Origin of the sequence: Bacillus sp. FSL W8-0102, assembly GCF_038007225.1 — a bacterium.
GTDB classification, from domain to species: Bacteria; Bacillota; Bacilli; order Bacillales; family DSM-4216; genus Bacillus_O; species Bacillus_O smithii.
In genome coordinates, this window is the sequence record NZ_JBBOWT010000001.1 from 3,510,343 (window position 1) to 3,568,013 (window position 57,671).

Consider the following 57,671-nt stretch of genomic DNA (forward strand, 5'->3'; position numbering starts at 1 on the left):
CACCGCTTATCCCGTTCCTAATATTTTGGAAGCCGCGGAAAAAAAAGGGCTTTCGACCGGAATCGTGTCGACTTCCCCTGTACAACATGCCACACCGGCTGCTTTTTCTGCGCATGTGAACCATCGCAATCAATTCGACGACATTGCGGAACAGCAAGTTTATCAAGGGATGGAGGTTGTATTGGGAGGAGGAAAAGCGTGGCTAAAACGGGATGACAAAATCAAATCCCGTCCTGACGGCGAAAACTTGATTTCCGTCATTCAAAAGAAAGGCTATGAATACGTGACTACAAGAAAAGAACTTCTTCAAAGCAGCGGAGAAAAAATTTGGGGAAGTTTTGCCCGGGAAGATATCGCTTATGAGCTCGACCGAAAAAAGCTGAATCCGAACCAGCCTTCTCTTGCCGAAATGACCGAAAAAGCCATTCAAACTCTGTCCAAAAACGACAAAGGCTTTTTTTTGCTGGTGGAGGGAAGCAAAGTCGATTGGGCCGCCCATAAAAACGATCCGGCAGGAATGATCAGCGAAGTGCTAAGTTTTGACGAAGCTGTTCAAAAGGCGCTCCAATTTGCCAAAAAAGATCGGCAAACATTGGTCATTGCGGTTGCGGACCACGGCAACAGCGGGTTAACAATGGGAAACCGCTCCACCAATCTTTCCTATGCGAGTGAACCGAAAGAACATTTTATTGAACCGCTTAAAAAAGCCCATTTAACGGTAACCGGAGCCGTTTCTCGATTGCGAAAAGACCGCTCCAACTTGAAAGAAGTGCTGAAATCGTATGGATTAGATTCTTTAAGCCATAAAGAATACAATCTCGTCAAAAAATCGAAACATCCGGAAAAAGAAATGGCCGCTTTGCTTTCTAAACGCGCAAAAATCGGTTTTACAACCACCGGTCATACCGGCGAAGATGTCTTTTTATTCTCTTACGGCCCCGGCAAACCAACCGGACTGGTCGAAAATACAGATTTGCCGAAATCTGTTTGCCACACACTCGGTCTGAAACTCCAATCGTCCTATCAAGATGGGATTCAGTTTTATAAAAAGCGGGGATTTAAGACAACCATTTATCGAAAAAAAGAGGGAAATCCGGAATTAGTGGTGCAAAAGGGCGGGCAAACGATCCGCTACCCTGTCAATAAAAATATCCGTTTTGTCGACGGCAAAGAAGAAACGCTTTCCGCCGTCAACCTCTTTAACGGAACACATTTTTATATTGGACTTCCGAATCGTTAACGCTCCTTGGATGGAGCGTTTTTTTTCTCATTAATCCCTGTTATAATTGAAGAATAAGATATTTCCCAGACAACTGATAGGGGAGATGAAAAGATGCCACAAAACGCTTTGGAATGGCGAGACGACATATTGTATTATTCGGAAGAATTATTGCAGCACCCCGCTGATCTAAACTCTTCCGCTATCGAGGAAGGATTGCGGCTATTCCGCCAAGGAAAAGCGGATAGCTTTCATATAGAAAACGAGATCATTCATGCTTTTGTCCATGATAACGGCCGATGGGAGGTTAACCTCGATTTAACCTTTCCCGCACTCAGCACTTGTTCTTGCAACCAAAAAACGTGTCCTCATCAATTAGCCGTTTTTTTTACCTTATACAATCAAACAGGAAATCTGCAAGATTGGATGGAACAATGGCGCAGGCTCACAGGCATTCAGTCAAAGAAACAACCGCCTCTTGACATTCCGGGAGTGTATTATGCCAGCGATCTGCTAAAAAAACGGGCGGCCAATGACGGCCCTGAAGAGTGGGGAAATATGGTCGATCGTTTCTTTTCCCAAATGGATTGGTCTCCGGTAAAAAAGAATCCATACTTATTGGATATGAAAGCCGAAAGTCTTTATCGACAATTGATGACACAAGGTCCGATTGAAAGGGAATGGAAACCGCTCTACCAATTATTTTGCAGTTACTTTCTCTTTCAAAAAGTGGTGGAATTGTGCAGAACATTGGGGGAAGATTTGAATTTGATTGACCGGGCCTGTTCCTCCACTGTCTACTTTTTTGCCAAAGAATGCGAACATGCATCAAGAGAGCTTTCTGTCCATGCTACCCCTTTTGCTTTTGACCGCTATCTTCTATATTTAAAAGACGATCTCTCAAAACTCATCAGCCGCGATGGCCAATTGTTTTCTAATATTTGTATTTTACTTTACATGAGCCTTTGGACGGTTCTATTGAAAAAAGAAGATTGGAGAAAACAAGAATTGGATCGTCTGCAAAGCGAGGGGCTCAATTCTTACGGGCAGGCTGCCGCTTTATTGCATCAACTTCTGTTTTTAGACAAAAAGGAAGAGTTCGCCGCTCTTTTCCAAAAGCTTGACGAATCGATTGTCGATGCTTCATTAGTATGGCTTAACTACTTTTTTTCCGAGCCTCCTTATCGAAAAGCTTGCTTTTTGCTTGAACTTGTGAAGGAAAAGCTGCCCGCCTATTTAGACAGCCTTTTAAGCTCTTATAATAAACGCATATTTGTCCAAGATTTTTTGCGATTGATTGATGCCTCATGGCTGGCGGAGAATAAACCGCACCTGTTTGAGGATGTGCTTTTTCAGCTTTTTCCTTACAGCTATTCCGTACTCAATGAATTTTACTTCATCACTCGGCATTATCAAAAATGGACGGAATTGCAGCTATTGATGGGAGCGGAATTGGAAGAACTCGAACAGATGGGATTGAAGAAACTCGAAAAAGCCGCCCCCGAATGCGCCCTTCCTCTTTATCATTGGGGCATTTCGGAGCTGATTGGCCGAAAAAATCGCGCCAGCTACAAACGAGCCGTTAAATATTTAAAGAAGCTTCGACAACTCTATAAGAAATTGAAGCGAGAACAAGATTGGGAACGATATTGGAACGGTTTGCTAGAAAAAACGAAACGTCTTCGCGCTTTTCGCGAAGAATGCAGAAAGGGTAAACTGATCGATGCTTAAATTAAAATCATTGACGATTCATACGAAGCCATTTGAAGATGACAGTCTCTTTGTTTTTCTTACTTCTGACAGCGGAAAAGCAGTTGACTATTCCTTAGGAAAACAGCTGTTCCTTTGGCATCAAGAAAGCTTTTTCGGCACGGAACTGGAAGTAAAGGAAGCAGATGGTATGAAAGGGTTTATGCTTTCCGCTTGGCAATGGATTAGTCTGTTAAAAAACGGCCGTTTTCATTCGTTTATCCAATGGCATTTTGACCCGCTCACTCAATATGGATTGTCCGTGGCGCCCGTTCTTTATGAAGCGGTGGTGAATGGCGAATTTTCGCCTGTTTTTCATGAAACAGACATTTACTGGGAACCTCCGGCCGCCGTCTGGGAGGAGTTCAATCCTGATTTTTGGGAACAGGACGTATGGAAAGGAATATCAGCCAAAAAAATGACCATCGACCTGTTTCAAAGATGCGTACACGATTTTTTGTCCCATTCTCCTGTTTTTCAAAAGCTTCATGAGATCGCCGATTATCTTCAAAACGGGAAATTGTCAGCCAACGATCTCCAATCTTATTGGGCAGACGGCCACTTTCGCCAATGGGCCGGTTTCGTGGAAGATCCTGTTCCGTTCTCTATAGGCTTGCGTCTGTCAGAACCTGAAAACGATCAAGATTCATGGCTATTAGAAACGGTTCTGCAAAACAAAAAAAATCCAGAAAAAATTTACAGCTTAAATGGCAGAATTCCTCCTACTTGGAAAGAGCATCTTCCTGCTGTGCTTGCAGAACAAACGCGCTGGCTGCGTTTATTGCCTGAACTGCAGGAAAACGGAAAAATGAAAACAGCGTTGACCGAAGAAGAAGCTTGGACTTTTCTGACCGAAACGAGCGAAAAACTGATCGCCCTGGGTATTGCCATTCTTCTTCCTTCATGGTGGGAATCGATACGTCAAGCGTCCTTTTCCCTTTCTGCCCGAGTCCGCTCTCAATCACATTATCAGCGGACATTTGTCGGATTGAATACGATCCTTGATTTCGACTGGCGGATTTCTCTGAATGGAGAAGAACTGTCAGAAGAAGAATTTCAAAAACTGGTGTCGGAAAAACGCCGGCTTGTCAAGGTGAACGGCCAGTGGGTGCCGCTTGATCCGAAAATGATTCAAAAAATCCAACAGTTAATGGAAGAAGCGAAGAAAAAAGGGATCAGAATGCAGGACGTTTTGACGCAAGAGTTCACCGGTGATTCAGAAGAAAATCAAGAAGAACCGTCAAACTTGTACGAACTCGCTTCGGTCCAAATTCAATTAAACCGTTCATTGCAGCAAATGATCGACAAGCTTCAGCATATCGAACAAATTCCTTTGCAGCAGGCTCCGGCTTCCTTGCAAGGAACTCTGCGTCCCTACCAGCAAATAGGAATGAGCTGGCTCTTGTTTTTGCGGTCGTTTCGTTTTGGCGCCATTCTTGCCGACGATATGGGGCTTGGAAAAACGATTCAGCTGATCGCTTATTTATTGTATGTGAAAGAAAAAGAAAAGCCGGACATGCCGGCTTTGATCATTTGTCCGACATCTGTACTTGGAAACTGGCAAAAAGAGCTTGAGCACTTCTCTCCCGACTTGCGGGTTCTTCTTCATTACGGCCAGAACCGGCTACAAGGCGAAGACTTTGCCGAATGTATTCAAAATAAAGATGTCGTACTTACTTCTTACGGTCTGTCCCATTTGGACTTTGAGACCCTTTCAGCCGTTCATTGGAGCACCATCGCGCTCGATGAAGCCCAAAACATTAAAAACGCCCATACAAAGCAGTCTCGGGCCATCCGAAAATTAACGGGAAATCATCATATCGCCTTAACCGGTACACCGATGGAAAACCGCTTATCGGAACTATGGTCGATTTTTGATTTTACGAACCATGGCTACTTAGGAAGCTACCAAAAATTTCAAAAGAATTATATCATCCCGATTGAAAAAGAGCGTTCAGAGAAAAAAATCCGCCTCCTGCAGGCAAGAATTCGCCCGTTTTTGCTGCGTCGGACCAAGAAAGACCCGGAAGTGGAATTGAATTTGCCGGATAAGCTGGAACAGAAGCAATATTGTCCTTTGACAGCGGAACAAGCCGCTTTATATGAAGAATACGTGCAAGAAACGTTAAACCGGATTGAACAATTGTCCGCTTTTGAACGCCGAGGGGTTGTCTTGCAAATGTTAAATAAGCTGAAACAACTTTGCGACCATCCGGCCTTATATTTAAAAGAAAACCGTCCGAGTCGCGCTGCTGAACGTTCGCACAAGTTGGCCAAACTGCTGGAGTTGGTTCAAGAAATTTTGGAACAAAAGGAAGCTTGTTTGATTTTCACCCAATATATCACGATGGGAGAGATGATTCAGCAGGAAATCGAGAGCCGATTTCAAATCAAAGCACCGTTTCTAAACGGGAGCATGCCGAAGCTGCAGCGTGATCGACTTGTCAGCCAGTTTCAGGACGGAGAATTTCCGGTATTTATCTTATCCTTGAAAGCCGGCGGAACCGGATTGAATTTAACGGCCGCCAACCACGTCATCCACTATGACCGCTGGTGGAACCCGGCTGTTGAAAACCAGGCAACCGATCGTGCGTATCGCATTGGCCAACACCGCTTTGTCCATGTTCATAAATTGATTGCCACTGGTACGTTGGAAGAAAAAATTGATAAAATGATTGAAGAAAAACAAGAACTGAACGAGAAAATCATCCAAAGCGACCAATGGATCACGGAACTCTCCTATCAAGAGCTGGAACAACTGCTCAAATTGGAACCGCAAGGATAAACCCTTTTTTCACTATTTCTTGTTTTTTATTTGAACCAAACAAAATCAGAGCCGGTACTCCCGCCGGCTCTTTTTATTTGAGGGAAAGATGGAAGGTTTCAATAACTTTTATCTCTAGAGGAAAGTCAGAAAGGCCATTTTGAGGATAATAAGAGGGCAATGCGGGCATGAAACCCGTTTTTAAAAAAGGAAGAACGGAAAGTAGTTTATTTTTTTAAACTTCTTTCCATTTTGCTTTCATTCTTACGAGACAGAAAAACGATTGGATCGGAAAGCGATTGACTGGTTTCCAGCCGGCGGATGCGCTGTTCGAGAAGGTGTATGGAGGAATGACAATTTCCAAGCAAGTAAACCACTTTTTCCATCAACCGTTCCATTTTTTCCATTTTGGCATAAACGTTTGGATCCAGAAAACATTCACCTCTTTTCATTCAAGCTCCATTAATGGAAACGTTTCTTCTTGGGGCTTTGAACTTAAAAACTGCACCGATTTGGCCATGACTTCCGTGATATACACCTTCTTTCCTTCTTTATTTTCATAATTTCTTGTCTGAATACTGCCCTGCACCCCGATCAAAGATCCTTTGCTGCAATATTTGGCCGTATTTTCCGCCATCTTGTTCCAAAATGTACACAGAACAAAATCTGCTTTTCCCCCTCCTTCTTGGCCGCGATAAGGACGCTGAACCGCCAATATGACAGGAAGAAACATTTTCCCTTCCGTCGTGTAACGCAGCTCCGGATCTTTTGTCAGTCTCCCGACTAACGTCACTTGATTGATCAATGATTTATCAACTCCTTCTTCTTTTTTCGGGAGGCATTTTCATCTTATCGGGAAAAGACGCTTTCGTAAAATCGCTACTTTCCGCTTTTTCGACACGATCTTTTGTTTTCGCTGTTATTGTCAAGGAAAAAAGCGAATATTTTCGACAACTTCGGAGGCAATCAACCTTTTTTGCTTTTCTTTCCATTTTTATCTCCCCACGCTTTCTAGGTGCTGTCAATTCGGCTATGTTATAATGGAAGAAAAGCGAATCAATGGAGGCCGTCTTCTAAATGAAAACCTTTAAATTAGTCAGTCTTCAATTTATCGAGGATCAAGACGCTAAAGACATTGATTTCATTGATGGATTAATTATTAATAAAGAAGATGAAAAGCGGACGTGGCTGATTGAGCTTTTTACGGATCTATCCTATTACGATTATTTCCGTGACGTTCAACAAAGAGATAAAGACTTGGAAATTCAAGTCATCATATCCCGCCCTGAAAACAGCCCGGCTTATTTTTTCGGACATATCCATTGCATCAAAAAAATGGAATCCAACGTAAGCGTCTTGTTGCAAGGACGTTTAACCAACAGACAAAACGAATTTGCCGAACGTCTTCTTACGGATTTGGTCCAAATGGGATTGAGCGGTGAACAGCTTGTTCGAGAATTTTCCGGCAACTTAAAAAAAAGACCCGGCCATCCCGTTGCCAAGATTCGTTAATATCCCCCCATCGCTGTCCGTCTGCAACATTTCAATCCGTAAATAAAAAAACCCGGTCACGACTTCAAATGATCGGGTTTTCGTTTTTATGGCTTTTCGGCTCGCTTTTTCCGTTTTTTGACTTTTGATTTTTCTTGACTGTCAAAAGCGGGAGTGAACCAGCTGAAAACCGGTTCTTTCTCCTGCTTTATTTATAGGCGGCGTTTTCTTTCAACTGTTTCGAAAGAAAATCTATGTAAAACTTTGCCTCCATTTTACAGGAATAATCGTAGTCGGTTCCCAATTGTTTTTGCAGGGCATCCACCGTTTCAATTTGCTCAGGAGTCGGTTCTTCCGAGATGATTTTTTCGATGATTTCATTCATTTTGGACGCTATTTCTTCGTGAAATTCAGGGCTGCTTTTAATTTCATTGCTCACTTTATGATACCAAGACGAATTGGATTGAATATATTCTTTCCATTCTTGCATAAACTCTTCAAAAGAAAAACGATGATCCTCCCATTGAATCTTAGCCATATATTGTTCAAACGCAGTCGCAATTGAGCGAGTGATACTTATTTTTACGCCGTGCGGTAAACTTTGCAACATGGAATAAGTACCTCCTACATAATACATATATCGTATCTACTTTATCATAATTAGGAAGTTGTTGACAAAGTTTTTCTTTTTTTCATTAAAATGCAACAAACCCACCGTTTAGAACGGTGAGTTTGTGAATCCTTGCGGTTGGCAACCTCCATTGGAATGGAGGCTTCCGATTCATTCCTAGCGCCTCTTTTCAGCAGCCGGCACTCCTCCATCTTTTCGTCGGATGCACCAAGCGCCTCCTGTAAAAGAGGGGCTCAACGAAAGAATTCAACCGTTGATGTTCCCTTTTTCGCCATCATTCATCTTTATTGTCTTTATCTCTTACATCACGTTTATCTTCGATTGGCTCTTCTCCCGGAGTATTTCTGTCTTTCGTCATATCCCAATCATTATTGGTGTTCTTATCATTGGTTCTTCGGTTATTGTTGTTTAAAATACCGTTGTTGTTATTGTCATTAGGGTTGAGATCAGGCCCATCATTGTTGTTATTTCTGTTTAAATCATTACGGTCATTATTGTTATTGCGGCGATTGTTGTCATTAAGATCGCGGCGGTTATCGTCTATTACACCGTTGTCGTTGTCGTTGGCAGGCGGCGGAGGATTTTGATTGGTGTTACAGCCGGCTAAAAGCAAAATAGCTAACAGCGAGCCTCCCATTAATTGCAAAAACTTACTCATTTCTATCCTTCTCCTTTCATTATTCCATCCATTGGTAGACCGGATATTACTGGTCGGTTGTTATCATGCGCTAGTTTCATGAATCTATTCCGATTTGAAAAAAAGATTGCAAAAGCCGACTAGCCGACCTGTCGGCAACTGAAAATGTATAAACCAAGCGCGAAAACCATCTTTTTTACAATGCTTCCGCTTATTTTTTCCTTTCGCCCGAAAAAATTTCATAAAAAAGACTCCGTTATTTGAAAATCTTTCATATGGCGACCCATTCAGTCGACTATATGAAAGACTCCCAAAAACGAAGCCTGTTAAACCGTTTCAGCCAAAACTTGATCCAAGCGGCTAAGCATGATCGGGATGGCTTTATTTCGATTGCGAACGATCCCCTAGTGCAAACGTAATTTCCGCTTCACAAACGATTTCCCCGTTCACTGTAGCCGTCGCTTGGCCTTTGCCGATGCTTCCTCTAACCCGCACAAGTTCCACTTCAAGGCGAAGCTGATCTCCAGGTTTTACTTGCTTTTTAAAACGGCATTTGTCGATTCCGGCAAAAAAAGCGAGCTTTCCCCGGTTTTCTTCCTTATTCAAAACCGCCACTGCTCCTACTTGAGCCAGCGCCTCTACAATAAGTACTCCCGGCATGACAGGGTAATCGGGAAAATGGCCGTTAAAAAATTCTTCATTGCCCGTTACGTTTTTAATTCCCACCGCTCTTTTGCCGTCTTCCAATTCTTCGATCCGATCGATCAGCAAAAACGGATAGCGGTGCGGAATAATGTCTTTGATCTGTTGCAAATCCAACATGCACCTTATGCCTCCTTAGACAATAACAAGTCCTTTATCGTCGAAAATAAATTCATCCACATCGATGGCTTTAAAACATCCATCGGCTTCCCATGTCCAATGACGCTATAGCCGATGACCGCCCCGACAAACGCTGTGAATGCAACTAAGAAAAGATTCACTATAAATCGTCCCAGGGGCGTTAATTTCTTTTTCTTTCTAACTTTTCTCTGCTGTTCTGTCATAAGATCACCTTTAGCGAAGACTATTCACAAGCCCCATCATTTGATCGCCAAGAGTAACCGACCGGGATTGAAATTGATAAGAACGCTGGACGTTGATCATATCTGTCATTTCTTTGGAAATATCGACATTGGACTTCTCAAGCGCTCCTTGTTGAACGCTGATTTCACTGCGAAGAGCCCCCGTTAAATCGCGTGCGACTTCCCCAATGGCTACTGTGCTGTCAGCAGGCAGACCAAGCAAGTTATTTCCTTTTTGTTCTAAATATTGAGGCCTCTCAACGGACACGATTCCCAAATTCACTGCTTGTCCTCCTCCGACCGAAAGCCTTCCCGTTTTATCCACTGTTATGTTTTGACCCGCTTGCCGGTTCAATTGAACAGGTCGATTTTGTTCATCTAACACAGGATATCCTTCGGCTGTGACAAGCATGACTTGATTGCCGTTCACAGGGGAAAGATAAAAAGCACCATTTCGCGTAAAACGAATCTCTTCCCGTCCATTTTCCTGAACCAAAACTTTAAAGTATTGATTTTCATTTGTCAATGCCAAGTCCAAGGAACGTCCCGTTGTTTGAATAGGTCCCAATTTCGTATTCATTTTGGTTTGGGCCAATTTGGCTCCCGTTCCCAATCGAATCCCTTCCGGTGTCATTCTTCCCATCTCTCTGTTTGGGTGAAGCTGATTCTGAAACTGTTGGACTAGCAGGTCGGAAAAAGTGGCTTCACGGCTTTTAAAGCCATTCGTGTCAGCGTTCGCTAAATTGTTGCTGATGACGTCCAGCTGTTTTTGCAATTGGCCCAATGTATTAGTAGCATTGATCATTATGCGGTTCACTGCTGCTCCTCCTCTTCAGGCGACTAATTGATTCTCCCCACTTCATTGACGGCTTTGTCCATGCTGCGGTCATAAGCCTGCAGCACCTTCTGATTCGACTCATACGCACGATAAGCGGCTAACATATCGGTCATGGTTTGAGCGGCATCCACGTTGGATCGTTCCGTAAATCCTTGCTGAATTCGAAAGCGGATATTATTCACTTGAAAAGCGTTTGGAAGCGTCCCGTTATCCAAACGATAAAGCCCATCCCCTTCTTTGACTAAAGAGTCGGGATTGGCCGCATAAGACACGCCTAATTGCGCCACATACTCCCCATTATCAAAAATTCGCCCTTGTTCGTCAATTTTCAAATTATCTGTTTGAACCCTGATTGGATTTCCGTTCGTATCGAGAACATTCAAACCGTCAGCCGTTGTCAAATAGCCAAGTCCATTGACAGTAAAATTTCCATTGCGTGTATACCGTATGCCATTTGGCCCCTGGACAGCAAAAAAGACCGTTCCCTTTGAATTAGCCCCTTGATTTCCCGGCACGAATATATCCAACAGCGCCAAATCGGTTTTGTTTCCTGTTTCCTGCAAGTCTCCTTGAACAAAGTTGGGAATGGTTTCTTGCATATAGACACCCGTATTTAAGCTCCCAACCGTTGTATAAGAAGGGATTTTCGCCAGCTTGCCATATTCGTCCAAGCGGCTTAACAGCATTTCCGGAAAAGCCCGAAGCGAGGATTTATCCGTTTTATATCCTGGCGTATTAGCATTAGCCATATTATTCGTCAGCAGCTCTGTTCTTCTTTGTTGAGCGATCATGCCCGAAGCCGCTGTATAAAACCCTCTGAACATATTGATTCACCTCTGCAATGGATTGCTGGTTTTATTATACAGGAAACCATTTGGCAATGCTTTCTCTTTTTTAGAAAAAAATTCATCCCTGCCAACTGTAGTAGAAGTCCATGCCCGCCATATGGCTTGCATCCTTAAATGAATTTCCGATTGGATATTTTATCAATATGATCCAAAATGACTCCCGTACCTACCGCTACACAACTCATCGGATTTTCAGCAATGAGCACCGGCACTTTTAATTCATCCGAAAGCAGCTGGTCAATGCCGTGAAGCAGCGCTCCTCCTCCTGTCAGCATCACTCCGCGGTCAATGATATCAGCAGAAAGCTCCGGCGGCGTTTTTTCTAACACGTTTTTGGCTGCTTGGACAATGGATACAACGGACTCTCTTAAAACCCCTTCAATTTCTTTCGAGTTAATCGTTAAAGTTCGTGGAAGGCCAGTGACCATATCGCGGCCGCGGATATCCATTTCTTCATTATGACCATCCGGATATACCGTTCCGATGGTCATTTTAATTTGTTCTGCCGTACGCTCTCCAATCAGCAGCTTATATTCTTTTTTTATGTAATTTAAAATTTCCATATCAAAGTTGTCGCCCGCTATTTTAATGGACTCGGAAGTAACAATGTCCCCCATCGAAAGCACCGCAATGTCGGTCGTTCCTCCGCCGATATCCACTACCATGTTGCCGCTCGGCTGAAAGATATCCATTCCCGCCCCGATTGCGGCTACTTTCGGTTCTTCTTCTAAATAGACTTTTTTCCCGCCGCTCTTTTCAGCTGCTTCCCGGATCGCTTTCTGTTCCACGCTCGTGATATTCGTCGGGCAGCAGATTAAAATTCGCGGTTTGGATATAAGTCCGCTTACGTTTAACTTATTTAAGAAATGTTTCAACATGGATTCTGTAATGTCAAAATCAGCAATCACTCCGTCTTTTAACGGCCGAATAGCGACAATATTGCCCGGAGTTCTTCCGACCATACGCCTCGCTTCTTCTCCGACTGCCAGCACTTTTCCTGAATTTCGGTCAATCGCAACGACTGATGGTTCATTTAACACAATTCCTTGTCCTTTTACATGAATAAGCACATTGGCCGTCCCCAGGTCAATCCCGATATCCTTTGAAAACATGTTGTATAAGGGCTCCTTTCCTCTTTTCTTCCATTTATGTACAATTTTTTGAAATGAAGTTCTATATCCCCAATTATCTATTTTATCATAAATGTTTTTCAAAAAGGAGAGCGAAAAAGACATGAAACTGAAAAAGAGGTGACCTTTGCAGCAACAGGTCACCTCTTTCCCCTTACCGCTTCAAAGCGGCAGGATTATGCCCGCGGTATTTTTTCTTTGTCGCTTCTCCACCCCGCAGGTGGCGGATCGATTTATGGTAATCTAATATGGCTTTCACTTCATTAGCTAGTTCAGGATTTATTTCAGGCAATCGTTCCGTTAAATCTTTGTGGACAGTACTTTTGGATACGCCAAACTCCTTCGCGATCATGCGAACCGTTTTTCTCGTCTCCACGATATACTTTCCAATCTTGATCGTTCTCTCTTTGATGTAATCGTGCACACCACTCGCCCTCCCTAAATTGGATGTGAGAAGTGTGAAATGAGACTCGCTTTCACTTCATTTAAGTACTGTATTCCCGCATGAAAATAAATTGGTGGTCCTCCCCCGCGCATGCGGCAGAAAGCGAGATCGCTTTCTATCTTTACCACGACTGATCAAGTCTTTTTGCCTTTGGATATTTGCTTTTTTAACGATTCCTCACCTCAAACACTCTCTCTAATTTTTGTGCAGGTTTGTAATCATTTTATTAGCTTGGTTAAAAATATATGCACGAAATCAGTATTAAGGACAAGGCATGAAGGGACTTTTTTACGGGCGGATACAGAATCAGTCGTGAAAATCAGCGTGGCAGCAGCTCAAAAAACGGATGGATTCCTTTGTTCCAAGTTCAAATGAAAATAAAAAAACAGAGAGTTTATTCCTTTCACTCTCTGTGCATCTATAAATTACTGGACGGTTTTGTTGAGATATTGTTCAGGATTTAAAGGAGTGTTGTTTTTGCGAATTTCAAAATGGACATGAACACCCGCTTTTTCGTTAAACACACTGTTTCCTGCTTTTCCGATCACTTGCCCCTGTTTTACATTTTCGCCTTCTTTGACTTGTATGTCTTTCACAGATTGATATTGTGTGACAATTCCTTTTTCATGTTCAATTTCAATGACATTGCCAAGCAAAGCATCTTCTTGAATGTTCGTTACTTTTCCGCTTAACGCCGCCGTTACATCGAAGCTTTTTCCATCTTTCACACCAATATCAATTCCTGTATTGGGATAATACGTATTGTTATAAACTACTAGTGCGGCTTCTTGTTCCTTTTGGGAAGCGTTTTTGTCATAAAATTTTTGCTTAATAACGGCTTTATCCGGATTTTCCAATGGAAGCTTCACGGTTTCCAGCGCCGTATTGACTTCCACCGAAGGCTCACGGCTGCTGTTGTCAGCGGATTGTTGTTGGCCCTGATCTTTCGTCGCATTGTTATCTTCAGTTGTTTGATACCATACAATACCGGCTATTAAAAGGGCAGCAATGACAAGATATAAGCTCGGAAATACCCAACGTTTTTTAAAGAAAGTTTTCATCCTTAGAGAAATTCGTTTCTTTTCTTCCTCTCTCACTTTTCATCACCTCAGCTACCATTTTGAACAGGCCGGGTGAATTCTATACCTTTTTTCAAAAAATTTTTTTACTTTTTATTTTTCGATAATCCATTTAAAATTATTCACGTAATCGCGACACCATATTCTGGGGTATTATATTATAAGGTTAAAAAAGGCAGCATTTCCCGAATAATGGTCCCATCCAGAAAATGCTGCCTGTCTTGTCTTCCAAAGAAGTGAGTCTCATTATGAAAAAGGCGAAGATCCCCCACCTTTTAAGGAATCGCCGTTCCCTTTCCGTTTTCACTTGATTTTTGCGCGGTGATCCGGTTTTTCAAATAATCGTCTGAAGAGGCAATTTGCACATGTTGATAATAATATTGTAAAATCTGTAAGTAATTTTTCCCTTCTTTTGCCATTCCATTAGCACCGTATTGGCTCATACCAACCCCGTGCCCGTATCCTTTTGTCGTAATCGTCATATGATCGCCTTTTATCACCCAGGAAAAATCTGCAGACTTCAGCCCAAGCTTTTCCCTTATCTCCCTTCCCGTAAATTCTTTCCCAGCAATCAAGACTTTCCCGACTCGATTGCCAGCTGTCCGTTGGATGACAGTACCGGCATCTTTTTTATTTTTTAAATGAACTCCTAATTTTTTTTCAAACTCTTTTACGGGGATGATCGTCTTGGAGTAATATTGCGGAGATTTTTTATCCCATGGGCTTTTGACGCTTTTTAAATACGGTATCGGCTGTTTCCAATAATCCTCCGAGTTTTCTGTATAACCGTTGCTTGTCGAAAAAAACGAAGCTAAGATAGGTTCTCCATTATAAGTTAAAATTTTTCCGGCCGTTTGGCCCACCGCTTCTTCTATTTTTTTCATCTTCCACTGATAATCTTTTCCCCATATTTGTTTTAATTCCTCAGGGCTTTTATACACTTGGTCTTTCACCGTATCGGTAACATCCGCTCCGTCCGGCGCATCAGAACCTTTCATTAATTTTTTGACAATAAACGTTCTAGCCGTTAAGGCTTGTGCTTTTAATGCTTCCATTTCAAAATCCGCCGGCATTTCCGAGGCCACCACACCAGCCACATATTTTTCCAACGGCTCTTTTTCCGTTTTATGAAGTTGGGATCTATATACCGCCACTTCTACGCTTGATTGTTTTTCCAACTGAGACTGGCTCTTATTCGCTGAAATCTTTTCAGTCATTTTTCCGCTCGTCCCTTGATCGGAAAACGGAATGACAAGCAAGGCCGGTATAATCATCGCTGATGTAGTCAGAATAGCTAATAAAATAAACAGTGGGTTCCAGTTCTTCATCATGTATTACGTCCTCCAGTAACGTTTTTTGAGACAGAAAGGGCAATAGCTTTTCTCATCTCAAACATATGGCGGAGGACAAGCTTTTATGTCAGAAATTTGTTGAATAGAGTCCGGATGATCGGGGCATAATGGTGGATGGATTCTTTTTCGAACGGGGAAATAAAAGAGGCCGCCCGTTGGTGGAAAACATGAAAAAAGCCCGCTTTCTATCACAAGCGGGCCGACCATCACGCTTTCACATCTGTGATGGCAACTTTTTCCGTCAAGGTTTCTTGGTCTTCTTCGTCAACGCGGATGATATCGGCTCCCAGCGAGGCCAGCTTACCATGGAAATTCACATATCCCCGGTCCAAATGCTTTAATTCCGTTACACGGGTATAGCCGTCAGCGACTAAGCCTGCAAGTATCAACGCAGCTGCTGCACGCAAATCGGTAGCCGTTACTTCAGCTCCCTGAAGCTTACACGGTCCGTTAATAATAACGGAACGTCCTTCAATTTTAATGTTCGCATTCATGCGTCGGAATTCTTCCACATGCATAAACCGGTTTTCAAATACAGTTTCCGTAATCACACTGGTACCTTCTGCTTTCAGCAAAAGAGCCATCATTTGTGATTGCATGTCTGTCGGGAAACCGGGATGCGGCATCGTTTTAATGTCCACAGCTTTTAACTTTTCCGGACCGATGACTCGGATGCCGTTCGCTTCTTCAATGACAGTCACGCCCATTTCTTCCAATTTGGCAATAAGAGAGGTAAGATGCTCAGGAACGGCTCCCTGAACCAGTACATTTCCTCCCGTAATAGCCGCAGCTGTCATAAAAGTGCCGGCTTCGATTCGGTCTGGAATAATGGCATGTTCCGCCCCGGTCAAATAATCAACGCCTTCTACACGAATCGTACCTGTACCTGCTCCTCTAACATTTGCTCCCATTTTATTGAGAAAATTCGCTAGATCGACAATTTCCGGTTCTTTGGCGCAGTTTTCAATGATCGTTGTTCCTTCTGCCAATACAGCAGCCATCAATATATTTTCGGTCGCTCCTACACTAGGAAAATCAAGGTAAATTTTCGCACCTTTTAATCGGCCGGGAACTTCCGCTTCTATAAAACCGTTGCCAACTTTGACAACAGCCCCCATTGCTTCAAAACCTTTTAAATGCTGATCGATCGGTCTGGATCCAATTGCACAGCCACCTGGAAGGGCTACCCGCGCTTTACCGGTACGGGCAAGCAACGAGCCCATGACTAATACAGACGCCCTCATTTTTCGTACATATTCAAACGGGGCCTCTACAAAAACCTCTCTAGATGCGTCTACTATGATTGTATTGTCTTCAAAGTTCACGTCACAGTTTAAATGACGCAGCACTTCGTTAATGGTATACACATCGGAGAGAGCAGGTACATCACGAATGATACTTTTTCCTTTACTTGCTAATATTGTTGCAGCGATAACAGGGAGAACGGCGTTTTTTGCGCCTTCCACTTTCACTGTGCCGTTCAGCCTTTTTCCGCCGCGGACGATGATTTTTTCCAAGAGTATTCCCCTCCGCGTCCTAATTCTCTATATTAATATTCAACTGTAATGATTGGTGTGCCAATGACAAAGGATGTATTGGCGTCCAATTGTTCTTCTCTCAATCCAATTTGCAAATTCATCCGTTTTTCTTTCAGAGGTAAGCTCTGACTGAATTGTTTTGAATAAGCTGAAATGGAATAGAGATCGTCTTCTTTCAGTGCTTCCGTTTCTTTTGCATTTAATGCCGTCATCATAGAGGAAACTTGATTTGACAAAACTTCCTTAAGTTTACCATTGAACTTCCCCTTTATACAAGAGAAAACCAGAGGGTGGTGAATAAAAATTTTCGAGTAATTTTCTTCAAACCCTCCATGAATAAAAGAAAGATTTTCTTTTTTCAGGTCACTTCCTTCAACTGTATAAAGGACATACGATTGTTCGTTTTCATTGGAAACAATTTGAATGGTTTGGCGGATATTTCCTTTGGTTGATACAGCAGAGTATGAACTCTCATTACTATTTGTATTTTTGGACCAAGCCCAGTGTGAAAACTCCGCCTGAAGCTTCCGTACAGTTTGTCCAATTTTTTCACTTTGAATCGGTTCCCTCGTGTGTAAAGACCATGAAGAAATCGTTCCATTCATACTTTCCGCCAGATTAGCAAGTGTTTCGATTTCCGGTTTCGGGTTCACTGCTATCGTGTTTTTCCCCAAAAGTACGATTGAAAAACCCATTATGCCAATAATAATGACGAAAATGATATAATTTCCTTTCATACATCTTCTCCCCTTTGGTAACAGTGTTTCCGGTTACCTGGGAGAAATACGTGGGAATAATCGTCATCTTTCAACAATGAGTCTTGTGTACATTTTCACTTGCTAATCAAGTAAACAAAAAGCAGTTTAAAAAAACTGCATCCAAAGAAAATAATAAATAAAATTTTTAAAAATTCAAGTGTGAAGAACGAACTAAATTCTCAGGACCATCCAAAATTGAAAATCGATTCATTTTCCCTATGATCAAGAGGAAGCGTCATCTTTCCGGCCGCTTTTCCGATCCAAAAAAACAGAAATTATTGAAACATCATTGGCAGCTGCTGCGACCATAGCAAATAATCCAAGAAAAATTGGCTGACCACTGAACCAATAGCAATTGTCAACAAGACGTATAACAGCCTGGCTTGAAAGACTCTATTGGGTTTAATCAGCTTCTCAAACCTTAGCGCTTGCAAAGCCCAAAATGTAATCGCTATAAACACCAAATGGGAAAGAATGCTGAGGAGCGCTTGTTGTCCAAATTGTGCAACCATCCTGACCTCTCCTTCCAGGTTTTCCACCTGCCAGCTATTGTAGCATAAATCTTGCATAGAGAACGACTGTCATTCCACTTTCTAATCGATGATCCATCCTTGCCGATGATTGGCCGAACAACATAGTCTCTTCTTGAGAATGATGGTTTCATTCTTTTGAAAAAAGAGATTTGATTTCCTCATGAATCATTCCTATTCTTTCGATTCAATCAAAAATCAACAGGTCAACCTTCCTCTCACTCTAAAGACCATGTCTTCTCTTTCCTGCTTCCATATTTTTCGTTCCAAACTCCCGCCGATATGACCATTTTTTCCATAAAATCAGCCTTTATTCCGTTTAACGTCTTACCTAAAAATAAACGGAAAAAGTCAGCAACCATTCTTTTTTACGGTGAGCAATAGATAAACGAAAAGCAGAATGATCATTTCATTAGTCCGATAAAAAAGCTGATCCAAACAAGAAAGCGGAAATTTCCTGTTCAGATCAGCCTAGGTTGGTCATTCCAATTATTTATGTTTGTATATATTGATGCGGTTCACAGCCCGCTTTAATGCCAATTCTGCCCTCTTATTATCCATGTTTTCTTGCCGCAGACGGCGCTCTGCTCGTTCTTTTGCTGCTTGAGCACGTTCAATATCAATATCTTCCGCCCTTTCAGCAGCTTGCGCCAAAATCGTCACTCGATCAGGACGAACTTCCAAAAAGCCTCCGCTGACAGCAATCCATTGTGTATTATTGCCATTTTTCAAACGAACAGCACCGATTTCTAAAGGAGCAACCAACGGAATATGTCCGGGTAAGATACCGAGCTCCCCACTGGTCGCTCTGGTACTTACCATTTCCGCTTCTGATTCATGAACCGGGCCATCAGGAGTGACGACAGTGACTTTCATTGTTTTCATATGAATACCTCCTGAACCCTTTTATTATACTTCTACTCCCATTTCTTTCGCTTTTTCGATTACATCTTCGATCGGACCTACAAGACGGAATGCATCTTCCGGAAGATGGTCATATTTTCCTTCCAGAATTTCTTTGAACCCTCTTACCGTTTCTTTTACAGGCACATAGGAACCAGGTTGTCCCGTAAATTGTTCCGCCACGTGGAAGTTTTGAGATAAGAAGAATTGAATGCGGCGAGCGCGATGTACAACAAGTTTATCTTCGTCGCTTAATTCATCCATCCCTAAAATGGCGATGATATCTTGCAATTCTCTGTAGCGTTGCAGCGTTTGCTGAACTTGGCGAGCCACTTTATAATGCTCTTCGCCGACGATTTCAGGTGTCAACGCCCGAGACGTAGAAGCAAGCGGGTCTACTGCCGGATAGATCCCCATTTCAGAAAGTTTCCGTTCAAGGTTGGTGGTTGCATCCAAGTGAGCGAAAGTAGTCGCTGGAGCCGGGTCAGTGTAGTCATCGGCAGGCACATAAATCGCTTGAATTGATGTAACCGAACCAACATTTGTAGATGTAATCCGTTCTTGAAGTTGTCCCATTTCCGTTGCCAACGTAGGTTGATAACCTACCGCAGAAGGCATACGTCCCAACAATGCGGAAACCTCAGAACCTGCTTGCGTAAACCGGAAAATATTGTCAATAAAGAGAAGTACGTCTTGTCCTTGTTCATCACGGAAATATTCAGCCATGGTAAGACCGGTAAGGGCTACACGCATACGGGCACCAGGCGGCTCATTCATTTGCCCGAACACCATCGCCGTTTTGCTGATAACCCCGGAATCTTTCATTTCATGATAAAGGTCATTACCTTCACGAGTCCGTTCTCCTACACCGGAAAATACGGAAATACCGCCGTGTTCTTGTGCGATGTTGTTAATCAATTCTTGAATTAAAACCGTTTTTCCTACTCCTGCACCGCCGAACAAACCGATTTTACCACCTTTAATATAAGGCGCCAACAAGTCGACTACTTTAATTCCGGTTTCCAATATTTCCACTTCGGTAGAAAGTTGTTCAAATTTTGGCGCTGGACGATGAATAGGATCGCGGCGTGCATCTTCAGGAATTGGTTCATCTAAATCGATGGTTTCCCCTAATACGTTAAATACCCGTCCTAATGTTACGTCTCCGACAGGAACGGAGATCGGTTTTCCTGTATCGATTACTTCCATTCCGCGTTGCAGACCGTCTGTGGAAGCCATGGCAATCGTACGAACCGTATCATCGCCTAAGTGAAGCGCTACTTCCAATACGAGATCAATGCTTACTTCTGATTCCGTTTTTGCTTCGTATTGTACTTTTAACGCGTTGTATATATCGGGAAGCTGGCCGCTCTCGAACTTCACGTCAACTACCGGACCCATTACTTGAAGAACGTGTCCTTTGCTCATTATGTTCCCTCCTAACTAGCTTTTAGCAGATCAAAGACTGCCACATTCAAAAATTCTATCGCTTGTTTCCGCAACGAACTAGAGTTACTCCAATGCAGACGCTCCGCTGACAATTTCCGTGATCTCTTGGGTAATAGAAGCTTGGCGTGCACGGTTGTATGACAGCGTTAAAGTGTCGATCAGTTCCAAAGCATTATCTGTTGCATTTTTCATGGCTGTCATCCGTGATGAATGTTCGCTCGCTTTAGAATCTAAAATGGCGCCAAATATCAGGCTTTCTGCGTATTGCGGAAGCAGCACATCCAATATTTCTTCCGCCGAAGGTTCGTATTCATAAGAAGTAAGCTTATTCGCCGGTGCAACATCCGTCAAAGGCAAAAGCTGCTTCTCTGTCACTTCATGTTCGATGGCGCTGACATAATGAGTGTAGTACATATGAAGCTCATCGAACGTTCCGTCTATATATAAGTTCACCGTTTTATTCGCGATGCTCCGAATATCCGTAAAACTCGGATGATCGGGCACTCCCACCATATCATAGACGACATTCATTCCTCTATTTACAAAGAAGTCTCTGCCCACTCGTCCAAGTACAATAATCGCGTACTCATCTTCTGATTTGTGGCGTTCTTTAATGGTGTTGTAAACGAGGCGAAGAACGTTGCTGTTATATGCTCCCGCCAAACCCCGGTCTGCGGTGATCACCAAATACCCGGTCTTTTTAACGGGGCGGGAGACCAGCATCGGATGTTTGATATCTTTGCTTCCGGCCGCAATGCTGGCAACGACGTCCTGCATTTTTTCCATATACGGAACAAATGCTTTGGCATTTAGTTCCGCGCGGCTGAATTTCGAAGCGGAAACCAATTGCATAGCCTTGGTGATTTGGCTTGTTTTCTTTGTAGTATTAATACGAGTTTTTATATCGCGTAACGATGCCATCCGTTCTCACCACCCTTATACTTAATGAATTCCATTTTGTTACTCGGATTTCGCAAAGGTTTTCTTAAAGCCGTTAATGGCTCCTGCCATCTCTTCGTCGCTCGGCAAGTTACCTGTGGAACGGATTTGATCAAGCACCGCTTGTCCGTTTTCATCCAACCAAGCGTAAAATTCTTCTTCAAAGCGGCGGATATCTTCTACCGGGATGTCATCTAAAAATCCGCGAGTCAACGCATAGAGAATCATGACTTGTTTTTCTACTTTGATTGGTTTATTTAAATCTTGCTTTAATACTTCTACGGTACGGGCACCACGAGCCAATTTTGCTTGAGTCGCTTTATCAAGATCAGAACCGAATTGAGCAAATGATTCCAATTCACGATAGGATGCCAAGTCCAAACGCAAAGTACCGGCCACTTTTTTCATGGCTTTAATTTGAGCGGCTCCCCCTACACGAGATACAGACAAACCAGCGTTAATAGCCGGGCGTACACCGGAGAAGAATAAATCCGATTGCAAGAAAATTTGTCCATCTGTGATGGAAATAACGTTTGTTGGGATATAGGCCGAAATATCCCCTGCTTGTGTTTCAACAAACGGCAATGCTGTCAACGAACCAGCGCCTTTCGCATCGCTAAGTTTTGCAGCACGTTCAAGTAAACGAGAGTGAAGATAGAATACATCCCCCGGATATGCTTCACGACCAGGTGGACGACGGAGCAGCAAGGAAAGTTCACGGTACGCAGCAGCTTGTTTGGATAAATCGTCATAAACGACCAACACATGCTTGCCGTTGTACATGAATTCTTCACCCATCGCAACGCCGGCATAAGGTGCCAAATACAATAACGGTGCTGGTTGTGATGCAGAAGCTGTCACCACGATCGTGTAATCTAATGCGCCATTTTTGCGCAGCGTTTCAACCGTTGTCCGAACCGTCGATTCTTTTTGACCGATTGCCACATAAATACAAATCATGTTTTGGTCTTTTTGGTTGATAATCGTGTCAATCGCGATGGATGTTTTACCTGTTTGACGGTCCCCGATAATTAACTCCCGTTGTCCTCTTCCGATCGGTACAAGAGCGTCAATGACTTTAATACCTGTTTGAAGAGGTTCATGAACAGATTTACGATCCATTACCCCTGGAGCAGGACTTTCAATTGGACGAGTTTTTTTCGTATTAATCGGTCCAAGACCATCAACCGGCTGTCCGAGAGGATTTACAACACGACCAATGAGTTCTTCTCCAACCGGAACTTCCATAATACGTCCTGTACGACGAACTTCGTCTCCTTCACGAATATCCGTATATGGTCCTAAAATGACGATCCCTACGTTATTTTCTTCCAAGTTCTGCGCCAATCCCATAACGCCATTTGAAAACTCCAAAAGCTCGCCAGCCATGACATGATCAAGGCCGTGGGCACGAGCAATACCGTCACCGACCTGGATGACAGTGCCTACATCATTTACTTCCATATCCGCCTGATAATTTTCGATTTGCTTTCTTATCAGCGCGCTGATTTCTTCAGCTTTGATGCTCATGCGTTTCACCCCTTCTTAATTTATAGAGCAGAATGAAAGGAAATAGCGTTATAGTTGTCGTCCCGCTATTTCACGCCATTCATTCAACGAATAAGCGAGAGACTCTGCAACGAGTGCTGCTCGCCGTTTAATGATTTATACGTATACGTTGTATAGTCTAGCTAATCAATTGTTTTAACCGGTCAAGCTTTCCGCGAAGGCTGCCGTCAATAATGCGATTCCCGATTCTGACTTTCAAGCCTCCTAAAAGCTTCGGATCCACAACATTTTCAATTTTCAAAGTTTGCTTCCCGACTTTTTCAGCCAATACAGCTGACAGTGAAGATTTTTCTTCTTCATTTAATGGGCGTACACTCGTCACCGTCGCTTCTGCAATTCCACGCTCGTTATTGGCCAAGGCTATGTATTCTTCAGCCATTTCCAACAGGTGATCTTCGCGGTGGTTTTCCATCATAAGAAGCAATGTATTGACAATAAACGGAGAAGCAGTTGAAAACGCCTGTTTAACTAATTCTTTCTTTTTGGACATGTCCACTTTCGGCAGTTTCAAGAAGAACAGCAATTCCGGAGTTTGCTGTAAAACCTCTTTTACTACACTCATCTGTTCCCCAATCAGAGCTACTTGATCGTTCTCTTTTGCAACTTGGAAAAGAGCTGCCGCATAGCGATTGGCTACTATAGAATTACTCATCGCCCTTCTCCTGCCTCTTTAATAAAATCTTGGATTAATTTTTCTTGATCTTGCTCGCTCAATTCTTTTTCAATGACTTTCGAAGCAATCAATACAGATAAAGAGGCCACTTGATCACGCAATTCTGCCACTGCTTGTTCTTTTTGACGATTGATTTCAGCTTTTGCGGACTCTTTCAAGCGTTCTGCCTCTTGTCTAGCTGCGGCAATAATCTCATCTTTTTGCCGTTCACCTTGTTTTTTGGCATTTTCGATTAGAGCTTGGGCATCTTCTCTAGCTTTTTTCAGTTCTTGACGAGTTTCTTCTAAAAATTTATTCGCTTCAACACGGCTCTTTTCCGCCGCTTCAATTTCATTCGCAATATGATCTTCGCGCTGTTTCATGATTCCCACGAGCGGGCCCCATGCATATTTCTTTAACAACGCCAATAAAATAATAAACATCAATAATTGGAAGATGATATCTCCACTGTTGATGTGTGCTTCTCCCAATACAAGCGCGTTTGTCAACACGTATTATTCACTCCCTTCAAGAGTCAGCTCCCTAACCATAACAATCCAGCAGGAATACGGTACATAAAGGAATGGCGAAGGTTCGCATGGAATGATCTTCGCCATTTGCAACTTAATTCCAGTGATTATCGATTCAAAACCATGAATGCGATAACTACGGCAATAATCGGAATCGCTTCAACTAACGCTACCCCAATGAACATAACCGTTTGAAGCATCCCGCGTAGTTCTGGTTGACGAGAAATACCTTGTACCGTACGAGATACGATTAAACCGTTACCGACACCTGCCCCAATTGCTGCCAACCCTATTGCAATTGCTGCTGCTATTACACCTAAACTCATGATTAAGTTCCTCCTTTAAAATATATAAAAAGTTCTTCTTTCAAATAATGATATAATGAATTTATGTTTAATGGTCTTGGCTGATTTTATGAGCCATGTAAACCATTGTTAACATCGTGAAAATAAATGCTTGGATTGAACCGACAAAAATACTGAAAGCTTGCCATGCAATTGTCGGAATAATGGCCGCAATAGTGCCACCGACACTTGACGCCAAACCACCGGCCAACAGCGAAAGCAAGATTTCCCCCGCGTAGATGTTTCCGTAAAGCCGGAGCCCCAGAGTCAATGTATTGGCGAATTCTTCGATTATTTTTAAAGGGAATAAAAGTTTCATTGGTTCAAAGTATCCCCGTACATATCCGCCAAACCCTTTCATCTTTACGCCGTAATAATGAGTTAATACCACAATCATAACTGCAAGCGTAAGTGTAATGGCAGGGTCGGATGTCGGCGACTTCCACCATAACTTGTGATCTACCACAACGGAAAATGGAAGACCTAGCATATTGGATACAAAAATATACATAATCAAAGTAAGGCCGAGAATATGAAAACGCCCGCCCGTTTTCCAATCCATGTTGCTTTGAATGATATTCTTTACAAAATCCATGATCCATTCCATGAAATTTTGCATTCCTGTCGGTTTCAAAGCAAGCTTCCGTGTGGAGATGATCGCAATTAAGAATACAATCACACTTGCCACTGTGATCATTAAAACATTGGACAGGTTAAAAGTAAGACCCATAAATTCCACTATTGGAGCTTCATGTTCCAATTCTTATCACCTCTCTTCCACGTTACTTAAATTAGAATGGATTCATTAAATCTATCATAATGACATTTACTGCCATTATTTCTATATTGAAATATAAGGAGAAGAATTCAACCCGGAAAGCGAAGGGCAGCAATGAGGCTGTTTTGCCTGTTAGGTAAAACGTCAAGGCCTCAGCTTTTTGACAATATCGGACAGGCTCACCGAACCCCCGATAAATTCCAGGCTTGTCCATTGGCAGGCTATGCTTGTATACAAGCTATAGAAAATGCCTTGCGGAGCAAAAAAATGGAGAACTGGCAGAATTCACAGTAATAATGCCATTCATAGCTTTCAAATATTTTAACGCACTAATCCCCTGAATCGAAACGGCGTATTGTACGCAGCATCGCCAGTATTCCGGCCGCTAATCCCGATAAAAGCCCAATCACTAAAAACAGAGGTTCTGTTTGGCATTTGCCATCGATCCATCTACCGAGAAATATCCCGATCAAAACAGATCCTGCCAGCTGAGATAAGATGGTGCTGTAGAGAGCCATTGCCCGAAATGGACTTTTATGTTTTTGAGCCATTCATCACCCTCACATTCAAGCGGGAGCTGACCCGAACTCCAAAAAAATACAAGCGTTTTCACCACGCTCAGTTTATTCAAATAACTTCTATTATTTCCTTTGTAAGCATACAATAGAGACCTTGCAATGTCAATGTGTTTACAGTGAAAAGACAACATACATTTCTTAAATTTTCACAAAGTTTTCACAAATACAGTGAACTTTTTTTGAATTATTTAATTTGAAGAGAACGATTAATCAAACCCCTTCCATTTCAGCATCCAAGAAGTCTGAACTCTCGTCCCCTTTTTGCTCTTCTAGCTCGTGATGAACAGGTGTTCATGAAGAGCCTCCCGCACGTAGAGGCTCTATGAAAAACGATCCGGTTTTTGGCTCGTTCTTTTGAAATAATAGCGCACCGCTTCCGCAATTCGGCGGGATGCTTCTCCATCTCCATAAGGGTTGACAGCTTTTGCCATTTTCTCATATTCATGCGGGTCCGTTAAAAGTTCTTTAGTCAATCGATAAATACGCTCTTCTTCCACCCCGGCAAGTTTCAGTGTACCCGCTTCAATCCCCTCGGGCCGTTCGGTTGTATCCCGAAGAACCAAGACCGGCACACCAAGGGAAGGGGCTTCTTCCTGCACTCCTCCTGAATCCGTTAAGATGAGGTGGGCACGGGCTGCAAAATTATGAAAATCAATCACATCAAGCGGTTCAATTAAATGGATTCTTTCATAATCTCCGAGAATCTCCCCGGCTATTTCCCGTACAGCGGGATTCAAATGAACCGGATAAACCACTTGAACATCCTTCAATTCCTCTACAATTCTCTTAATAGCCCGAAACATATTACGCATAGGTTCGCCCAAATTTTCTCTCCTATGGGCAGTCAATAAGATCAGCCGGTCATTTCCGACCTTCGTTAAAATCTCATGCTGATAGTCGCTTTTGACCGTTGTTTTTAACGCATCAATGGCTGTGTTTCCCGTAACGAAAATAGTGTCTTTCTTTTTGTTCTCCTGAATCAAATTGGCTTCCGCTTTGGCCGTCGGTGCAAAATGAATATCAGCAAGAACACCCGTCAGCTGCCGATTCATTTCTTCAGGAAACGGAGAATACTTATTCCATGTTCTGAGCCCCGCTTCGACATGTCCAACTGCAATTTGGTTGTAAAACGCCGCGAGACTCGCAATAAACGTCGTCGTCGTATCTCCATGCACCAAAACAATGTCAGGCTTGACTTCTTTCATTACTTTATCAAGACCTTCCAAGCCTTTTGTCGTCACATCTGTCAATGTTTGCCGATCTTTCATGATATTGAGATCATAATCAGGTTCAATTCCGAATATATCCAGCACTTGATCCAACATTTGACGATGCTGGGCGGTTACTGTCACAATCGTTTCAAAGTCTTCCGGATACTTTTCTAATTCAAGCACAAGCGGAGCCATCTTAATGGCTTCCGGCCGGGTGCCGAAAATGGTCATCACTTTAATTGGAGCACTCATATTCGCACCTACTCTACCTTATTTTGTACCAAATAATCGGTCTCCCGCGTCTCCGAGACCCGGAACAATATATCCTTTTTCGTTTAGTTTTTCATCTAAAGCAGCGATATAAATGTCAACATCAGGATGGGCTTTTTTTAGTGTTTCAACCCCTTCCGGAGCAGCGATCAGGCACATAAATTTAATACTTTTGGCGCCGCGTTTCTTCAAGGAATTAACCGCTTCAACGGCAGATCCGCCCGTTGCCAGCATCGGGTCCACTAATATAAAATCTCTTTCCTCCACATCGGATGGAAGCTTCACGTAATACTCAACTGGCTTTAACGTTTCGGGATCCCTGTATAATCCGATATGACCTACTTTAGCAGCAGGAATAAGCTTTAAGATGCCGTCAACCATTCCAATACCGGCACGCAATATCGGAACGACCCCTATCTTCTTGCCTGATAAAATCTTTGCATTTGCTTTTCCAACAGGCGTTTCCACTTCAATTTCTTCCAAAGGCATGTCACGGGTAATCTCAAACGCCATTAGAGTGGCCACTTCATCGACCAGTTCCCGAAACTCCTTTGTCCCGGTATTTTTATCCCGTATAAAAGTCAACTTATGCTGGATTAACGGGTGATCAAATACATATACTTTCGCCACGAATCTCGCCCCTTTGATGATTTTCACTATGTAACTTTCATCTAGCCATGACAAAGTTCTACATACTTCTACTTATTTTACAAAAAAACATAGGGATCATCAAGAAAGGATCATAAAAACGTGATCACCGACGGGAGAGAAAACCATTTGTTCAGGGGGAAGCGCACTCTTTTTCTTTCAAAATGAGAAAGCCATTCTATTTAACGGCTGGTTGGACAAGAAAAGGAGGAGACTTAAGCCCCCCTCCTTGTCCATTTATTTCAAAACTCTTTTTAATCGATTTTTCCCGGATTCAAAATTCCTTCTGGATCAAGCGCTTTTTTAATGGTGCGCATCACATCGAGTCCTTCCGGATGCTCTTTCAGCAAATATTTCTTTTTCCCGATCCCAATTCCATGTTCTCCTGTACATGTGCCCCCTTGTTGAAGGGCATAATCCACAAGCGCCTCATTCATCTTTTGGAAACGGCCCACTTCATCTTGGTCATTCGGATCGATCGCAAGCGACGTATGAAAATTGCCATCCCCTACATGACCAAGGATGGCGGCGTCCAAATGATAGGCTTCCGCCAATTGCCTAGCCTTTTCCAATGCACCTGTCAGCTTGGAAATAGGAACGCAAACATCCGTAGAAACGTGAAGCTTCCCGGGGTATTTGCTTGTAATCGCAACAGCCGCTTGATGCCTTGCTTCCCACAATTGAGCTCGTTTGATGGAATCTTCTTCAAATTCGAAGGAAAGGCATCCGTTGTCTTCCATGATCTCTCTCGTCATTTGGATATCATGCTGAACCATTTCCCGGCTTCCGGCAAACTCTAAAAATAATGTCGGATGCACCATTAAATCGGTTCCTTTATAAAGATTAATCGCTTCTATCGTCCGAGAATCCACAAGCTCTATTCTTCCGATCGGTATGCCTCCTTGCAAAACAGCGGTAGCAGCTCCCCCTGCCGCTTTCAAATTTGGAAACACGACTTTGGCAGCCACAATTGCTTCAGGAATACCATAAAGTTTTAGTGTAATTTCGGTAAAAATTCCGAGCGTCCCTTCCAAACCAATCATCAAGTCCGCCAAATGCAGACCTGCTGATGATTTGACCGTTTCTCCTCCCATAGGAATCACTCGGCCGTCAGCAAGGACACAACGCAGTCCAAGCACATTTTGCTTCATTGCTCCGTAGCGGACTGCGTTTGTTCCGCTCGCATTCGTTGCCGTCATCCCGCCGATCGTTGCGTCTGCCCCTGGATCCACTGGAAAAAAAAGGCCGTATTTTTTTAAGTGCTTGTTTAATTGGATTCTCGTGACACCCGGTTCCACTTTGACGATAAAATCTTCCGGGCGCAGCTCCACAATCCGGTTCATCAAGGAAAAATCGATGCTGATTCCGCCCTTCACCGGAATGACGTGCCCTTCCAAACTAGTGCCCACTCCAAACGGTACAATCGGTATGCTGCGTTCTTTAGCAAAATGGACGATTTTGACGACTTCTTCTTCCGTTTTCGGAAATACCACCGCATCCGGCAAAACGGGTGTATGGTAAGAAAACCCTTTGCTATGGTGATCTAAAACGGTTTCATTTGCGCTTACCCGCGCTTCATCAGGAATGATGCCAAGCAACTCATCCTTTAACACCAACCAGCTCTCCTTTCGCAGCCCCTTATGGATCTCGGCGATAGCCGAATAGAGTAAAAATCATCAGTGGGAGTTCATCTTATCCCCCACTGATGGCAAGTTGACCTATCTGGCTTTTAGCCGCCATACCGCTACCGGATGCTGTTCTTCGATTGAGGCGGAGGTCATCGTCCGTTATGGGCATTAGAAAATGCCCAAACTTTTTAGCGTACAGAAGCCCCTTCGTAAAGCGGGAATTTTTCTGTCAACGCAACCACTCTTGCTTTTGCCTCGTTCAATTTCGCTTCGTTATCGCGATTTTTCAGAGCGAAGCCAATAATGGACGCCACTTCATCCATTTCCGCCAAACCAAATCCACGAGTAGTGACCGCAGCCGTTCCAATTCGAATGCCGCTTGTCACAAACGGGCTTTCCGGATCATACGGAATCGTATTTTTATTGACAGTAATGCCGATATCATCTAACACTTTTTCTGCTTCTTTTCCTGTCAGCCCTAATGAACGGACATCAACAAGAAGCAAATGATTATCCGTACCGTCTGAAACTAATTTCAATCCTTCTTTTTGCAGCCCTTCCGCCAGCCGTTTTGCATTATCAATGATATTTTGTGCATACACTTTGAAAGAATCTTGCATGACTTCCCCAAGAGCCACCGCTTTCGCTGCAATCACATGCATGAGCGGACCGCCTTGAATGCCAGGGAAAATGGCTTTATCGATCTTCTTGGCAAACTCTTCTTTGCACAAAATCATTCCACCACGCGGCCCCCGCAACGTTTTATGCGTAGTGGTGGTCACAAAATGAGCATACGGAACCGGATTTGGGTGTAAACCAGCTGCTACAAGACCAGCGATATGAGCCATATCGACCATTAAATATGCGCCAACTTCATCAGCAATTTCCCGGAATTTTGCAAAATCAATGATACGCGGGTAGGCGCTGGCACCGGCCACAATAAGCTTTGGTTTGTGTTTCAACGCTTTGTTGCGAACATCTTCGTAGTCAATTCGATGCGTTTCTTTGTCCACGCCATATTCCACAAATTGATATTGCACCCCGCTAAAGTTTACCGGACTTCCATGTGTTAAATGGCCGCCGTGGGATAAATTCATCCCTAGAACCGTATCGCCATGTTCCAAAACACTGAAATAAACCGCCATATTTGCTTGAGCCCCGGAATGCGGTTGAACATTAACGTGCTCTGCTCCAAAGATTTCCTTTGCTCGTTCGCGTGCGATGTTTTCTACAATATCGACATATTCGCAGCCGCCATAATAACGTTTCCCCGGATAACCTTCTGCATATTTATTCGTTAAGACAGAGCCTTGCGCTTCCATCACCGCTTGGCTGACAAAGTTTTCGGAAGCGATTAATTCAATTTTCGCTCTTTGCCTGTTCAATTCTTTTTGGATAGCTTCATATACAGCTTGATCTTGTTCAGCAAGTTTACCCATTCTTGTTCCTCCTTTAAGTTATAGCAACACAAAGCCTTTTCTCATTTTTCAAATTCTTTTTTATTTTAACATGATTTTTTCGGGTTATTAAAGGCGGTTTTTGATTTTTTGCTTTATCCAAATCCTGGTTTAGTGTTAAGCAAAATGGACTTTTTGATAAAATCGTGCCTGTATCAAAGAAGCGACCCAATCGAAGCATCGTGCTTGAAAATCCAAATTTCCGTTCCGCTTTATCGAATTAGGCGAGAAGACTCCCACTTCAACGAAGCGAAGCGGAGTAAGTGGGAGATGAATCGACTTAACTATATTTTACTGAAAATAGGATAGATTCAGTAAAATATAGTATAATATAGTTAGATGGGAGGTGAAAAAATGTATTTTTGTATCAAACAACAGCTAAATGGTTTGACCAAAGAAGAATACTTGACTCTTCGAGAACTGTGCCATATTGCCAAGAACATATACAACGTTGGGTTGTACAATGTTAGACAATACTATTTTGAACACAAGGAATTTCTTAATTATGAGAAAAACTATCATCTTGCAAAAACGAACGAAAACTATAAGCTGCTAAACAGCAACATGGCACAGCAAATTTTAAAAAAGGTTAATGAAGCTTTTAAATCTTTCTTTGGCTTAGTAAAACTAGCCAAACAGGGAAAATATGACTACAAGGCTATCAGTATCCCAAAATATCTTAAAAAAGATGGCTTTCATTCACTAATCATTGGTCAAATTCGTATAGACGGCAACAAATTCACGATACCGTATTCGAATCTGTATAAAAAGACTCATAAGCCTATCACGATAACGATTCCACCTGTGTTACTGGACAAAAAGATTAAGCAGATTGAAATCATTCCTAAACATCATGCTAGGTTCTTTGAGATTCAGTACAAATATGAAATGCCTGAAGATCAAAGAGAATTAAATGACCAAAAAGCACTGGCGATTGATTTAGGATTAAATAATCTTGCCACTTGTGCCACATCAGACGGCAAATCGTTCATCATTGATGGGAGGAGATTAAAAAGTATTAATCAATGGTTTAACAAAGAGAATGCCAGACTTCAAAGCATTAAAGATAAGCAAAAAATCAAAGGTACAACTCGTAAACAAGCTTTGCTTGCTATGAATCGCAATAATAAAGTGAATGATTATATCAACAAGACTTGCCGTTATATCATTAACTACTGTATTGAAAATCAAATTGGCAAACTTGTCATTGGCTATGCGGGAACATGGCAACGCAATATTAATCTAGGAAAAAAGACAAATCAAAACTTTGTCAATATTCCTCTCGGTAACATAAAAGAAAAACTAGAGTATCTTTGTAAATTTTACGGCATTGAATTCTTCAAACAGGAAGAGTCATATACGTCTAAAGCCAGCTTTTTTGACGGCGATGAGATTCCTGAATATAATGCTGACAATCCAAAAGAATATAAGTTCAGTGGTAAACGTATTAAGCGAGGTTTGTATCGAACAAAGTCTGGAAAACTAATTAATGCTGATGTCAATGGCGCATTAAACATCTTAAAGAAAAGTAAAGCTGTAGACCTGAGTGTCTTATGCTCTAGCGGCGAAGTGGACACGCCTCAAAGAATAAGGATTGCTTGAAGCAGTCAAACTTCTTTGGAAGCTCCCACTTCAAATTTTCGCTAGAAAATTAAGTGGGGGTAGTTCACCAAACTCTAAAGAGAACGAATTCTTTAAAGAAAAGGCTGTTCCAAAAGTCCAACAAGAGCCCTTTGGAACAGCCTTTTCCAATAAAATTTCTTCTTAACAATGGATGGACTGCTATCCATCGTGTATAAAACAAAGTGAAGTGCCCTTCTGAACCGATACGATACGGCACGATACGGCGAAATTTTCAACGGCAGGTGCCGTTTTCGCTTATTTCAACGGTATCATACACGGCCCGCGGACCACCGATCAGCTTCGGACGTGTCTTGGCAAGCGTAACATGTGCTTCGCCCAACGTTTTGACGGATACCCGAACCGGTACAGCCACATGTTTCAAATGCATTCCAATGAACGTATCGCCGATATCTATCCCTGCATCCGCTTTTATAAACTCTACAACCGTAGGGTCTTGTAAATGTCGGTATGCAAAAGCTGCCATAGCACCACCCGCTTGCGGCACGGGAACAACGGATACTTCCTCCAAACGCTCCCGAATGGCCAGCTCTTTTTCGACGACGAGCGCACGATTTAAATGTTCGCAGCACTGAAATGCCAAAAAGATTCCGTTCTGTTTCGCAAAGGATTGAAGCTTGTTAAAAATGGCTTCCGCTATGGAGATTGTACCTGATGTGCCAATTTTCTTTCCCGCCACTTCGGAAGTGGAACAGCCTACTACAAAAATTTGGCCTTTTTTCAACTGCGCTTGTTCTTGAAACTCCCGCAAAATGAGCGAAAGTTGTTTTTCCCATTCAAATCTTTCCTCTTCCGTGGCTTTCCACCGTCCTTCTATTCGTTTTTCCAAAACCTGTTCCCTGCTGTTATGAGCGGTCATTTTTATCTGTCAAATGTTTTTCTTCATATTCTTTAATTTTTCCAATTCGACGTTCATGGCGGCCGCCTTCAAACTCCGTGGTCAGCCACACTTCGGCAATTTCCCTGGCAAGACCCGGTCCGATGACGCGTTCGCCCATGGCGAGAATATTGCTGTCGTTGTGCTTGCGGGTTAATTTTGCCGTATAAACATCATGTACAAGAGCACAGCGGATTCCCTTTACTTTATTGGCCGAAATACTCATCCCAACTCCAGTTCCGCAAATGAGAATGGCGCGGTCAAACTCTCCGTTCGCCACTTTTTCAGCAACAGGCAAAGCATAATCCGGATAATCGACAGAAGTTTCCGTTTCACAATTACAGCCAAAATCCTCGTAATCTATTCCTAGTTCTTCCAGTAATTTTTTTATTTCTGCTCGTATATGAATTCCGCCGTGATCGGACGCAATCGCTACTTTCATGTTTGTTCCTCCTTCTCGGCCAAAGCCGAAACCACTTTCGCAGAAATTTCTTCTTGTAACTTTATTTTGGCACACCCTGCAAAAAATATAAAGTATATTCGCTCTGAGATCTCTTCCGTCCCAGATGCCGGCTGTTTTCAAACGACAGAAAACCGACAGTGGCAGTATATGCACAGATGTGTCCTTTCTTTCCACAAAATCTGCCGAATGTCGCACTTTAGATGGCAGGTGACGCCGTTTGAACAAAATAAAAAGAAGAGAAAAGCAGCCGGCTTTGTTGAAATCAGACCTGCTCCTCTTCAATACGGAATCTTGTAATCGTAGATTGAAGCTGTTTTGCCTGTTCTTTCAACTCCCTGGCAACTTGTTCAACCTTTTCCATATCTGCCGCCTGCTCTTTTGTCGACTCTGTCACTTGCTGAGCTCCTGCCGACGTCTCTTCCGCTATCGCTGCTACTTCCTGAGATTGTTGGGAAGTTTTTTGAATTCCTTCCATTTGTCCATCCACTAATGTTGAAATCGTATGAACAGCATTCGCCACTTCGTTAATGACCAATGTCATTTCTTCTATCGCGGAGTTGGTGAGGCTGCCCTTTTCCGCTTCTTCATTAGCCGATTCCACCTGTCTTGTAATTTGGCCGACCACATGCTCCACTTCTTTTTGAATGTCTTTTATCAATTCAGAAATTCCTTGAACAGCTTTAGCGCTTCCATCCGCGAGCTTCCGAACCTCTTCGGCAACGACCGCAAATCCTTTTCCGTGTTCCCCTGCCCGTGCAGCTTCAATAGAAGCATTGAGAGCCAACAGATTGGTCTGTGCGGCGATGTCCCCGACCAACTGTATGATTTGACCCACTTTTACCGCATTTTCTTCCAAGCGCTTTACCGCTTGCAAAGACTGCCTGTTATCCAATGCAAGCTGTTGAATTCCGTCGATAAGAGATTGCATCGCTTCCTTGCTGTTTTGCAGTTCTTTGACCATTTCCTCTGCTTTTTGTTCCGAAGATTTTGCCTGAGTTTGAACTTCATGGGCAATTTTGGTGACATCCTCCATCGATTCGGCCGTGGCTTGGATCGCTCCGGCGGAACTTTCTGCACCCGCAGAAATTTCGTCAATCGTTTGGGCAATGTCTTCCGCATGTTTGGACGCTCTTTCGACTTCTGTTAAAATTTCAAGCACTTTCGTGTTCGTTAAAGTAAAGGTAGTCTCGATTTGCCGTACCATTTCCCGTAAATTTTGCAGCATACCGTTAAACGCCAAAGCCAGTGAACGGATTTCATCATCACTCTTTGGCACTTTTACATCATGGACAATATTTCCCTCAGCCGCCTCAAGAGCCGCTTGTTCCAACAGCTGCAAAGGCTTCACAATGATCCGAGCGGCAAAAAACGCCAGGATGCCTGACCAAATAATTCCCAACAGAAGCGTGACAATCGTGAAGACCCTGTCGTCGGCACTTGAGAAAAATATGGGCCGTATTATGTAAATGAAAAAGGCGGAGCAGGAATATGTGATAAGTGCTACTAAATAGGTAAACAAAACCAACTTTTTTCTCAGCCCGAATTTAAACCGTTTTTTCATTGTTTTCTCTCCCTACCCTTATAGTTTAGCAGCCAATTGACGAATTAAGCTTTCCAATTCGTTGTACGTCTTCCTATATAATTCAACGGGACCTCCATAAGGATCGATAACATCTTCATGTCGGCCCAATACAAACTCTTTAATAGAAAACGTTTTATCCGCTGCTTTTGGAAACATTTGCATAATATAATTTTTATGGCTGGTTGTCATCGTGAAAATATAGTCAGCCCATTCAATATCCTCTTTTGTCAGCGTCCGGCTTTGGTGGCTGCAAGGAATATTCTTTTCTTTTAAAACCGTTTGGGCATTCACGGACATGCCGGCGCCATCTGCTGCAAAGATACCCGCAGATTTCACCTCAATCTGTTCGTTGATCTTTTTTAAAATGGCCTCGGCCATCGGACTTCTGCAAGTATTACCTGTGCAAACAAAGAGAACTCTCATTTTTCATGCCACCCTCTCTTACTCTTATTATATCGAATCCTACTTTTTTCATACAGATCCAATTCATAAATTTTCCTAATTTTCCTCTATTTTAAAAGAAAAAGGAAGCGGAACCAAACAAAAGTCCTACTCCCTTTATCCTGATCATCTTCTGCCATCTCTCCACGTAAGCTTACCCTATCTGCTCCCTGCCTAAAAAGGGAGAATCAGTTTAAGCCCTATCGCCAATAGTATGCTCCCGCCGATCGCTTCACTGTAAACGCCGATTACACTCTTCGCTTTACTGCCAATCAAAAGACCAAACCAAGTTAATAATGCCGCTGTAACCCCAAAACAAACAAGAGAAACGACCGTTTTTGCGCCTAATATCCCTAGCGTCAAACCGACAGAAAAGCTGTCGAGGCTAACGCTTAAAGCAAATAAAATCAACCCAAAACCAACAGGCGTCACAAACGATTCCTCTTTTTTAAAGCAAGATAGGAACATGGAGATTCCTAATAGAATCAATAGAATCCCTCCGGCATATCCGGCAACCGTTCCGAATGTGTGCGATAAAAAATGGCCCGCTATCATTCCCATCAGCGGCATGCAAACATGGAAGATCCCAACCATCATTCCTATGTAAAAAATTTGTTTAGAGCGGAGCGCAAACATTCCCATTCCCAAACCAACAGAAAACGCATCCATACTGAGCGCAAACGCCATTAATACTAATGTTATGATTTCCCCCATATAGCTTGTCATTCTGCATCCCCCTTCGGACATCCCCTATTCATGATTATGCATGTCCGAAAGGTTTTAGAATGATAAGCCACTGGTAAGAAAAGAGGCTGAAAATAGACCAATCCCCTTATCTCTTATTTAATTGAATGGCCAGGTCGTCATTACGTCCTTCTTTTTTGAGATTCCGAATGTTTGCCCAATCGTTTACCAAAGGAGGATCGTCAAAACGTTGACAACATTCATCCGTCATCGAATCCATTTATGACCCGCCGCTTTTTCCAGACGGTTCATCACCGCTGCACCAATACCCGTGTTTGGAAAAACTTCTGAATAGATAATGTCCACTTCCGTCTCGTTAAATTGGCGCAACACGCCATAAAGTTCATGAGCGACCGTGGACAATTCGGATCTTTTTCCACAGGAGAGAACAATATCGGCATCATAGCTGGAAGAGTTCTCCTCTGTCGTTAAGATTCCGACCTTTTTTCCCGCACTTCTTTGAGCATCCGTCAGCTGCTGAATTTTTTCGATCGGTCCTTCCACTAAATACAAAGGTGCGTTCGGAGCATAATGAGTATATTTCATGCCCGGAGCTTTCGGCTTGCTGTCTTTATTTTTTAGAGCAGGGTCGAATTCTACATGGCCAATGACATCTTCTATTTCTTCCTTCGAAAGGCCGCCGGGACGTAAAATGACGGGCGGCTCTACAGTGCAATCAAGCACAGTGGATTCCACCCCGACCCCCGTTTCTCCACCGTCCACGACACCGGCAATTTTCCCTGCTAAATCGTCCCAAACATGTTTAGCAGAAGTCGGACTCGGCTTTCCGGACCGATTGGCGCTTGGGGCAGCGATGGGGAGGCCGCACGCCGAAATCAATTTAAGCGCAACCGGATGGTCAGGCATACGAATGCCCACCGTATCCATACCAGCTGTAGCCTTCTCGGATAGGCGTCCTGGCATTTTCTTAAAAATAATGGTTAACGGACCAGGCCAAAAAGCTTCCATCAGCCGTTTCGCTTTTTCAGGAATGTCCACAATAAGTGGTTCCAATTGGGATGTATCGGCGATATGAACAATAAGCGGATTATCGCTTGGCCGCCCTTTCGCTTCATAAATTTTGGCAATCGCCTCATCGCTCAAAGCATTGGCCCCTAATCCATAGACCGTTTCGGTCGGAAAGGCCACCACTTCATTTAACCGAAGAGCTTGTGCTGCTTCTTCAATTTGTGGATAACGAGTTTTGTTGTCCACTTCTTTATCCACAATCCAACATTTTGTTTCCATCCTTATTCACCTTACAATTTCACAAAGTTCTTTTTCGTTTTCAACCGCTCTTTATCCTAATTATATTGTGGCGTTCCTTTATTTTATCATAAAAACGCATATTCACAAATTCCCCATTATTATCCACATATGTGGATAATATAATGTTTATTCAGTGGATAACTATGTGGATAAAGTGGATAAATTTCAGAATTTACGCTTTTTTTGCTATTTCATCCTCATCAAAAGTTTAATATTTGTCCTATTCCTATTAAAAAACCGAACCCTTGAGCGGGTCCGGTTCTTTATGACAATATAATTTTGATGTTTGGGCTCCAATTGAATTCAAAGCATGCCACGAGAAAAGTGGATATTCAAACTTTTTCGCCGCTTTTTCAATCCATAGCCGCATTAAAAAGGAATGTTTTTCTTTCTTTCGGACGTTGGTTCTTTTTTTGTCAACAGGAAGGCGGTTTTTATATTTTTCAGAGAAGAAGAAGTCCCGTACATCAGCACTCCCCCTCGATAAATTCGAGCGCCCATGACGGCCAGAATAATGATGGAAACGATCATAATCGCAATGCCGACTAAAACTTCCCAAGTGGGAATCCCCAATAGTCCATACCTCATAAACATAATCATCGGGGTGAAAAACGGAATATAAGATGCAACGGTAACGAAGGCAGCGTCCGGCTGATTCATCCCATACATGGACACCATAAAGCCGATCACTACTAAAAACGTCATTGGAAGCACCATTTGTTGAATATCTTCCACCCGGCTGACAAGCGATCCCAACAAAGCAGCCAATGTAGCATAAAGAAAATATCCAAGAAGGAAAAACACAATCGCGTATCCAATCGTGGAAGCAGCCATGCTGGAAATATGAAAATGTTTAATAAATGACAATACTTCCGAATTTGTTTGCAGTGCCAAAACACCGGCTGCGATTGCGATTATGATTTGCGTCAATCCCAACAGTCCTACACCCAAAATTTTGGCAAACATCTGCTTGATCGGCGACACACTGGAAATCAAGATTTCCATCACTCGAGAAGATTTCTCAACGGCCACTTCTGTGGCAATCATGTTAGCATACATAAGCACAGACATGTAAATCGCTATTAACAGAACGTATACGAGCGCACTCGCCGCTCCCTGCTGTTCTTTTGATTGGGCCTTTCGATCAAGAGGCACCTTTTCAAATGAAACAGGGGAGTTTAAAAGAGCCACTCTATCAGAGGTAAGCTGAAGTTTTCCGGCGACCATTTGCCCCTTCACCGTTTGCAAAGCATTTTTCAACCGATCGGCCGTATTGGAGTCAGAGGATTCCGATCGGTAAACGGCTTTCGGCAATTGTCGCTCATCAAGCGACAAGACCAAATAACCATCTAATTTTCCTTCACTTACTTGTTTTTTCAAGGCGGTTTCGTCATCGCCGGATTTTTCAAGTTTTATGTCTTTGTCTATGGCTGCCAAGCTCGTTTTTAAAGGCGCAAAGATAACGCCATTGCTTTCATCAAGTACAGCAATGTGTTTGACTTCATGGCCGTCAAAATAAGAAATGATTTTATTAATGTTGGCCATCAAAAAATGGCCGCCACCAAAATGATCGTTGTCACGATAAACGATTTTGTTTTTAATTTAGTTCCATAAGTATGTACGAGCATCATCCAAAACTTATTCATAAGAAAGCCCCACTTTCTCTATAAAAATATCATTCAAAGAAGGCTCGTCTATTGAAAATTTGCGAACAAATCCTTTTCCGATCAGACTTTCCAAAATCGGCTGTCCGACTTCTTCCGTTTCTACTTGAAGAAGAGCTCCTTCACTTGTTTTTTTCCATTTCAATACCCCCGGAAACTCCTTTAAATAATCAAGCGAAAAATCGGCCGCAATGGAAATGTTCTTTTTCCCGAATGAACGCTTGATTTCACGAAGAGACCCTGATAAAACCGGACTGCCTTTTTGCATGATGCATACATGTTCGCATAGTTCTTCCACATGCTCCATACGATGGCTCGAGAACACAATGGTTGTCCCGCTGTTTTTTAAATCCAGAACGGCCTCTTTTAACGGATTTCCGAAAGAAGTCTCCCATCCTCAAGGAATGTGCAGGGCGTAGCCCAATGAGTAGGTGGGAGATGAATTTCGGTTGGCTTTAGCCAAAGGTTTTGATATAATCAGTCTTATATATAAAAAAGGATTGATATATCAATGAAATTGGATAGTAATAATCATTCAGTGTTCCTATTACATTATCATCTTGTATTAGTTGTAAAGTATCGCAGAGAAGTGTTCACCGATAAAATATCTGATTTTGCAAAAGATATGTTCATTGAGATCGGAAAAAAATACAACATTACTTTGACAGAGTGGAATCATGATAAGGATCATATCCACATCCTATTCAAAGCACATCCTAATTCTGAATTATCGAAGTTCATCAATACGTATAAGAGTGCAAGTTCTCGACTGATAAAGAAAAACTTTCCTCATATCCGAAAAAGACTATGGAAAGAGATGTTTTGGTCAAGAAGCTTTTGCCTGCTTACAACAGGCGGTGCACCAATAGAAGTCATAAAAAAATACATTGAAAATCAAGGTCAGAAGTGAGGTGATTTGATATGGCCAAACAAAACAAAGCCTTCAAATTTCGTTTGTATCCGAATAAAGAACAGAAAATCCAATTAGCCAAAACATTTGGTTGTGTTCGCTTTGTCTACAATAAGATGCTGGAAGAACGTAAGGAAACGTATGAGAAATTCAAAAACGATAAAGAAACGCTTAAACAACAAGCATTCCCGACACCAGCGAAATACAAAGATGAATTTCCATTCCTAAAAGAAGTGGATTCTTTAGCTTTAGCAAACGCACAGATCAATTTGCAAAATGCTTATAAGAACTTTTTTGAAGGTCGTGCGGAGTTTCCTAAATTCAAAAGCAAGAAAAATAAACAATCTTACACAACCAATATGGTCAACGGCAATATTAAGCTAGAAAATGGTCATATCAAACTACCAAAAATCAAAAAGCCAATGAAAATGAACCGACATAGAGAAATACCTGCTGATTATAAAATCAAATCTTGTACTATTTCTAAAACAAAGACAGGTAAATATTATATTTCGATTTTGACAGAATACGAGAAAGATATTCAGTCAGTAAAGATTCAAAAAGTAGTTGGCTTAGATTTTGCTATGGACGGTCTATATGTCGAGAGTGAACAGGGTGAGAAAGCCAATTACCCACGGTACTATCGACAAGCATTAGACAAACTGGCAAAAGCACAACGAATTCTTTCTCGCAGAAAAAAAGGTTCTGCACGTTGGGAAAAACAACGTTTGAAAGTAGCAAAGTTACAAGAGAAAATTGCCAATCAACGCAAGAATTTTCTTCACCATAAATCAAAAGAATTAGCATCAACCTATGACGCAGTTATCATTGAGGACTTAGACATGAAAGGAATGTCTCAAGCCCTCAATTTTGGAAAAAGTGTTCATGATAATGGCTGGGGTATGTTCACTACTTTCTTAGAATACAAGCTAAAAGAACAAGGGAAACAACTTGTAAAAATCGATAAGTGGTTCCCTTCTACTAAGAAATGTTCTTGTTGTGGCAAGGAAAAAGAAATGCCATTATCTAAACGTGTATATGAATGTTCTTGCGGTTTTGTATTAGATCGTGATCACAATTCAGCAATCAATATCAAAAATGAAGGATTACGCATATTAGCATAAAGAATAATAACTTTCGGAACGAGAGGGTAAGCTCGGTCAATTTCTTATCGTTAGATAGGATTACCCGAGAAGCCCCCACTTCAAGCGACCCGCAAGGGTGGTAAGTGGAGGGTAGTTCACTAGTTCGACATTGACCGGATCAAGACCGCTGAACGGTTCATCGAGAATTAACAGTTTCGGTTTATGAAGAACGGCTGTGATAAATTGAATTTTTTGCTGATTTCCTTTCGAAAGTTCTTCCACTTTTTTCATTTCATATTGAGGCACTTGAAAGCGGTCCAGCCATTTTTTTAATTCCTTCTCGGCGTTTTGTTTGTCCATGCCTCTTAACCGCGCCAAGTATACCACCTGGTCTTTCACCTTTAATTTCGGATACAGCCCTCTCTCTTCGGGCAAATATCCGATGTAAGGACTGGTTTCGTAGTTGATCGGCCGCCCGTCCCACAGAATGGAGCCATTCGACAAATCCAACAGCCCCAAAATCATTCGAAATGTGGTCGTTTTTCCTGCACCATTCGCTCCGAGAAATCCGAAAATTTCATTGGACGGAATTTCTAACGATAATTGATTCACTGCTGTCAAAGAGCCAAACCGTTTTGTCACATTTTCCAGTTTCAAAGACATGAAATCACTCCTTTTGAAAACAAACCGTCTATTTAGATCCTTCCTCCAGCGAAGAAGAGTGAAAATCTCTTAGCTGAGTAATGGCTGGAAGCTGGTTTCAGCACCTCTTTCTTCGGGGAAAGGACCCAGACTCGAAAAAATCTTGCTCCAAATTACATTTACGTTTAAGCTGAAAATAGGTTTCTTGTTTTTTTTATAATTCCCAATTTTTTCTCTATTTCCTGCCGATGCTCCCAAAATGGCACATGAAAAAACACCTCGACAACTCATTCGAGGTGTTTCCGGTTAAAAGAACTTTTTCATGACATCCACGATTAAAAAATGAACCTTTACTTTCTCTTCATCGCCGACATAAACAGGGGGTTTGCTGCTTTTTTTCTTAGAGACGCTGTTATTCTTGATGGGCTCTTCTTCCTTTTTCTTTTTTGTCTCTTTTACGTTTGCCGAATGGTCTCTCGATAACTCGCTTTTATTTTCCGTTTGGCCATCTGCGCCTGCGGCAGATAAAGAAGGCTGTTCGATATCTTCTCCCGTTGAACTTGTTTCTGTTTCATCTTTTTTTCTCGGGGCCTCGATTGGATTCTTTTCAGTCACCGTTGTATCGTCCGTTTTGTCCACTGTCGATGGTGTCGACTCGACCTCTTCTTTCTTATTCGTTTCTCTTTTTTCGGTCTTTTCTTTTTTCTCGTTCACACCCGGATTTGCCTCCGCTTCATTGCGAACGGCCACACTGTTAGAAAAGTCAAGAAAACAAAGCGGAGGATAGAGAACACACCACCAGTTGGCTCCTTTCCCTTCTCCTAATGTAATTAAAACCGCTTCATAGTCTCCCGCCGGATATAAATATTGACCGTATAGTTTGGTTGGAAACTGAATGTGCTTTCCATATTCTACTTTCACCGATTGATGAATTCCTTCCTCGTCCATAACGCGGGAAGCAATACGTTGTATTTCCGGAAGTTTGCTTTTGATCACTTTCCTTGCTTGGCTGATAGAAGTAAGATCTTTCACCCACAACTGAATATGGGCATTCACTTCATCGCGTATTTTTCTTTTCACTGCTTGGTCCTCCGGCTTATCGCTGTTGGCCAAAATCCTTAATCGAATCGCCTGATCCGGGATAACCACTGTTTCCTCCGCGGCTGTTTCCTGCTTCGGTATATATAAACTGAAAATGGTTCCCATTGAAAGAATCAATAAATAGAATACTGCCGTATACTTTTTCATTTCATCCACCTCTCCCCTCTAAAAAGCAGTGTGGACATAATCACCGGCAATTAAACACGGAAAATAAAATTTCATAGAAACCTATTTTCAGTACAAGCCTTATCAGACAAAACGAAAAAGCCACCCGGGTCGTCGATCTTCCTCCCCAAGTGGCTTCCTACAGGCTTATTCACTTAAATGGACTAACAAAAATCAGAAAGCATGGCGCATAAGGGGGTTTCTTTTTTGATGAGAAATTCAAATAGGATCTCTTTATTCTATCAACTTCAGAGCCTCTGTTTGTTTCCATTCAAGGAACCCTTTCGCCAGCTGCAATCATTGATGATTCTTCATCTCCATAAATACCATGCGGTCTTTGCCGTTTATATCAAACACAACCTGTATGTCCCCTTTAGGAAACACTTTTTTCAGCATATCCGCTACAACTTGCCCTTGGCCGGCACCGACTTCGAAACCGACAAGAGCCTGTTCTTTTAATACAAGCGGAAGCTGGGTGCAAAACCGGCGATATAGATCCAATCCGTCTTGCCCTCCAAATAAAGCCAATTCCGGCTCATGATCTTTCACGACATCGGCTAACAAATCCTTTTCGGCCAGCGGAATATAAGGAGGATTCGAAAGAATGACGTCCAATTTTATTCCTTTATCAATGAATGGCGTTAACAAATCTCCTTCCACCCATTGAACCTCAGCTCCTAAACGGTTTCCGTTTTGGATAGCCACATCGAGCGACGGCCGGGAAATATCCACACCATAAACGATACAGTCCGGCCGTTCCAATTTGACGGTAACAGCGATGGCTCCGCTCCCGGTACCGATATCCGCAATCGTCAATCCCTTTTTGCCGTCAAATAAAACAGACATTCTTTTTAAAGCGTAATAAACCAACTCTTCCGTCTCCGGCCTCGGAATCAACACGTTTTCATTCACTGCAAAAGTTCGGCCGAAAAATTCTTCAGAACCTACTAAATATTGGACGGGGACGCCCTCGCTATGACGGTGCACCCAGTCAACAAACTGTTCTTGTTCTTTTCGGCTTAAATCTGTTCGCAAATTAGCCAACAGTTTGGCTCGATCCATTTTCATGACATGCATAAGCAAAATTTCTCCCGCATTTTGATCGCGTTTATGCTCTTTTAAAAAAGAAGAAGCCCAATTAAGGGCTTCGTATAATTTCCATCCCGCCATGTCTAGTCCTCTAAATTTTCCAGTTTTTTCGATTGTTCTTCCAAGATGAGAGCATCAATCACCTCATCCAGTTTTCCTTCCAGCACTTGATCAAGCTTCTGGATCGTCAAACCGATTCGGTGATCGGTAACGCGATTTTGCGGAAAGTTATACGTGCGAATGCGTTCAGAACGATCTCCTGTGCCGACAGCGGATTTGCGTTTTTCATCGTACTCTGCCTGCGCTTCCTGCTGATATTTGTCATAAATGCGGGCGCGCAATACTTTCATGGCTTTTTCTTTATTTTTGATTTGCGACTTTTCATCTTGGCAAGACACAACAATTCCGGTTGGAATATGAGTTAAACGGACTGCCGACATGGTTGTGTTTACACTTTGCCCGCCCGGACCGCTGGAAGCAAACGTATCGACGCGAATATCCTTTTCATTGATTTCCACTTCTACTTCTTCCGCTTCCGGCAGACAAGCAACCGTCGCAGTGGATGTATGAATCCGGCCACCCGATTCTGTTTCCGGAACACGCTGAACCCTGTGAGCGCCGTTTTCATATTTTAACCGAGAAAAAGCTCCTTTACCTTGAATCATAAAAATGATTTCTTTATATCCTCCAAGTCCTGTTGGATTCGCTTCGATTACTTCTGTTTTCCAACCTTTTGACTCAGCATAGCGGCTGTACATACGGTACAGATCTCCCGCAAAAAGGGCTGCCTCTTCTCCCCCTGCCGCTCCGCGGATTTCCATGATAACGTTTTTATCATCATTCGGATCTTTCGGAAGCAGCAGGATTTTTAATTGCTCTTCCAAATCCTCCAGTTGACCCTCGAGATCATGCAGTTCTTCTTTTACCATTTCGCGCATTTCCGGATCAAGCTTTTCCTCCAGCATTTCTTTCGCTTCTTGGTATTGCTGCTTTTTCTTTTTATATTCACGGTACGTTTGCACGGTTTCGGCTATATCCGACTGCTCTTTTGAATAATCCCGAAGCTTTTTCGGGTCGTTCACAATATCAGGATCACTCAGCAGTTCATTTAATTTCTCGTACCTGTCTTCCACTGCCTGCAAACGATCAAACATTCATGTCACCTCTACGTTCAGTCTTAAACGTTCTTATTATAGTATACAGGATGACCAGCCACAACACCAAAAAAATAAGTGAAACTTCCATCAGCGGGGGTTTGGTTAGCTGAACTTAACGAGCATTTAAGGATAGTTGGACCTTTTTCTTATACATACAAAAAAGACTCCCTAACGCAAGGGAGCTTATCGCTGCTTGATATCCACCTCGATCCGATAACGCGGAAGGGCTTGGATGAGCTTTCTATGCAATCTTGCTTCCGCCTTGTCTTCATCGGACAGTTTTCGATGCGTATTAACTTTTACCCACATCGTCCGTCCGTTGATCCAAACGGAATCAATCTCATAACGATTTGTATCATTGCGAATCACTTGCTTTGCTTTCTCAATATCAGTGCCTAAATTAGGCTGATCGGGCGCACGATCAATAAAATTAGGATTTTGGTTTGTGTTCGTCGGGTCGTCACGCTCCCTGCGCTCTTGGCTGCCGAGACGATCTCGATGGCTTACAAATTGCACTCCATGACGGTCTTCCCGTTCTCCATAGGTCGAATCCCTTTCAATCATTCCACAGCCGTTCAACAGCAAAAACACCACAGCGGCCATTAGGAAAAAACGCATAAAAAACACCTCCTTTTCTTAGGATAACCAATAAAAAGGAGGGTACTATTGCTTTATATTTCCTGAGAGGAAGCTAAGCTTTTCTTTTGTTGTTCTTTCTCTGATCCAGGAACGACGTGATGATGGCGGCACCTCGGCTCGTAACTTTCAGACGCTCCCACCAAGATGATCGGATCATCATAACTGGCGGGCGAACCGTTTATAAGCCGTTGCGTCCGGCTTGCAGGCGATCCGCAAACCGTGCACACTGCTTGTAGTTTTGTGACCATTTCTGCCGTCGCCATTAAAGCAGGCATGGGTCCAAAAGGCTCTCCGCGAAAATCGAGATCTAATCCCGCCACGATTACACGGTGTCCTCGATCCGCTAAATGTTTTACGGCTTCAACAATGCCTTCATCAAAAAACTGGGTCTCGTCGATCGCTACAACATCAATGTCTTCCGTGACCAATTCCACAATCTCTTGAGAAGATTCTACCGGGATTGCCTCAAAAGAAATTCCGTTATGAGAGACAACCGCTTCTTCGCTGTAACGATTGTCCAATTTTGGTTTAAATACAAGGATGTTTTGTTTTGCAAATTCTGCTCTGCGAACACGACGAATCAACTCTTCCGATTTTCCGGAAAACATGCTGCCGCATATGACTTCCACCCAACCGGAATGTTCCATGACATACATAGAAAGAGCCCCACTTTCCAAGAAATTCCGTTCAAGAATTTAAGAAACCAATGAGCAGCCGGGGCCTGATCCCGCACTGCCCTCTCAAGATTTCCATAAGCTTTTACGGATCATTTCCCGTAAAAAACGATTTTGTGTTTTAGATACGAAGTCCGATCTATATAAGTAAAAAACGATTGCAAACGGCAATGATCCTTTTATACCCGTACTGCCGTCATGCATGTCCAGGATGCAGCCCCATCCATTTTCCCGGCCCCGGAAAGCAGATCCTTCTCCGGGCAAAGCAGCTGCAAAAAAATAGAGGCAATATCGTTCATTGCCCCTATACCATTGTTTCCACGAACAAGAGACTATTATAGCTGCTTCCGCCGGGAACAAAAAACAGGCAAGCAGTTGATAAAACTCGCCTGTCACTCTTTCGATTCTTATTTAAGACCGTATTTTTTATTAAATTTATCAACACGTCCGGCTGCAGAAGCGAATTTTTGACGTCCTGTGTAGAAAGGATGGCATTCAGAACAAATTTCAACGCGAAGCTCATCCTTCACGGAACCACTTTCGAATTCATTTCCGCAAGCGCATTTTACTTTTACTTTTTTGTATTCAGGATGAATACCTGGTTTCATTCTTTTCATCTCCTTTTATGCCCTGAGTCATCTGAAACAGAGTTCTATGAAAGTGCGGAAACAACCGCATACTTCTTTTTTCAAAAAACACTAGTAGGATTATAGCAGAAAATGTATTTCATTGCAACAAAAGTGTTTGCCTCTTCTGGTGAAAAAAGCCACCAAATCTTTCCCCAGATCACGTGTTCATTTTCAATGCTTTTACATCAAAATCCGTTTAGACATCCCATTCGTTTTCATTTCCTCAGCAATTTGCTCAAAAAATTCACTATTGGTTTTGGTTTGTTTAAGCTTGCGCAAAAATTTCTCTGCCAAATCCGGAGAATCTGACATCGTTTTTCGAATCGCCCATAAAACATTCAGCCGTTCTTTATCAATCAACAATTCTTCTTTACGCGTTCCGGAGCGACGAATATCAATCGCCGGAAAAATTCTTCTCTCAGCAAGATTCCGATCGAGATGAAGTTCCATGTTGCCGGTTCCTTTGAATTCTTCATAAATCACGTCGTCCATGCGTGAACCCGTATCCACAAGAGCAGTTGCCAAAATCGTCAAGCTCCCGCCTTCTTCAATATTGCGGGCAGCTCCAAAAAATCTCTTCGGACGATGGAAAGCAGCCGGATCAATTCCTCCGGACAACGTTCTTCCGCTTGGCGGAATGACTAAGTTATAAGCTCTGGCAAGCCGGGTGATGCTGTCCATTAAAATCACAACGTCTCTTTTATGCTCTACAAGACGCATGGCTCTTTCCAAAACAAGTTCAGCTACTTTTATGTGATTTTCCGGAACTTCATCAAATGTAGAACTGACGACTTCTGCTTGAACGGACCGTTCAATATCAGTCACTTCTTCAGGTCTTTCATCTATCAACAGAACGATTAATTCTGCCTCAGGGTGGTTGGTTGTGATAGCGTTGGCAATTTCTTTTAGAAGCATGGTTTTACCTGCCTTTGGCGGAGCCACAATGAGTCCGCGTTGGCCAAATCCCACTGGAGTGATGATGTCCATGATTCTGGTGGATAGATTGGATGGTGAAGTTTCAAGTTCTATTTGTCGGTCAGGATAGAGCGGTGTTAAAGCCGGAAAGTGCACCCTTTCTTTTGCTGATTCAGGATCATCCCCGTTGACGGCCTCTACATGAAGCAAGCCGTAATAACGTTCATTTTCCTTTGGAGGACGAACCTTTCCGGAAACTTTATCACCATTTCGGAGATCAAATCGTCGAATTTGGGATGCCGATATATAAATATCTTCAGAGCTTGGCGAATAATTAATGGGACGGAGAAAACCAAACCCTTCTGACTGGATGATTTCAAGAACGCCTTCCATGAAGAAAAAGCCCTCTTGTTCTGCCCTTGCTTTCAGTATGGCAAAAATTAATTCTTTTTTGGTTAATTTGCTGTAGTAGGAAATTTTATACGTTTTGGCTAACTCATATAATTCTTTCAGTTTCATGTTTTCTAAGCATGAGATTGTTAGTTCTTCCATTTTGACACCACACTTTTTATTATTCAGTTTTTCATAACATTTTATTCTTCATCAAATGGCAATAGTTTTAATCAAATATATGAGGAAGAGATAGAACGGAAAATTCGCGAAAGCCATATCTATTTTAACTGGTTCATAAGGATGTATCAATAAGAGAACAAAAAAGGAAGGAATAAATCGTACAAGCCGGGAGCCTGTACGATCAAAAGGAAGAACTGTTCAATTCTCTGGGCGGTTCCTTAAGGTTTTATGACGAGGTTCGGCTTTTTGTTTAAACTATGGCGTCCTTCAATAAAACGAACCGTGCCTGATTTTGCTCTCATGACCACAGAGTGTGTTGAACCATAAGTGCCTTTAAATTGAACTCCTCGTAATAATTCTCCATCCGTGACGCCGGTAGCAGCAAAGATGGCGTCATCGCCCCGCACCAAATCTTCCATGCGGAGAACTTGATTGACATCGACTCCCATGCTTTTGCACCGATTCAATTCTTGATCATTTTGCGGCATAAGTTTTCCTTGAATTTCTCCGCCTAAACACTTTAAGGCTACGGCTGCAATTACTCCCTCAGGCGCCCCTCCAATTCCGAAAAGAATATCAACGCCTGTATGGTCAAAAGCTGTATTGATGGCAGCTGCTACATCTCCATCGTTGATTAATTTAATGCGAGCTCCTGCTTCACGAAGCTCGGCGATGATATGCTCATGACGCGGGCGGTTCAAAACCGTTGCCACGATATCTTCAATGTCTTTGTTTTTTGCTTTTGCTACTGCTTTTAAATTGTCGATGATCGGAGCGTTGATGTCAATTTGTCCAACAGCTTCCGGACCGACCGCAATTTTATCCATATACATATCGGGAGCGTGCAAAAGGTTGCCATGATCCGCAACGGCAATGACCGCTAAAGCGTTCCAGCCGCCGGATGCGACAATATTCGTTCCTTCCAGCGGATCTACTGCTACATCCACTCGAGGGCCATAGCCCGTCCCTAATTTTTCTCCTATATAAAGCATCGGTGCTTCGTCCATTTCGCCTTCGCCAATAACCACGGTGCCTTTCATTGGAACCGTGTCAAACACATCTCTCATTGCCGTTGTAGCAGCGTCATCCGCTTCGTCCTTTTTTCCTCGTCCCATCCACCGCGCTGAAGCAAGAGCAGCCGCTTCCGTCACGCGGACAAGTTCCATCGATAAGCTTCTCTCCATAATGGGTTCCTCCTGTATTACACATAACTAGAATTTGTATAACATAATTACATATTTATTGTAACACATTTAGGAGGAAAATAGAGTCAATCAGGAACTTTTTATTTGTTCTAATTCTTCTTCTGATAATTTTTCACGCCAAACTGTCGCACCGAGGCCGTTCAATTTTTCCACTATATGGCTGTATCCTCTATCAATATGTTCGACACCTGTCACTTCCGTAATGCCTTCCGCGAGCAAGCCTGCGATCACAAGTGCAGCACCGGCGCGTAAATCGCTCGCTTTTACTTTCGCCCCTTGAAGCTTAACCGGACCGTCAATGATGGCGGAACTGCCCTCGACTTTAATTTTGGCGTTCATTCTTCTCAGTTCATCTATATGTTTGAGGCGTGCGGAATAGATGGTATCTGTCACAATCGATGTGCCCTTAGCTTGAGTAAGAAGAGTGGTAAATGGCTGCTGCAGATCTGTTGGGAATCCTGGATAAACAAGAGTTTTAATATCAACTGCTTTGATTTCGCCGCTTTTCCCGACAAATATTTGGTCATCTCCGATATCAATGGGTACATTCATTTCCCGAAGTTTGGCTGTGACGGACTCTAAATGAGGGGGAATGACATTGTCGATGAAAATTCCTTCTCCAATCGCCGCAGCCAAAATCATGTATGTGCCTGCTTCAATTCGATCAGGAATAATGGTATGCCGACAACCGTGCAAATGTTCCACCCCATCAATTCGAATCACATCTGTCCCGGCTCCTTTGATTTTGGCTCCCATATTATTCAGCAAGGTGGCTACATCAATAATTTCCGGCTCTTTCGCCGCATTTTCGATCACTGTCCGCCCTTTCGCTTTCACTGCTGCCAGCATAATATTGATCGTGGCGCCTACACTGACCACATCCAAATACACCCTCGCCCCCCGCAACTCTTTCGCACGCAAGTAAATGGCTCCTTGCTCGTTTGTTACCTCAGCACCAAGCGCTTCAAAACCTTTAATGTGTTGGTCGATAGGGCGTGGTCCAAGATGACAGCCTCCAGGGAGTCCAACAACGGCTTTTTTAAACCTGCCCAACATCGCACCCATTAAATAGTAGGAAGCGCGCAGCTTTTTCACCCTGCCGTTGGGGAGCGGCATGGAAACCATTTCTGTTGGATCAACTGTCATCTCATTTTTTTCAAAGGTAACCTTACCGCCAATTTCCGTCAATAAATGTTTTAAAATTTGGACATCAGAAATATCAGGCAATCCTTCAATGGTTACCGGAGACTCTGCTAAAATCGTTGCCGGTATAAGAGCCACAGCGCTGTTTTTTGCTCCGTCAATTTTTACCGTTCCCTTTAGTGGATATCCTCCTGCGATTTTTAGCTTTTCCATGGCAGACTCCCTTCCGATTACCTTGTTGAAAAAATTAAACGAAACTCCATCACATTATCGTTCATCATTCATTGATGACAAGTGTGATTGATCGGGATTTTTATTTCATAGGATGGCTCTATCATCTTGCAACACAACTGTTCTGGTGCCACAGTTCGCTGCCTTCCTGCTAAAACAAAAGATAACGATTTCACTACTTTTAAGAACTTATTTTTATCCATCCAAACAGAGGATTTCATGGATTCTTTTTTAGTTTAAACAAAATATCTTTTTTCATGTACCTGAATCCGTGATGAATTGAAATCGACTTTGATTTTGTTGTAATTTTGATGGATTGATAATCCATAAAACCCTTTTTATGCTTATGACCTATGTCATCTCTATTTCCGAAAATGGAACCAATCTCTTTTTTAGGTATACGAACCAAAAAAAGAGACAAAAAAGCACAGGGAGTGACGTTGGACATCAGCGACCGAACATTCGTTCGTTATCTTGCCTCTCTCCATTTCTGATAGACGTTCAGTAGGGGCTCGCTATAACCACTCCTTCGCGTCAGTTTCATCCAGATCTGTCGTGATCGACGGACGAGTCGCCCTGCCATCGTGATCACCGTCTGAATAATCGTCTTGATGCGGCGGCGTTTCACTTTGTGGTGCAACGGATGTCTCGGATCGCTTAATAGATCTTGTCCAATCAGACGAAGAAGATTGTAAACGAAGGCTCCCATGACCAACACGAGCGCATTCGTTTTCATCTTCCCAGATGGAAGCCGCTCTAAATCTAAGTCGCTCTTCAGTTCGCTATGAAACTGTTCGCATGTCGCATGGTCATGATACAACGCGAGCACATCGCTCATTCGAACATGCTCGTATCCTTTGAGCCGCACCCAATAGCTTTCCACTTCATAATCAGGAACGAGCATCAGCTGTCCATTGCGTTCCATCGTCCGTTCCGTCACTTGGGTGACTTGAACGTACGTATACGTGTTTCCATCGATCGCTGCCTTCTGTGGAAGGCATAGCTCATAGGTTTGTACTCCTTCGCTTTGTCCATCATCGACACGTTTGCCCTTTTGCGAAGCGATCTGGAACCAAAGCGCTTTCGATTCTCGGCGTAAGTTTCGCTTGATGACAAAGTCCACGTCTTCCTTTAGGCATACGTGCACATTCGCTTCTGCATCGTTTCCTGCATCCATGCGAACAAGCAGACGAGATGAAGTCAGTTGACGAGCTCGACGGATAGCGGTGACTAAAAACGAGGGCATGTTGTCTTGCACATGTTGTTTCCCTGGACGCAACTCGGCATGAACGAGATACCCTTCCTTCCCTGCATACGCAAACAACGGTGTAAAACCGTCAAATCCTTTATACGTTCGACTGACTCCTTCTTTTTTCGTATCGGAGTTGTCAAATGGGGAACCATCTATATCAAGGGGAAGCCATGTCGTCTTTCCTTTGGTCCAACAAGGGGACAAAGTGGCATGTCGTTGAATCAACAGACGTATGGACTCCTCCCAAAGAATCGTTTCGGTCATCGGAAGACAAGCGAGCTGATCGAGTCGTTGTCGCAAGGTTGGAGAGGAAGGCACGTGCTGAATCCCCATCGATGCCGAAAAGATATCGTCCTGACGATACGCTTCGATATGATCGAAATCCGTTTTTCCTGTGGCAAGCAAGCCAATCATCGAGCGAATGACATCGCTATGGGAAATGTGCACTTCTCGACGAACCGTTGGAAGCCGAAGTGCGTTTACCCGTTTATCCAGTTTCGTTCGATGGAGTAAGTAGCCAACGAGAGCAAGCCCAGCACTTGGGGTAATCGCTTCATCTGTCAATACAAACCGAATCGGGAAATCTTTCATCACATCACCTACTTGATGAAGAATCGTCAACGTCGTTTTTCCTTATCGTATCAACGGTTTGCGACCATTGTAAAGATGTTTTGTCACGGATTCAGGATGTATAAATATTGGAATTTTTTTCAAATCATAGGTTTTTGTCTTCTGATGCGTTCTTTGGGATTACCGTTATTCCGCTAGAAGGTGCTTCGGCTAAGCAAATCAAGGAAAGTCAGACTTTCCAAAAACTTATACATCAGCAGGGGGAAGCGCCCCGCTGATGAAAAATTTATTTTATTTCAGCGATCTTCCGCCCCAATCGGCAAGAAAAGCAGCAATACCTTTGTCAGTAAGCGGATGATGGAACATTTGCTTCAATACTTTAAACGGAACAGTGGCGATATGAGCGCCTTTTAAGGCAGCTTCGGTGACATGCTGAGGATGACGAATAGAAGCAGCAATGATTTCGGTTTCAATATCATGGATCGCAAAAATATTAGCAATTTTTTCGACCAATTCCAAACCATCATGCCCAATATCGTCCAGTCGTCCCAAAAACGGAGAAACATAGGAAGCTCCGGCACGAGCGGCTAAAAGGGCTTGATTGGCGTTAAAAATAAGGGTTACGTTTGTTTTAATGCCTTCTTTTTTAAAAGTGGAAACGGCTTTTAATCCATCGGGAGTCATAGGTACTTTAATCGTAATATTAGGAGAAATTTGAGCCAATTCCCGTCCTTCCCGAATCATTCCTTCCGCATCTGTCGCAATCACTTCTGCACTGACAGATCCATCCACAAGGGATGTAATCTCATGAAGGCGATCTTGAAAAGAAACGTTTTCTTTCGCTACTAAAGAAGGATTGGTTGTCACACCTGATAAAATCCCCCATGAATGGGCTTCTCTAATCTCTTCTATATTAGCTGTATCAATAAAAAATTTCATGACGCCACCACACCTCTTCCATTATTTTCAATTGAGTAATGTACGGAAACCGCCCTATTAAGATAAGGCGGTTTCAAACTGACTATTCATGATTTTAAAATGCTTTTCCTGAAGAACCAAATTCGCGAATTTTGCCGATAACCGTTTCTTTAATGGTTTCGCGAGCCGGTCCCAAGTATTTACGTGGATCGTACAAATCCGGTTTTTCTGCAAGAACTTGGCGAACAGTTTTTGCAGAAGCTATTTGGTTTTCTGTATTTACGTTAATTTTAGCAGTGCCAAGAGAAATGGCTTTTTGAATATCTTTTGTTGGAATTCCTGTACCACCATGAAGCACGAGCGGAACTCCTGTTAAATCTCTTATTTCTTTCATACGGTCAAAACCAAGTTTCGGTTCTCCTTTGTACGGACCATGAACAGATCCCAGTGCAGGAGCAAAGCAGTCTACACCCGTTTCTTTCACAAGACGATCGCATTCAGAAGGAATAGCGTACATTGCTTCTGCCTCTTCAACAACAAGGTCATCTTCTTGTCCACCAATGCGGCCAAGTTCCGCTTCAACGGATACACCAAAAAGATGGGCAAGTTCCACTACTTTTTTCGTCAGCGCAATGTTTTCTTCAAGAGGGTAGTGGGAACCGTCAAACATAACGGAAGTGAAACCAGCATGAATCGCTTTTGCGCATGTTTCAAAGCTGGAACCATGGTCAAGATGGATAGCCACTGGCACCGTAATTTGATATTCTTCCATCAATGCTTTAACCATGTTTACAACCAATTTAAATCCGCCCATGTAGCGAGCTGCGCCTTCAGAAACTCCAAGAATAACAGGAGATTTTTCTTCTTCAGCTGCTTGTAGAATCGCTTGGGTGAATTCTAAGTTGTTAATATTGAATTGACCCACAGCATATCCTTCATCTTTAGCTTTGTTAAGCATTTCAGTCATGGAAACTAAAGGCATAATTTTTCCTCCTTAACTCATTCCCTGGAAGTTTAATCGGCAAAGGACCCTCCCTTACCTAAACCAACGGATGGAATTTACATTGATTATGATACCAAATTCATATCTTTTTTACCAACATGGGTACGTTTTCACAAAAAAAATTCTCCACTTGTTCAAATATACCCCGAAATTAAGAAATATATTGCTTAACGGCATTGCGTATATCATCAATGTCAAACGGCTTTGCGAAATGTGTGAGAACTCCCAATTCTTTTGCCTCTTGAATCATATCCAGTTCTCCATAAGCGGTCATAATAATCACCCTGATATCCGGGTCTTTTTGTTTCATTCTTTTGAGTATTTCAATGCCATCCATTCCGGGAATTTTCATATCCAACAACACTAAATCAGGAGAATACCGGTCGACAATTTCAAGAGCTTGTGCGCCATTGGAGGCTTGGTACGTTTCATACCCTTCTTTTTGCAAGACTTCGTTCAACAAAATTCTAATCCCAAATTGATCGTCGACGATTAATATTTTCTCTGCCATATGGATCCCACCCCTTACAATGGTTTGAATTCGTACCGGTATGTATATTGATGCCCCATCCCAACTAAATAAACAATGAAACATGAACAGCGAAAGAGGTACCTCCTCCTATCCTGAACCACATCTATCTCTCTAAATCAAAACTATACTTCTCTTTTTTACGATTAAATTCCTTCTTTCTGGAGATGTTTAAAACCATAATTTTGCCATATTGTATTATAAAAGTAGATTTTAAACAAAAAAATATCCTCCACAAAATTAAGGCCCTTTTTCACGTTTCATTTTCCATTCATTCCATCCGTTTGTCTGCGACCTTCTGAAAGGATGAATGGCCCATTCACTCAAAAAGGAAACATAATCCATAATCGTGCTGATTGACTGTTTGAAAACGATCCAAAAAAACAAAACTTCTGTGCAGAAGCGGCTAACCAATTTCTGCACAGAAGTTCGATTGACCATCATTCTATTGATCTTTTTAAAAAGCCTTGTCCTCTTTCAACGATTTCATGTCAAATGATAGATGTGTTTTTCCACACATTCATTTGATCTATATCTGAATAAGATACTTTCTTATGCTTGATTTTCTATAGCGGCTTTTACAAAGTCACGGAACAACGGCTGCGGACGAGTAGGTCTTGAAGTAAATTCAGGATGGAATTGGCTGGCGACAAACCAAGGATGATCTTTTAATTCGATGATTTCAACCAAACGTCCATCCGGACTTGTACCGGAAAAAACAAAACCATGTTTTTCCATTTGTTCCCGATATTCGTTATTAAATTCATATCGATGGCGATGACGCTCATAAATGACTTCTTCTTTATACGCTTCATACGCTTTTGTCCCTTCCGAAAGCTTGCAAGGATACAATCCAAGCCGTAAAGTTCCGCCAAGATCCACTACATCCTTTTGTTCCGGAAGCAAATCAATAATCGGATATTTTGTATCAGGACGAATTTCAGAAGAATGAGCTCCTTCCAATCCCAGTACATTTCTAGCAAATTCCACCGACGCCAGCTGCATGCCAAGGCAGATGCCCAAGAATGGAACCCGATTCTCTCGGGCATATTGGATGGCAACGATCTTTCCTTCAATTCCCCGATCGCCAAATCCGCCCGGAACTAAAATTCCATCTGCCTCTTTGAGCAAATCGGATACATTTTCCGAGTTCACATGTTCCGAATTGACCCATTGAATTTCAATTTCTGAATCAAAAGCGTACCCGGCATGTCTTAAGGCCTCAACAACGGAAATATAAGCGTCTTGAAGTTCCACATATTTTCCGACCAAAGCTATCTTTGTTTTCCGCGATAAGTTTCTCACGCGGTCGACAAGTTCTTTCCATTCCGTCATATCCGCTTCATGACATTGCAATTTCAAATGTTGGCAAACAATTTCATCTAGTTTTTGTTCTTGAAGAGCGAGCGGAACGGCATACAATGTATCGGCATCTCTTGACTCAATGACAGCTTTTGGATCTATATCGCAAAACAAAGCAATTTTATCTTTCATTTCTTGGGATATCGGCATTTCTGTACGCACGACAATC

Annotated in this window: 55 protein-coding genes and 3 pseudogenes (2 of these 58 only partly in view); 7 read left to right on the forward strand and 51 right to left on the reverse strand. The window is 42.6% G+C overall.

Annotation, left to right across the window (positions count from 1 at the left end; all coding sequences use genetic code 11):
- The 3 genes from N1I87_RS16635 to N1I87_RS16645 all read left to right on the forward strand — a co-directional run.
- Positions 1-1,240, forward strand: partial view of an alkaline phosphatase gene (locus N1I87_RS16635; RefSeq protein WP_341102999.1) — the 3' portion only. 341 nt of this gene lie to the left of the window's left edge; 1,240 of the gene's 1,581 nt are visible here — the last part of the coding sequence; its start codon lies beyond the left edge, outside the window; it ends in the stop codon at positions 1,238-1,240.
- A gap of 93 nt (positions 1,241-1,333) precedes the next feature.
- Positions 1,334-2,950 (forward strand): hypothetical protein, encoded by a 1,617-nt coding sequence (locus N1I87_RS16640; protein ID WP_341103001.1) that lies wholly within the window; start codon positions 1,334-1,336, stop codon positions 2,948-2,950.
- On the forward strand, positions 2,943-5,753 hold the full coding sequence (locus N1I87_RS16645; RefSeq protein WP_341103003.1) for a DEAD/DEAH box helicase: 2,811 nt from the start codon (positions 2,943-2,945) through the stop codon (positions 5,751-5,753). Before N1I87_RS16640 ends, N1I87_RS16645 begins: the two co-directional genes overlap by 8 nt.
- 206 nt (positions 5,754-5,959) lie before the next feature.
- On the opposite strand, the gene N1I87_RS16650 is transcribed toward N1I87_RS16645, so the two are convergent.
- Complete coding sequence (locus tag N1I87_RS16650; protein WP_003353310.1) at positions 5,960-6,184, reverse strand: hypothetical protein; 225 nt, start codon at positions 6,182-6,184, stop codon at positions 5,960-5,962.
- Entirely contained in the window at positions 6,181-6,537 is a 357-nt protein-coding gene (locus N1I87_RS16655; protein ID WP_003353312.1) for a single-stranded DNA-binding protein, read from the reverse strand. The genes N1I87_RS16650 and N1I87_RS16655 overlap by 4 nt, the downstream gene beginning before the upstream one ends.
- 272 nt (positions 6,538-6,809) lie before the next feature.
- Between N1I87_RS16655 and N1I87_RS16660 the strand changes: the two genes are divergently transcribed.
- On the forward strand, positions 6,810-7,244 hold the full coding sequence (locus N1I87_RS16660; RefSeq protein ID WP_270583848.1) for a YwpF family protein: 435 nt from the start codon (positions 6,810-6,812) through the stop codon (positions 7,242-7,244).
- A gap of 187 nt (positions 7,245-7,431) precedes the next feature.
- On the opposite strand, the gene N1I87_RS16665 is transcribed toward N1I87_RS16660, so the two are convergent.
- From N1I87_RS16665 to glyA, 26 genes are all read right to left on the reverse strand, one after another.
- The gene (locus N1I87_RS16665) at positions 7,432-7,833 is read right to left on the reverse strand and encodes a hypothetical protein (RefSeq protein ID WP_048624221.1); all 402 of its coding nucleotides are present in this window, start codon (positions 7,831-7,833) and stop codon (positions 7,432-7,434) included.
- Between the two features lie 295 nt (positions 7,834-8,128).
- Positions 8,129-8,512, reverse strand: a complete 384-nt coding sequence (locus tag N1I87_RS16670; protein ID WP_048624222.1) for a hypothetical protein — start codon at positions 8,510-8,512, stop codon at positions 8,129-8,131.
- A 360-nt stretch (positions 8,513-8,872) separates the two neighbouring features.
- The gene (gene fabZ, locus N1I87_RS16675; protein WP_003353316.1) at positions 8,873-9,313 is read right to left on the reverse strand and encodes a 3-hydroxyacyl-ACP dehydratase FabZ; all 441 of its coding nucleotides are present in this window, start codon (positions 9,311-9,313) and stop codon (positions 8,873-8,875) included.
- 5 nt (positions 9,314-9,318) lie between these two features.
- Positions 9,319-9,474 carry a DNA-directed RNA polymerase subunit beta gene (locus N1I87_RS16680; RefSeq protein WP_270583845.1) on the reverse strand — a complete coding sequence of 52 codons (156 nt, stop codon included), beginning with the start codon at positions 9,472-9,474 and terminating at the stop codon, positions 9,319-9,321.
- 73 nt (positions 9,475-9,547) lie between these two features.
- Positions 9,548-10,372: a flagellar hook-basal body protein gene (locus N1I87_RS16685; RefSeq protein ID WP_341103006.1), complete on the reverse strand. Its 825-nt coding sequence runs from the start codon at positions 10,370-10,372 to the stop codon at positions 9,548-9,550.
- Positions 10,373-10,395: 23 nt separating this feature from the next.
- Complete coding sequence (locus N1I87_RS16690; protein ID WP_048624225.1) at positions 10,396-11,217, reverse strand: flagellar hook-basal body protein; 822 nt, start codon at positions 11,215-11,217, stop codon at positions 10,396-10,398.
- 134 nt (positions 11,218-11,351) lie between these two features.
- Entirely contained in the window at positions 11,352-12,353 is a 1,002-nt protein-coding gene (locus N1I87_RS16695) for a rod shape-determining protein (protein WP_048624226.1), read from the reverse strand.
- Positions 12,354-12,525: 172 nt separating this feature from the next.
- Positions 12,526-12,795: a sporulation transcriptional regulator SpoIIID gene (gene spoIIID / locus N1I87_RS16700; RefSeq protein WP_341103008.1), complete on the reverse strand. Its 270-nt coding sequence runs from the start codon at positions 12,793-12,795 to the stop codon at positions 12,526-12,528.
- Between the two features lie 446 nt (positions 12,796-13,241).
- Entirely contained in the window at positions 13,242-13,913 is a 672-nt protein-coding gene (locus N1I87_RS16705; protein ID WP_341103010.1) for a M23 family metallopeptidase, read from the reverse strand.
- Between the two features lie 257 nt (positions 13,914-14,170).
- Positions 14,171-15,223 carry a stage II sporulation protein D gene (gene spoIID, locus N1I87_RS16710; RefSeq protein WP_445285720.1) on the reverse strand — a complete coding sequence of 351 codons (1,053 nt, stop codon included), beginning with the start codon at positions 15,221-15,223 and terminating at the stop codon, positions 14,171-14,173.
- A 230-nt stretch (positions 15,224-15,453) separates the two neighbouring features.
- Positions 15,454-16,764 carry a UDP-N-acetylglucosamine 1-carboxyvinyltransferase gene (gene murA / locus N1I87_RS16715; protein ID WP_003353328.1) on the reverse strand — a complete coding sequence of 437 codons (1,311 nt, stop codon included), beginning with the start codon at positions 16,762-16,764 and terminating at the stop codon, positions 15,454-15,456.
- A gap of 32 nt (positions 16,765-16,796) precedes the next feature.
- Positions 16,797-17,522: a YwmB family TATA-box binding protein gene (locus N1I87_RS16720; protein ID WP_340396436.1), complete on the reverse strand. Its 726-nt coding sequence runs from the start codon at positions 17,520-17,522 to the stop codon at positions 16,797-16,799.
- Between the two features lie 296 nt (positions 17,523-17,818).
- Entirely contained in the window at positions 17,819-18,055 is a 237-nt protein-coding gene (locus tag N1I87_RS16725) for a DUF1146 family protein (RefSeq protein ID WP_003353330.1), read from the reverse strand.
- A 507-nt stretch (positions 18,056-18,562) separates the two neighbouring features.
- Positions 18,563-18,958, reverse strand: coding sequence for a F0F1 ATP synthase subunit epsilon (locus tag N1I87_RS16730; protein ID WP_270583867.1), 396 nt, complete (start codon positions 18,956-18,958; stop codon positions 18,563-18,565).
- Positions 18,959-18,982: 24 nt separating this feature from the next.
- Positions 18,983-20,404 carry a F0F1 ATP synthase subunit beta gene (atpD, locus tag N1I87_RS16735; protein WP_003353333.1) on the reverse strand — a complete coding sequence of 474 codons (1,422 nt, stop codon included), beginning with the start codon at positions 20,402-20,404 and terminating at the stop codon, positions 18,983-18,985.
- A gap of 84 nt (positions 20,405-20,488) precedes the next feature.
- Positions 20,489-21,346: an ATP synthase F1 subunit gamma gene (atpG, locus tag N1I87_RS16740; protein WP_003353334.1), complete on the reverse strand. Its 858-nt coding sequence runs from the start codon at positions 21,344-21,346 to the stop codon at positions 20,489-20,491.
- 39 nt (positions 21,347-21,385) lie between these two features.
- Positions 21,386-22,894 carry a F0F1 ATP synthase subunit alpha gene (gene atpA, locus N1I87_RS16745; protein ID WP_003353335.1) on the reverse strand — a complete coding sequence of 503 codons (1,509 nt, stop codon included), beginning with the start codon at positions 22,892-22,894 and terminating at the stop codon, positions 21,386-21,388.
- 157 nt (positions 22,895-23,051) lie between these two features.
- Complete coding sequence (locus N1I87_RS16750; RefSeq protein WP_003353336.1) at positions 23,052-23,585, reverse strand: F0F1 ATP synthase subunit delta; 534 nt, start codon at positions 23,583-23,585, stop codon at positions 23,052-23,054.
- Positions 23,582-24,097 (reverse strand): F0F1 ATP synthase subunit B, encoded by a 516-nt coding sequence (locus tag N1I87_RS16755; protein WP_048624235.1) that lies wholly within the window; start codon positions 24,095-24,097, stop codon positions 23,582-23,584. Before N1I87_RS16755 ends, N1I87_RS16750 begins: the two co-directional genes overlap by 4 nt.
- Before the next feature lie 125 nt (positions 24,098-24,222).
- A complete protein-coding gene (gene atpE / locus N1I87_RS16760; protein ID WP_003353338.1) occupies positions 24,223-24,441 on the reverse strand; it encodes a F0F1 ATP synthase subunit C in 219 nt (72 codons plus the stop codon).
- 67 nt (positions 24,442-24,508) lie between these two features.
- Complete coding sequence (gene atpB, locus N1I87_RS16765) at positions 24,509-25,219, reverse strand: F0F1 ATP synthase subunit A (protein WP_270583864.1); 711 nt, start codon at positions 25,217-25,219, stop codon at positions 24,509-24,511.
- 347 nt (positions 25,220-25,566) lie between these two features.
- A complete protein-coding gene (locus N1I87_RS16770) occupies positions 25,567-25,788 on the reverse strand; it encodes an AtpZ/AtpI family protein (protein ID WP_270583863.1) in 222 nt (73 codons plus the stop codon).
- A 347-nt stretch (positions 25,789-26,135) separates the two neighbouring features.
- Positions 26,136-27,278, reverse strand: coding sequence for a non-hydrolyzing UDP-N-acetylglucosamine 2-epimerase (gene wecB, locus N1I87_RS16775; protein ID WP_341103015.1), 1,143 nt, complete (start codon positions 27,276-27,278; stop codon positions 26,136-26,138).
- An 18-nt stretch (positions 27,279-27,296) separates the two neighbouring features.
- The gene (gene upp / locus N1I87_RS16780; RefSeq protein WP_003353343.1) at positions 27,297-27,926 is read right to left on the reverse strand and encodes a uracil phosphoribosyltransferase; all 630 of its coding nucleotides are present in this window, start codon (positions 27,924-27,926) and stop codon (positions 27,297-27,299) included.
- A 272-nt stretch (positions 27,927-28,198) separates the two neighbouring features.
- Positions 28,199-29,560 (reverse strand): FAD-binding oxidoreductase, encoded by a 1,362-nt coding sequence (locus N1I87_RS16785; protein ID WP_341103017.1) that lies wholly within the window; start codon positions 29,558-29,560, stop codon positions 28,199-28,201.
- Positions 29,561-29,760: 200 nt separating this feature from the next.
- Positions 29,761-31,011, reverse strand: coding sequence for a serine hydroxymethyltransferase (gene glyA, locus N1I87_RS16790; protein ID WP_341103019.1), 1,251 nt, complete (start codon positions 31,009-31,011; stop codon positions 29,761-29,763).
- Positions 31,012-31,383: 372 nt separating this feature from the next.
- Between glyA and N1I87_RS16795 the strand changes: the two genes are divergently transcribed.
- Positions 31,384-32,631, forward strand: coding sequence for an RNA-guided endonuclease InsQ/TnpB family protein (locus N1I87_RS16795; protein ID WP_341103021.1), 1,248 nt, complete (start codon positions 31,384-31,386; stop codon positions 32,629-32,631).
- Positions 32,632-32,884: 253 nt separating this feature from the next.
- On the opposite strand, the gene N1I87_RS16800 is transcribed toward N1I87_RS16795, so the two are convergent.
- The 8 genes and pseudogenes from N1I87_RS16800 to N1I87_RS16835 form a co-directional block, all read right to left on the reverse strand.
- Positions 32,885-33,487 carry a TIGR01440 family protein gene (locus N1I87_RS16800; RefSeq protein WP_412677439.1) on the reverse strand — a complete coding sequence of 201 codons (603 nt, stop codon included), beginning with the start codon at positions 33,485-33,487 and terminating at the stop codon, positions 32,885-32,887.
- Between the two features lie 28 nt (positions 33,488-33,515).
- Positions 33,516-33,989, reverse strand: coding sequence for a ribose 5-phosphate isomerase B (rpiB, locus tag N1I87_RS16805; RefSeq protein ID WP_003353348.1), 474 nt, complete (start codon positions 33,987-33,989; stop codon positions 33,516-33,518).
- A 283-nt stretch (positions 33,990-34,272) separates the two neighbouring features.
- On the reverse strand, positions 34,273-35,571 hold the full coding sequence (locus N1I87_RS16810) for a methyl-accepting chemotaxis protein (protein WP_327796700.1): 1,299 nt from the start codon (positions 35,569-35,571) through the stop codon (positions 34,273-34,275).
- Positions 35,572-35,589: 18 nt separating this feature from the next.
- On the reverse strand, positions 35,590-36,015 hold the full coding sequence (locus tag N1I87_RS16815) for a low molecular weight protein arginine phosphatase (RefSeq protein WP_048624241.1): 426 nt from the start codon (positions 36,013-36,015) through the stop codon (positions 35,590-35,592).
- Positions 36,016-36,207: 192 nt separating this feature from the next.
- A complete protein-coding gene (locus tag N1I87_RS16820) occupies positions 36,208-36,759 on the reverse strand; it encodes a manganese efflux pump MntP (protein WP_340396443.1) in 552 nt (183 codons plus the stop codon).
- Positions 36,760-36,984: 225 nt separating this feature from the next.
- Positions 36,985-38,025 carry an L-threonylcarbamoyladenylate synthase gene (locus N1I87_RS16825; RefSeq protein WP_341103024.1) on the reverse strand — a complete coding sequence of 347 codons (1,041 nt, stop codon included), beginning with the start codon at positions 38,023-38,025 and terminating at the stop codon, positions 36,985-36,987.
- Between the two features lie 390 nt (positions 38,026-38,415).
- A pseudogene (locus N1I87_RS16830) lies at positions 38,416-39,692 on the reverse strand (ABC transporter permease).
- Positions 39,685-40,080: pseudogene (locus N1I87_RS16835) on the reverse strand (ATP-binding protein DrrA1-3 family domain-containing protein); the annotation flags it as partial. The pseudogenes N1I87_RS16830 and N1I87_RS16835, both read right to left, overlap by 8 nt.
- 141 nt (positions 40,081-40,221) lie before the next feature.
- Between N1I87_RS16835 and tnpA the strand changes: the two are divergent.
- Positions 40,222-40,620: an IS200/IS605 family transposase gene (gene tnpA, locus N1I87_RS16840; RefSeq protein WP_003352529.1), complete on the forward strand. Its 399-nt coding sequence runs from the start codon at positions 40,222-40,224 to the stop codon at positions 40,618-40,620.
- Positions 40,621-40,631: 11 nt separating this feature from the next.
- Positions 40,632-41,744 (forward strand): RNA-guided endonuclease InsQ/TnpB family protein, encoded by a 1,113-nt coding sequence (locus N1I87_RS16845; protein ID WP_003353586.1) that lies wholly within the window; start codon positions 40,632-40,634, stop codon positions 41,742-41,744.
- A gap of 117 nt (positions 41,745-41,861) precedes the next feature.
- Here N1I87_RS16845 and N1I87_RS16850 read toward each other — a convergent pair.
- The 15 genes and pseudogenes from N1I87_RS16850 to N1I87_RS16920 all read right to left on the reverse strand — a co-directional run.
- Positions 41,862-42,368 (reverse strand): annotated as a pseudogene (locus N1I87_RS16850) (ABC transporter ATP-binding protein); the annotation flags it as partial.
- 285 nt (positions 42,369-42,653) lie between these two features.
- Entirely contained in the window at positions 42,654-43,595 is a 942-nt protein-coding gene (spoIIR, locus tag N1I87_RS16855; protein WP_341103027.1) for a stage II sporulation protein R, read from the reverse strand.
- A 315-nt stretch (positions 43,596-43,910) separates the two neighbouring features.
- Positions 43,911-44,783, reverse strand: coding sequence for a peptide chain release factor N(5)-glutamine methyltransferase (gene prmC, locus N1I87_RS16860; RefSeq protein ID WP_341103029.1), 873 nt, complete (start codon positions 44,781-44,783; stop codon positions 43,911-43,913).
- A gap of 2 nt (positions 44,784-44,785) precedes the next feature.
- Positions 44,786-45,856: a peptide chain release factor 1 gene (gene prfA, locus N1I87_RS16865; protein WP_003353360.1), complete on the reverse strand. Its 1,071-nt coding sequence runs from the start codon at positions 45,854-45,856 to the stop codon at positions 44,786-44,788.
- Positions 45,857-46,042: 186 nt separating this feature from the next.
- The gene (locus N1I87_RS16870; protein WP_003353362.1) at positions 46,043-46,477 is read right to left on the reverse strand and encodes a hypothetical protein; all 435 of its coding nucleotides are present in this window, start codon (positions 46,475-46,477) and stop codon (positions 46,043-46,045) included.
- A 53-nt stretch (positions 46,478-46,530) separates the two neighbouring features.
- The gene (locus N1I87_RS16875) at positions 46,531-47,154 is read right to left on the reverse strand and encodes a thymidine kinase (protein WP_003353363.1); all 624 of its coding nucleotides are present in this window, start codon (positions 47,152-47,154) and stop codon (positions 46,531-46,533) included.
- Positions 47,155-47,579: 425 nt separating this feature from the next.
- Positions 47,580-47,780 (reverse strand): 50S ribosomal protein L31, encoded by a 201-nt coding sequence (rpmE, locus tag N1I87_RS16880; RefSeq protein ID WP_003353364.1) that lies wholly within the window; start codon positions 47,778-47,780, stop codon positions 47,580-47,582.
- A 201-nt stretch (positions 47,781-47,981) separates the two neighbouring features.
- Positions 47,982-49,268 (reverse strand): transcription termination factor Rho, encoded by a 1,287-nt coding sequence (gene rho / locus N1I87_RS16885; RefSeq protein WP_341103031.1) that lies wholly within the window; start codon positions 49,266-49,268, stop codon positions 47,982-47,984.
- A 239-nt stretch (positions 49,269-49,507) separates the two neighbouring features.
- Entirely contained in the window at positions 49,508-50,473 is a 966-nt protein-coding gene (gene glpX, locus N1I87_RS16890; RefSeq protein WP_003353366.1) for a class II fructose-bisphosphatase, read from the reverse strand.
- A 90-nt stretch (positions 50,474-50,563) separates the two neighbouring features.
- Entirely contained in the window at positions 50,564-51,850 is a 1,287-nt protein-coding gene (locus N1I87_RS16895; RefSeq protein ID WP_341103033.1) for a UDP-N-acetylglucosamine 1-carboxyvinyltransferase, read from the reverse strand.
- 487 nt (positions 51,851-52,337) lie between these two features.
- Complete coding sequence (locus N1I87_RS16900) at positions 52,338-53,711, reverse strand: IS1380-like element ISGsp2 family transposase (RefSeq protein ID WP_044899598.1); 1,374 nt, start codon at positions 53,709-53,711, stop codon at positions 52,338-52,340.
- Positions 53,712-53,981: 270 nt separating this feature from the next.
- The gene (gene fsa / locus N1I87_RS16905) at positions 53,982-54,629 is read right to left on the reverse strand and encodes a fructose-6-phosphate aldolase (protein WP_341103035.1); all 648 of its coding nucleotides are present in this window, start codon (positions 54,627-54,629) and stop codon (positions 53,982-53,984) included.
- A 94-nt stretch (positions 54,630-54,723) separates the two neighbouring features.
- On the reverse strand, positions 54,724-55,590 hold the full coding sequence (locus N1I87_RS16910; protein ID WP_341103037.1) for a class II fructose-bisphosphate aldolase: 867 nt from the start codon (positions 55,588-55,590) through the stop codon (positions 54,724-54,726).
- A 172-nt stretch (positions 55,591-55,762) separates the two neighbouring features.
- Positions 55,763-56,122 carry a response regulator gene (locus tag N1I87_RS16915; RefSeq protein WP_003353370.1) on the reverse strand — a complete coding sequence of 120 codons (360 nt, stop codon included), beginning with the start codon at positions 56,120-56,122 and terminating at the stop codon, positions 55,763-55,765.
- 570 nt (positions 56,123-56,692) lie between these two features.
- A protein-coding gene (locus tag N1I87_RS16920) for a CTP synthase (RefSeq protein ID WP_341103039.1) crosses the window boundary here: on the reverse strand, positions 56,693-57,671 show its 3' portion. It continues 623 nt past the right edge of the window; 979 of the gene's 1,602 nt are visible here — the last part of the coding sequence; its start codon lies beyond the right edge, outside the window; its stop codon occupies positions 56,693-56,695.

What these genes read in the sequence shown, in the direction of transcription:
- N1I87_RS16750 (WP_003353336.1), bottom strand. Translation starts at nt 23,585, where the DNA reads ATGAGTAATTCTATAGTAGCCAATCGCTATGCGGCAGCTCTTTTCCAA.
- prmC (WP_341103029.1), bottom strand. Translation starts at nt 44,783, where the DNA reads ATGGCGGGATGGAAATTATACGAAGCCCTTAATTGGGCTTCTTCTTTT.
- N1I87_RS16730 (WP_270583867.1), bottom strand. Translation starts at nt 18,958, where the DNA reads ATGAAAACAATGAAAGTCACTGTCGTCACTCCTGATGGCCCGGTTCAT.
- glpX (WP_003353366.1), bottom strand. Translation starts at nt 50,473, where the DNA reads ATGGAGAGAAGCTTATCGATGGAACTTGTCCGCGTGACGGAAGCGGCT.
- atpD (WP_003353333.1), bottom strand. Translation starts at nt 20,404, where the DNA reads ATGAGCAAAGGACACGTTCTTCAAGTAATGGGTCCGGTAGTTGACGTG.
- N1I87_RS16795 (WP_341103021.1), top strand. Translation starts at nt 31,384, where the DNA reads ATGTATTTTTGTATCAAACAACAGCTAAATGGTTTGACCAAAGAAGAA.
- N1I87_RS16645 (WP_341103003.1), top strand. Translation starts at nt 2,943, where the DNA reads ATGCTTAAATTAAAATCATTGACGATTCATACGAAGCCATTTGAAGAT.
- N1I87_RS16900 (WP_044899598.1), bottom strand. Translation starts at nt 53,711, where the DNA reads ATGAAAGATTTCCCGATTCGGTTTGTATTGACAGATGAAGCGATTACC.
- N1I87_RS16720 (WP_340396436.1), bottom strand. Translation starts at nt 17,522, where the DNA reads ATGAAAGGAAATTATATCATTTTCGTCATTATTATTGGCATAATGGGT.
- spoIID (WP_445285720.1), bottom strand. Translation starts at nt 15,223, where the DNA reads ATGAAGAACTGGAACCCACTGTTTATTTTATTAGCTATTCTGACTACA.
- N1I87_RS16665 (WP_048624221.1), bottom strand. Translation starts at nt 7,833, where the DNA reads ATGTTGCAAAGTTTACCGCACGGCGTAAAAATAAGTATCACTCGCTCA.
- N1I87_RS16910 (WP_341103037.1), bottom strand. Translation starts at nt 55,590, where the DNA reads ATGCCTTTAGTTTCCATGACTGAAATGCTTAACAAAGCTAAAGATGAA.
- wecB (WP_341103015.1), bottom strand. Translation starts at nt 27,278, where the DNA reads ATGAGTGCTCCAATTAAAGTGATGACCATTTTCGGCACCCGGCCGGAA.
- tnpA (WP_003352529.1), top strand. Translation starts at nt 40,222, where the DNA reads ATGAAATTGGATAGTAATAATCATTCAGTGTTCCTATTACATTATCAT.
- rpiB (WP_003353348.1), bottom strand. Translation starts at nt 33,989, where the DNA reads ATGAAAGTAGCGATTGCGTCCGATCACGGCGGAATTCATATACGAGCA.
- N1I87_RS16690 (WP_048624225.1), bottom strand. Translation starts at nt 11,217, where the DNA reads ATGTTCAGAGGGTTTTATACAGCGGCTTCGGGCATGATCGCTCAACAA.
- N1I87_RS16660 (WP_270583848.1), top strand. Translation starts at nt 6,810, where the DNA reads ATGAAAACCTTTAAATTAGTCAGTCTTCAATTTATCGAGGATCAAGAC.
- fsa (WP_341103035.1), bottom strand. Translation starts at nt 54,629, where the DNA reads ATGAAATTTTTTATTGATACAGCTAATATAGAAGAGATTAGAGAAGCC.
- N1I87_RS16725 (WP_003353330.1), bottom strand. Translation starts at nt 18,055, where the DNA reads ATGGTTGCACAATTTGGACAACAAGCGCTCCTCAGCATTCTTTCCCAT.
- atpG (WP_003353334.1), bottom strand. Translation starts at nt 21,346, where the DNA reads ATGGCATCGTTACGCGATATAAAAACTCGTATTAATACTACAAAGAAA.
- N1I87_RS16640 (WP_341103001.1), top strand. Translation starts at nt 1,334, where the DNA reads ATGCCACAAAACGCTTTGGAATGGCGAGACGACATATTGTATTATTCG.
- N1I87_RS16770 (WP_270583863.1), bottom strand. Translation starts at nt 25,788, where the DNA reads ATGGCTCAAAAACATAAAAGTCCATTTCGGGCAATGGCTCTCTACAGC.
- N1I87_RS16820 (WP_340396443.1), bottom strand. Translation starts at nt 36,759, where the DNA reads ATGACAAGCTATATGGGGGAAATCATAACATTAGTATTAATGGCGTTT.
- N1I87_RS16915 (WP_003353370.1), bottom strand. Translation starts at nt 56,122, where the DNA reads ATGGCAGAGAAAATATTAATCGTCGACGATCAATTTGGGATTAGAATT.
- N1I87_RS16895 (WP_341103033.1), bottom strand. Translation starts at nt 51,850, where the DNA reads ATGGAAAAGCTAAAAATCGCAGGAGGATATCCACTAAAGGGAACGGTA.
- atpA (WP_003353335.1), bottom strand. Translation starts at nt 22,894, where the DNA reads ATGAGCATCAAAGCTGAAGAAATCAGCGCGCTGATAAGAAAGCAAATC.
- N1I87_RS16825 (WP_341103024.1), bottom strand. Translation starts at nt 38,025, where the DNA reads ATGGAAACAAAATGTTGGATTGTGGATAAAGAAGTGGACAACAAAACT.
- N1I87_RS16670 (WP_048624222.1), bottom strand. Translation starts at nt 8,512, where the DNA reads ATGAGTAAGTTTTTGCAATTAATGGGAGGCTCGCTGTTAGCTATTTTG.
- rho (WP_341103031.1), bottom strand. Translation starts at nt 49,268, where the DNA reads ATGGAAGAACTAACAATCTCATGCTTAGAAAACATGAAACTGAAAGAA.
- N1I87_RS16845 (WP_003353586.1), top strand. Translation starts at nt 40,632, where the DNA reads ATGGCCAAACAAAACAAAGCCTTCAAATTTCGTTTGTATCCGAATAAA.
- N1I87_RS16870 (WP_003353362.1), bottom strand. Translation starts at nt 46,477, where the DNA reads ATGCGTTTTTTCCTAATGGCCGCTGTGGTGTTTTTGCTGTTGAACGGC.
- spoIIR (WP_341103027.1), bottom strand. Translation starts at nt 43,595, where the DNA reads ATGAAAAAGTATACGGCAGTATTCTATTTATTGATTCTTTCAATGGGA.
- fabZ (WP_003353316.1), bottom strand. Translation starts at nt 9,313, where the DNA reads ATGTTGGATTTGCAACAGATCAAAGACATTATTCCGCACCGCTATCCG.
- N1I87_RS16875 (WP_003353363.1), bottom strand. Translation starts at nt 47,154, where the DNA reads ATGTATGTCATGGAACATTCCGGTTGGGTGGAAGTCATATGCGGCAGC.
- N1I87_RS16650 (WP_003353310.1), bottom strand. Translation starts at nt 6,184, where the DNA reads ATGAAAAGAGGTGAATGTTTTCTGGATCCAAACGTTTATGCCAAAATG.
- rpmE (WP_003353364.1), bottom strand. Translation starts at nt 47,780, where the DNA reads ATGAAACCAGGTATTCATCCTGAATACAAAAAAGTAAAAGTAAAATGC.
- glyA (WP_341103019.1), bottom strand. Translation starts at nt 31,011, where the DNA reads ATGGGTAAACTTGCTGAACAAGATCAAGCTGTATATGAAGCTATCCAA.
- N1I87_RS16810 (WP_327796700.1), bottom strand. Translation starts at nt 35,571, where the DNA reads ATGAAAAAACGGTTTAAATTCGGGCTGAGAAAAAAGTTGGTTTTGTTT.
- prfA (WP_003353360.1), bottom strand. Translation starts at nt 45,856, where the DNA reads ATGTTTGATCGTTTGCAGGCAGTGGAAGACAGGTACGAGAAATTAAAT.
- atpE (WP_003353338.1), bottom strand. Translation starts at nt 24,441, where the DNA reads ATGAGTTTAGGTGTAATAGCAGCAGCAATTGCAATAGGGTTGGCAGCA.
- N1I87_RS16695 (WP_048624226.1), bottom strand. Translation starts at nt 12,353, where the DNA reads ATGTTTTCAAAGGATATCGGGATTGACCTGGGGACGGCCAATGTGCTT.
- N1I87_RS16815 (WP_048624241.1), bottom strand. Translation starts at nt 36,015, where the DNA reads ATGAGAGTTCTCTTTGTTTGCACAGGTAATACTTGCAGAAGTCCGATG.